General features: G+C 68.4%; 55 protein-coding genes and 1 tRNA gene (1 of these 56 running past the window's edge). 5 read left to right on the top strand and 51 right to left on the bottom strand.

The genetic code is table 11. From position 1 onward, the window contains the following. The 3 genes from ABNF93_RS03400 to murA form a co-directional block, all read right to left on the bottom strand. Positions 1-827, bottom strand: the 5' portion of a protein-coding gene (locus tag ABNF93_RS03400; protein ID WP_349326031.1) for an ABC transporter permease. It extends 58 nt beyond the left edge of the window; 827 of the gene's 885 nt are visible here — the first part of the coding sequence; the start codon lies at positions 825-827; the stop codon falls past the left edge of the window. Next, on the bottom strand, positions 824-3,778 hold the full coding sequence (locus tag ABNF93_RS03395; protein WP_349326030.1) for an alpha/beta fold hydrolase: 2,955 nt from the start codon (positions 3,776-3,778) through the stop codon (positions 824-826). Before ABNF93_RS03395 ends, ABNF93_RS03400 begins: the two co-directional genes overlap by 4 nt. 134 nt (positions 3,779-3,912) lie before the next feature. After that, positions 3,913-5,187, bottom strand: a complete 1,275-nt coding sequence (murA, locus tag ABNF93_RS03390; RefSeq protein WP_349326029.1) for a UDP-N-acetylglucosamine 1-carboxyvinyltransferase — start codon at positions 5,185-5,187, stop codon at positions 3,913-3,915. A 160-nt stretch (positions 5,188-5,347) separates the two neighbouring features. On the opposite strand from murA, the gene ABNF93_RS03385 reads away from it, so the two are divergent. Both ABNF93_RS03385 and ABNF93_RS03380 read left to right on the top strand, forming a co-directional pair. Further along, entirely contained in the window at positions 5,348-5,926 is a 579-nt protein-coding gene (locus ABNF93_RS03385; RefSeq protein WP_349326028.1) for a cob(I)yrinic acid a,c-diamide adenosyltransferase, read from the top strand. A gap of 293 nt (positions 5,927-6,219) precedes the next feature. After that, a complete protein-coding gene (locus ABNF93_RS03380; RefSeq protein ID WP_349326027.1) occupies positions 6,220-7,638 on the top strand; it encodes a chromosomal replication initiator protein DnaA in 1,419 nt (472 codons plus the stop codon). 52 nt (positions 7,639-7,690) lie between these two features. On the opposite strand, the gene ABNF93_RS03375 is transcribed toward ABNF93_RS03380, so the two are convergent. From ABNF93_RS03375 to ABNF93_RS03310, 14 genes are all read right to left on the bottom strand, one after another. After that, a complete protein-coding gene (locus ABNF93_RS03375; RefSeq protein WP_349326026.1) occupies positions 7,691-8,131 on the bottom strand; it encodes a DUF2550 domain-containing protein in 441 nt (146 codons plus the stop codon). Between the two features lie 204 nt (positions 8,132-8,335). Further along, positions 8,336-8,728: a F0F1 ATP synthase subunit epsilon gene (locus ABNF93_RS03370; protein WP_349326025.1), complete on the bottom strand. Its 393-nt coding sequence runs from the start codon at positions 8,726-8,728 to the stop codon at positions 8,336-8,338. Positions 8,729-8,906: 178 nt separating this feature from the next. After that, complete coding sequence (atpD, locus tag ABNF93_RS03365; RefSeq protein ID WP_349326024.1) at positions 8,907-10,364, bottom strand: F0F1 ATP synthase subunit beta; 1,458 nt, start codon at positions 10,362-10,364, stop codon at positions 8,907-8,909. A gap of 52 nt (positions 10,365-10,416) precedes the next feature. Then, positions 10,417-11,328: a F0F1 ATP synthase subunit gamma gene (locus ABNF93_RS03360; protein WP_349326023.1), complete on the bottom strand. Its 912-nt coding sequence runs from the start codon at positions 11,326-11,328 to the stop codon at positions 10,417-10,419. 5 nt (positions 11,329-11,333) lie between these two features. Then, positions 11,334-12,974 (bottom strand): F0F1 ATP synthase subunit alpha, encoded by a 1,641-nt coding sequence (gene atpA / locus ABNF93_RS03355; RefSeq protein WP_349326022.1) that lies wholly within the window; start codon positions 12,972-12,974, stop codon positions 11,334-11,336. Between the two features lie 52 nt (positions 12,975-13,026). After that, the gene (locus ABNF93_RS03350; protein WP_349326021.1) at positions 13,027-13,848 is read right to left on the bottom strand and encodes a F0F1 ATP synthase subunit delta; all 822 of its coding nucleotides are present in this window, start codon (positions 13,846-13,848) and stop codon (positions 13,027-13,029) included. Beyond that, positions 13,845-14,414 carry a F0F1 ATP synthase subunit B gene (locus ABNF93_RS03345; protein ID WP_349326020.1) on the bottom strand — a complete coding sequence of 190 codons (570 nt, stop codon included), beginning with the start codon at positions 14,412-14,414 and terminating at the stop codon, positions 13,845-13,847. Before ABNF93_RS03345 ends, ABNF93_RS03350 begins: the two co-directional genes overlap by 4 nt. 15 nt (positions 14,415-14,429) lie before the next feature. After that, positions 14,430-14,639, bottom strand: coding sequence for an ATP synthase F0 subunit C (atpE, locus tag ABNF93_RS03340; RefSeq protein WP_349326019.1), 210 nt, complete (start codon positions 14,637-14,639; stop codon positions 14,430-14,432). Between the two features lie 34 nt (positions 14,640-14,673). After that, positions 14,674-15,453, bottom strand: coding sequence for a F0F1 ATP synthase subunit A (atpB, locus tag ABNF93_RS03335; protein ID WP_349326018.1), 780 nt, complete (start codon positions 15,451-15,453; stop codon positions 14,674-14,676). A 109-nt stretch (positions 15,454-15,562) separates the two neighbouring features. After that, on the bottom strand, positions 15,563-15,808 hold the full coding sequence (locus tag ABNF93_RS03330; RefSeq protein WP_349326017.1) for an AtpZ/AtpI family protein: 246 nt from the start codon (positions 15,806-15,808) through the stop codon (positions 15,563-15,565). Between the two features lie 111 nt (positions 15,809-15,919). Continuing rightward, on the bottom strand, positions 15,920-16,453 hold the full coding sequence (locus tag ABNF93_RS03325) for a Cg1360 family ATP-synthase-associated protein (protein ID WP_349326016.1): 534 nt from the start codon (positions 16,451-16,453) through the stop codon (positions 15,920-15,922). A 101-nt stretch (positions 16,454-16,554) separates the two neighbouring features. Continuing rightward, positions 16,555-17,679 carry an MraY family glycosyltransferase gene (locus ABNF93_RS03320; protein ID WP_349326015.1) on the bottom strand — a complete coding sequence of 375 codons (1,125 nt, stop codon included), beginning with the start codon at positions 17,677-17,679 and terminating at the stop codon, positions 16,555-16,557. 75 nt (positions 17,680-17,754) lie between these two features. Further along, the gene (locus tag ABNF93_RS03315; RefSeq protein WP_349326014.1) at positions 17,755-18,495 is read right to left on the bottom strand and encodes an arsenate reductase/protein-tyrosine-phosphatase family protein; all 741 of its coding nucleotides are present in this window, start codon (positions 18,493-18,495) and stop codon (positions 17,755-17,757) included. A gap of 49 nt (positions 18,496-18,544) precedes the next feature. Beyond that, on the bottom strand, positions 18,545-19,198 hold the full coding sequence (locus tag ABNF93_RS03310; RefSeq protein ID WP_349326013.1) for an L-threonylcarbamoyladenylate synthase: 654 nt from the start codon (positions 19,196-19,198) through the stop codon (positions 18,545-18,547). A gap of 232 nt (positions 19,199-19,430) precedes the next feature. Between ABNF93_RS03310 and ABNF93_RS03305 the strand changes: the two genes are divergently transcribed. After that, positions 19,431-20,063 (top strand): DUF1707 SHOCT-like domain-containing protein, encoded by a 633-nt coding sequence (locus tag ABNF93_RS03305; RefSeq protein ID WP_349326012.1) that lies wholly within the window; start codon positions 19,431-19,433, stop codon positions 20,061-20,063. A gap of 39 nt (positions 20,064-20,102) precedes the next feature. On the opposite strand, the gene prmC is transcribed toward ABNF93_RS03305, so the two are convergent. From prmC to ABNF93_RS03255, 10 genes are all read right to left on the bottom strand, one after another. After that, a complete protein-coding gene (gene prmC / locus ABNF93_RS03300; RefSeq protein WP_349326011.1) occupies positions 20,103-20,987 on the bottom strand; it encodes a peptide chain release factor N(5)-glutamine methyltransferase in 885 nt (294 codons plus the stop codon). Further along, entirely contained in the window at positions 20,984-22,078 is a 1,095-nt protein-coding gene (gene prfA / locus ABNF93_RS03295) for a peptide chain release factor 1 (protein WP_502877528.1), read from the bottom strand. Before prfA ends, prmC begins: the two co-directional genes overlap by 4 nt. Positions 22,079-22,237: 159 nt before the next feature. Then, the gene (gene rpmE / locus ABNF93_RS03290) at positions 22,238-22,471 is read right to left on the bottom strand and encodes a 50S ribosomal protein L31 (protein ID WP_349326010.1); all 234 of its coding nucleotides are present in this window, start codon (positions 22,469-22,471) and stop codon (positions 22,238-22,240) included. Between the two features lie 188 nt (positions 22,472-22,659). After that, positions 22,660-24,609 (bottom strand): transcription termination factor Rho, encoded by a 1,950-nt coding sequence (rho, locus tag ABNF93_RS03285; protein WP_349326009.1) that lies wholly within the window; start codon positions 24,607-24,609, stop codon positions 22,660-22,662. A 284-nt stretch (positions 24,610-24,893) separates the two neighbouring features. After that, positions 24,894-25,910, bottom strand: coding sequence for a homoserine kinase (gene thrB, locus ABNF93_RS03280; RefSeq protein WP_349326008.1), 1,017 nt, complete (start codon positions 25,908-25,910; stop codon positions 24,894-24,896). Between the two features lie 14 nt (positions 25,911-25,924). After that, positions 25,925-27,004 (bottom strand): threonine synthase, encoded by a 1,080-nt coding sequence (gene thrC / locus ABNF93_RS03275; protein ID WP_349326007.1) that lies wholly within the window; start codon positions 27,002-27,004, stop codon positions 25,925-25,927. Between the two features lie 193 nt (positions 27,005-27,197). After that, positions 27,198-28,511, bottom strand: a complete 1,314-nt coding sequence (locus ABNF93_RS03270; protein WP_349326006.1) for a homoserine dehydrogenase — start codon at positions 28,509-28,511, stop codon at positions 27,198-27,200. A 148-nt stretch (positions 28,512-28,659) separates the two neighbouring features. Beyond that, a complete protein-coding gene (gene lysA / locus ABNF93_RS03265) occupies positions 28,660-30,063 on the bottom strand; it encodes a diaminopimelate decarboxylase (RefSeq protein WP_349326005.1) in 1,404 nt (467 codons plus the stop codon). Positions 30,064-30,314: 251 nt separating this feature from the next. Further along, positions 30,315-31,343, bottom strand: a complete 1,029-nt coding sequence (locus ABNF93_RS03260) for a class I SAM-dependent methyltransferase (protein WP_349326004.1) — start codon at positions 31,341-31,343, stop codon at positions 30,315-30,317. A gap of 1 nt (position 31,344) precedes the next feature. Continuing rightward, complete coding sequence (locus ABNF93_RS03255; protein WP_349326003.1) at positions 31,345-32,145, bottom strand: hypothetical protein; 801 nt, start codon at positions 32,143-32,145, stop codon at positions 31,345-31,347. Positions 32,146-32,469: 324 nt separating this feature from the next. Between ABNF93_RS03255 and ABNF93_RS03250 the strand changes: the two genes are divergently transcribed. Further along, complete coding sequence (locus tag ABNF93_RS03250) at positions 32,470-34,713, top strand: glycosyltransferase (RefSeq protein ID WP_349326002.1); 2,244 nt, start codon at positions 32,470-32,472, stop codon at positions 34,711-34,713. Here ABNF93_RS03250 and ABNF93_RS03245 read toward each other — a convergent pair. After that, complete coding sequence (locus ABNF93_RS03245) at positions 34,710-36,941, bottom strand: glycosyltransferase family 4 protein (RefSeq protein ID WP_349326001.1); 2,232 nt, start codon at positions 36,939-36,941, stop codon at positions 34,710-34,712. The two genes, ABNF93_RS03250 and ABNF93_RS03245, sit on opposite strands and share 4 nt — an antisense overlap. A 126-nt stretch (positions 36,942-37,067) precedes the next feature. Then, complete coding sequence (locus ABNF93_RS03240) at positions 37,068-37,907, bottom strand: DALR anticodon-binding domain-containing protein (protein WP_349326000.1); 840 nt, start codon at positions 37,905-37,907, stop codon at positions 37,068-37,070. Between the two features lie 57 nt (positions 37,908-37,964). On the opposite strand from ABNF93_RS03240, the gene ABNF93_RS03235 reads away from it, so the two are divergent. Continuing rightward, a tRNA-Arg gene (locus tag ABNF93_RS03235) sits at positions 37,965-38,036 on the top strand. Positions 38,037-38,048: 12 nt separating this feature from the next. On the opposite strand, the gene ABNF93_RS03230 is transcribed toward ABNF93_RS03235, so the two are convergent. From ABNF93_RS03230 to ABNF93_RS03125, 22 genes are all read right to left on the bottom strand, one after another. Continuing rightward, a complete protein-coding gene (locus ABNF93_RS03230; protein WP_349325999.1) occupies positions 38,049-38,921 on the bottom strand; it encodes a DUF899 family protein in 873 nt (290 codons plus the stop codon). A gap of 96 nt (positions 38,922-39,017) precedes the next feature. Next, positions 39,018-39,404: a hypothetical protein gene (locus ABNF93_RS03225; protein WP_349325998.1), complete on the bottom strand. Its 387-nt coding sequence runs from the start codon at positions 39,402-39,404 to the stop codon at positions 39,018-39,020. Between the two features lie 114 nt (positions 39,405-39,518). Continuing rightward, positions 39,519-39,692 carry a hypothetical protein gene (locus tag ABNF93_RS03220; RefSeq protein WP_349325997.1) on the bottom strand — a complete coding sequence of 58 codons (174 nt, stop codon included), beginning with the start codon at positions 39,690-39,692 and terminating at the stop codon, positions 39,519-39,521. Positions 39,693-40,133: 441 nt separating this feature from the next. Further along, complete coding sequence (locus ABNF93_RS03215) at positions 40,134-40,469, bottom strand: YciI family protein (RefSeq protein ID WP_349325996.1); 336 nt, start codon at positions 40,467-40,469, stop codon at positions 40,134-40,136. A gap of 136 nt (positions 40,470-40,605) precedes the next feature. Next, positions 40,606-41,928, bottom strand: coding sequence for an MFS transporter (locus ABNF93_RS03210; RefSeq protein WP_349325995.1), 1,323 nt, complete (start codon positions 41,926-41,928; stop codon positions 40,606-40,608). 35 nt (positions 41,929-41,963) lie between these two features. Continuing rightward, positions 41,964-43,376 carry an amidase gene (locus tag ABNF93_RS03205; RefSeq protein WP_349325994.1) on the bottom strand — a complete coding sequence of 471 codons (1,413 nt, stop codon included), beginning with the start codon at positions 43,374-43,376 and terminating at the stop codon, positions 41,964-41,966. Positions 43,377-43,404: 28 nt separating this feature from the next. Continuing rightward, positions 43,405-43,599, bottom strand: a complete 195-nt coding sequence (locus tag ABNF93_RS03200) for a hypothetical protein (protein WP_349325993.1) — start codon at positions 43,597-43,599, stop codon at positions 43,405-43,407. After that, positions 43,600-44,595, bottom strand: coding sequence for an ABC transporter ATP-binding protein (locus ABNF93_RS03195; protein WP_349325992.1), 996 nt, complete (start codon positions 44,593-44,595; stop codon positions 43,600-43,602). 10 nt (positions 44,596-44,605) lie between these two features. Next, positions 44,606-45,526, bottom strand: a complete 921-nt coding sequence (locus ABNF93_RS03190; RefSeq protein WP_349325991.1) for an ABC transporter permease — start codon at positions 45,524-45,526, stop codon at positions 44,606-44,608. Positions 45,527-45,625: 99 nt separating this feature from the next. Then, entirely contained in the window at positions 45,626-46,570 is a 945-nt protein-coding gene (locus tag ABNF93_RS03185) for an ABC transporter permease (protein WP_349325990.1), read from the bottom strand. A 2-nt stretch (positions 46,571-46,572) separates the two neighbouring features. Beyond that, entirely contained in the window at positions 46,573-48,174 is a 1,602-nt protein-coding gene (locus ABNF93_RS03180) for an ABC transporter substrate-binding protein (protein WP_349325989.1), read from the bottom strand. A gap of 125 nt (positions 48,175-48,299) precedes the next feature. Continuing rightward, the gene (locus ABNF93_RS03175; RefSeq protein WP_349325988.1) at positions 48,300-49,331 is read right to left on the bottom strand and encodes an ABC transporter ATP-binding protein; all 1,032 of its coding nucleotides are present in this window, start codon (positions 49,329-49,331) and stop codon (positions 48,300-48,302) included. 169 nt (positions 49,332-49,500) lie between these two features. Beyond that, on the bottom strand, positions 49,501-50,280 hold the full coding sequence (locus tag ABNF93_RS03170; protein WP_349325987.1) for a GntR family transcriptional regulator: 780 nt from the start codon (positions 50,278-50,280) through the stop codon (positions 49,501-49,503). A 162-nt stretch (positions 50,281-50,442) separates the two neighbouring features. Beyond that, on the bottom strand, positions 50,443-51,999 hold the full coding sequence (locus ABNF93_RS03165) for an amidase family protein (protein WP_349325986.1): 1,557 nt from the start codon (positions 51,997-51,999) through the stop codon (positions 50,443-50,445). Between the two features lie 125 nt (positions 52,000-52,124). Next, positions 52,125-52,379, bottom strand: coding sequence for a hypothetical protein (locus tag ABNF93_RS03160; RefSeq protein ID WP_349325985.1), 255 nt, complete (start codon positions 52,377-52,379; stop codon positions 52,125-52,127). Positions 52,380-52,540: 161 nt separating this feature from the next. Further along, entirely contained in the window at positions 52,541-53,011 is a 471-nt protein-coding gene (locus ABNF93_RS03155) for a DinB family protein (RefSeq protein ID WP_349325984.1), read from the bottom strand. Between the two features lie 53 nt (positions 53,012-53,064). Beyond that, positions 53,065-53,823, bottom strand: coding sequence for a DinB family protein (locus ABNF93_RS03150; RefSeq protein ID WP_349325983.1), 759 nt, complete (start codon positions 53,821-53,823; stop codon positions 53,065-53,067). Between the two features lie 138 nt (positions 53,824-53,961). Then, on the bottom strand, positions 53,962-54,117 hold the full coding sequence (locus tag ABNF93_RS03145) for a hypothetical protein (protein ID WP_349325982.1): 156 nt from the start codon (positions 54,115-54,117) through the stop codon (positions 53,962-53,964). A gap of 391 nt (positions 54,118-54,508) precedes the next feature. Then, the gene (locus ABNF93_RS03140; RefSeq protein ID WP_349325981.1) at positions 54,509-55,093 is read right to left on the bottom strand and encodes a hypothetical protein; all 585 of its coding nucleotides are present in this window, start codon (positions 55,091-55,093) and stop codon (positions 54,509-54,511) included. A 9-nt stretch (positions 55,094-55,102) separates the two neighbouring features. Continuing rightward, complete coding sequence (locus ABNF93_RS03135; RefSeq protein WP_349325980.1) at positions 55,103-56,230, bottom strand: IQM protein middle domain-containing protein; 1,128 nt, start codon at positions 56,228-56,230, stop codon at positions 55,103-55,105. A 3-nt stretch (positions 56,231-56,233) separates the two neighbouring features. After that, positions 56,234-56,614 (bottom strand): hypothetical protein, encoded by a 381-nt coding sequence (locus tag ABNF93_RS03130; RefSeq protein WP_349325979.1) that lies wholly within the window; start codon positions 56,612-56,614, stop codon positions 56,234-56,236. 42 nt (positions 56,615-56,656) lie between these two features. Further along, a complete protein-coding gene (locus ABNF93_RS03125; RefSeq protein ID WP_349325978.1) occupies positions 56,657-57,037 on the bottom strand; it encodes a YbaB/EbfC family nucleoid-associated protein in 381 nt (126 codons plus the stop codon). Positions 57,038-57,461: the final 424 nt, after the last annotated feature.

Below are 57,461 nucleotides of genomic sequence, written 5' to 3'. Positions count from 1 at the left end.
GCGTAGATCACCGTGGCGAGTGAGCCTCTGGCCATGGCTTCCAGCTGCATCGGGTCGTCGAACAGGCCGCGCCAGGAGTCCGCGTAGTGCGTCGGCAGCATCGTACGCACGGCGCCCAGTGCGCTCACCTGGTCGAGGATGGTGGACACGATCACCACCAGCACCGCCCCACCCACGGCCGCGAGGGGTGCGTCCGTGGTCGTCGACAACCAGAACGCGAGCGCCGCGACGACGAGCAGCGTCACGGCCACGTACACCACCATGCCGCCGATCCGCGCCGCCGCCTCGGCCAGCGCGAGGGCGTCGCCTCGAGGCGTACGCAGCGGACCCCGGCCGAACGCCGCCACCCCCACGCCGAGCGCCGTCACGGTCAGGGCCACCAGGGCGACCGCCGACGTCGCCAGGCTCGCGAGCAGCTTGACGCCCAGCAGGCGCCCCCTCGACACCGGAAGCGCCAGCAGGTATCGCAGGCTTCCGTTGCTCGCATCGCCTGCCACCGCGTCGCCGCACACCAGGGCGACGATCACCATCAGGAGGAACCCCGCCGACGCGCCGAGAGTGAACACGGTGAAGTTCGCGGCGCTGAACGTCGCGAGGGCCGCGAGCGACCAGAGGTCGCCCGCCTCGTCGCCGCCGAACTCGAACGCCGCCACGAGCAGCACCGGCAGGACGACGACGAGTCCGAGCGCGAGCCGGGTCCTGCGCAAGGAGAACTGCCGCCGCAACTCGGTGCGGACCGTCAGGCTCGCGCGAGCGCGGTGAAACGACGCCACGTCGTCGACCGGTGTGTCGAGCGCCCTGACATCGGAGAGGGCGGACTCACTCATCGCGGCTCCCCTGTTCTGTTTCCCTGCCCGTCCGGTTCGTTCCCACCCTGCCCGTGACCGTCGTGGTCGACACCCACCATCGTCAGGAACGCGTCTTCGAGCCGGATCCGGGGCGCGAGCCCGCAGACGCCGACCCCGCCGACCACCAAGGTGCGCACGAGCTCGGACCGGGATACGCCGTCGCAGTCGACCACGAGTCCACCGTTCCGCCGAGCCACCGACCTGACCGCGAGGCCCGCGAGCAACGACTCGGCCCGGCCGACGTCGTTCACGTCGAGGACGACCGACGCCGTGTCGCCCACGACGTCTCCCACCGGGCCCGCAGCCAGTCGGCGACCACGGTGGAGGACCACGATGTGCGTGCAGGTCCGTTCGACCTCGGCCAACAGGTGGCTCGAGACCAGGACCGCCCGGCCACCCGCCGCGTATCGCCTGAGCACCTGACGTAGGGCCGCGATCTGCGGCGGGTCGAGGCCGTCGGTCGGTTCGTCGAGGATGAGCAGCGACGGCATGCCGAGCATCGCCTGGGCAACGGCCAGCCGCTGGCTCATCCCGTGGCTGTACTCCCCCACTCTGCGGTCGATCGCGGTGCCGAGGCCGGCGATCTCCAGTACCTCGTCGAGGCGGGCCTCGTCACGTGGCCGCCCGGTCGCGTCCCAGAACAGTTCGAGGTTCGTACGCCCGGACAGGTGCGTCAGGAAACCTGGCCCGTCGACCAGCAGGCCGACCCGGGCCAGGACGGACGCGCCTGGCGTGAGGAGGTGGCCGAAGACGTGCACCTGTCCGGCGGTGGGGCGGACCAGGCCGGTGAGGATGCGCAGGCAGGTGGTCTTGCCGGCACCGTTGGGTCCGAGGAGTCCGACCACCTCACCGGCTCGTACGGTGAAATCCACGCCCCGCAGGGCGTCCTGGCCCTTGGCGAAGGTCTTCGTGAGGCCCCGTACGACCAACGGCGTCTCGGCGTGGTCGGGGTCGAACCTGCCGGGGCGGTTCCTGTCGCGGCGCCTGACCAGCAGCCAGGTCACCAGGGCGGCAACCAGCAGGGTCGCGGCGAGCCCACCGGCCGCGGCCAGCCAGGGCATGACGGTGCGTTCGGCACCCTGGGCCACCACCTGGGGCAGGCGGATCGAGTCACCCGCCAGGCCGGCGACGTAGGTCTGCGGCTCGACCGGACCGGCGTACGCCTGGTCGGAGGTCGCGAGGGTGACGCGGATCCGATGCCCTGCCCGGAAGCGGTGCACCAGCCCCGGCAAGGTCACCTTGACGGGTCTGGCGGCGTCGAGCGTCGCGGGCAGATCGTGGAGGCGGACCGGAGCGACCGCGCCCCCGGGCAACTCGGTGACGCCGGTCGAGGCCACGTCGTACACCTTGGCGAACAGCACGGCCGTGCCCGAGGACGACGCCGCGCGGATCCGCACCGTCGGTACTCCGGTGACGTCGACCGGTTGGTCGAGGAGGGCGGAGTCGTAGGACACGAACTGCCCCGGCATGTCGAGGCTGACGCGGGTCAACGACACGCCGCTCAGGGCGCCGAGCCCGGGGACCGAGGACATCGCGGCCGGCATGCCGGCGGGTGGGTTGGCGACCTGTCCCGGTTCGCCGGAGAGCCGCACCTCCCGCGCGGGCGCGTCGCCGTCCATTCCCGGATAGCCGGCGGGGGCGTACAGGCCGAGCGTGCGTACGGCGAAGTCGTCGTAGTCGATGCCGGTGATCCGGCTGAAGGCGAAGGACTTCCGCGGCCGCTTTCCGGCCGGGCGCTCGGCGGTGCCGCCCAGGAAGTGGTCGAGCCAGCGGACTGTCAACCGCCGCAACCGTGTCTGGTCGAGCGCGGAACCCGCACCCGCATCGTGCCCGCCCGAGAACCACATCACGCGGACCGGCGTACGAGACGAGCGGATGGCCACGGCGTTCGCGTCGGCTTCGGCGAGGGGGAACAACGTGTCCTGCGTGCCCTGGACGAGCAGGGTCGGCGCCCTGATCCGCTCGACGACGCTCGCGGGGCTCGACCGGGCCAGCAGGGAAACGGTGGCGGGATCCGCGCGCCCGGTGACAGCCGCCCGCTGGTACATCCGGCATACAGGGACCGCGAACCTGCCGCACCCGGCCGCTGCCCCACCCACGGCCGGCGCCGGTGTCCTGCTCTGATCTGGCACCTGGCCCGGGTCCACGCGACCCGCGCGGGCCTGGTCGGCCGGCATCGCCAGTGCCAGCAGCCCACTCGGTCGGGACAACGAGTCGTCGCCGGGAACCGGTGCGAGCACGGGGAGAGATCCGCGCCCACCGAAGCCCGCCGCGTACAGCCAGCCGGCCCACACCCGCTTGAACACCCCCTGCGCGGGACCGCCGCCGCTCGACTCCGGGAACAGGGCATGGCCAAGGTCGTTCCAGGTGGCCTGGGGCACGATCGCGTCCACCCGCCGGTCATGGCCGGCGAGGAGGAGCGCGAGCGCACCGCCGTACGACGATCCGACGACACCTACCCGTGGGTCGCCGGGCGCGTCCTGGCGTACGTCCTTCCGGCGGGCGAGCCAGTCGAGGAGCTGACGGGCGTCGGTCACCTCGTAGTCGGGACTGTTGAGGTGGATCCGTCCGCCTGAACGTCCGAAGCCCTGCGCCGTCCACGTGAGGACGACGTAGCCGTGGCCGGCGAGAACCCGTCCCTGGTCGTCGACGCTCTCCTTGGTACCGCCGAAGCCGTGCGCGAGGAGTACCGCCGGCGCGGGCCGGTCGGCCGTCACGCTCGCCGGGCGGTAGAGCCGGGCGTCCAGGTTGACGCGCTGGTCGCGGTCCGGCCCGGTTCGTACGTCGATCATGAGATCCGTGACCGTGGTGCCCCCACGTGTGACCTGACGTGGTGACGGGGCAGCCGAGGCCTGGGCGCCGACCAGGCCCGTCACCGTCGCGAGGACGATCACCAGGGCGGCCCGGCGGACGCGGTCGGTTGCGGCCATCCGGCAACGTTAAGCACACAATCGACTACATAGTGTGCGACTCGACCGCGACGAAACGACCTCTCACCAGAATTCGCGCGCTGCCGGTCTCTCGACCCGCTCGGCTCCCCTTGGGCCGGGGAATCTCGCGGCGACTACCCAGGCGGGTCGAAGCCGTCAGGTTCCCGGACGACCCGCGCCCCGAGCCTCGTGAGGACGCCAGCCAGGTCGGGATAACCCCGGTCGAGATGGTGAACCCCCGACACCAGCGTCTCCCCGTCGGCGACCAGGCCAGCCAGGACCAGCGCGGCACCCGCCCGGATGTCGGTGGCCTCCACCGGCGCACCGGAGAGCATCGGCTTGCCACGGATGACGGCGTGATGACCGTCAGTACGTACGTCCGCACCCAGCCTCGCCAGCTCCTGGACGAACCGGAACCGCCCGTCGAAGAGGTTCTCCGTCACCATCGAGGTCCCCTCGCTGACCGAGGCGAGCGTCACCATCATCGCCTGCAGGTCGGTCGGGAACCCGGGGTACGGCAACGTCACGGTGTCGACGGCGCGCGGCCGGCCTTCCATGCGTACCGTGAACTCGTCGGGGCCGACTTCGATCGCCGCGCCCGCGGCCACCAGCTTGTCCAGCACGATCTCCAGATGGTGGGCGAGGGCGTTGCGCACCCTCACCTGACCGCCGGCAACGGCCGCTCCGATGGCCCAGGTGCCCGCGACCATCCGGTCGGGTACCACCGTGTGCTTGACGGCATGCAGCGTCGCCGGACCGTCGACCTCGAGCGTGGACGTGCCGATTCCGCCGATCTTCGCCCCCATCTGCGACAGCATCTCGGCGATGTCGACGATCTCTGGTTCGCGAGCGGCGTTGTCGATCAGCGTCGTCCCCTTCGCCAGCGTCGCGGCGAGCAGGAGGTTCTCGGTGGCGCCGACGCTCGGGAAGTCGAGGAAGATCTCCCCCGCCCGCAGACCGTTCGGGGCGCTGGCGACGACATAGCCGTGCTCGATGTCGATGTCGGCACCCATCTTCGCCAGGCCTGAGACATGCATGCCGAGCCCGCGGGAACCGATGCTGTCGCCGCCTGGGAGCGCGACCTTGGCCCGGCCACACCGTGCGAGCAGCGGACCCAGCACCGTGATGGACGCCCGGAGCCGGCGGACGAGCTGATAGTCGGCTTCGTGGTCGATCGACGCGGGCACGTCGATGGTCAACGTGTCCGCCTCGGTCGCCGTCTGACACCCGAGGCGTTCCAGCAGATCAGCCATGTAGCGCACGTCGAGGATGTCCGGCACCCCCGACAGGACTGTCTGCCCCTCGGTGAGCAGGGCTGCGGCCATGAGTTTGAGGGCGCTGTTCTTCGCGCCCGCGACGGTGAGCTCGCCTGTGAGGTGGGCCCCACCCTCGATCCGTAACCGTTCCACCCAAGGCATGCTATGAGGCCCGCGTCCGGCCCGTCGGCAGTTCCCCTGTCCTGACGTGCCGTGCCGGTGCGCTGTGACGGTGCGCCGCGCCGTGCCCCGGCGTCGTCCCGGCGTGTCGAGCGCGCCGCCGTCGTCCCGGGCGTGACCTAGGCTTGCGGGTATGGTCAGGCTCACCCGGATCTACACGCGTACCGGCGACCACGGCACCACTCGCCTGGTCGACAACTCCCAGGTCGCCAAGACCGACAGCCGGCTCCAGGCCTACGCCGACGTCGACGAGGCCAACGCGGCCATCGGCATGGCACTGGCTCTCGGCGCCCTCGGTCCGGAGATCGGCGCCGTGCTGGTCCGGATCCAGAACGATCTCTTCGACGTCGGGGCCGACCTCGGCAACCCCGTGGCACCCACCCCCGCCGAGCACCCCGCGCTGCGGGTGGACCAGTCCTACGTCGAACGCCTGGAAGCCTGGTGCGACGACTTCAACGCCCGGGTGGAGCCACTGCGTTCGTTCGTCCTGCCTGGTGGGACCCCCGGCGCGGCACTGCTGCACAACGCGCGGACGGTCGCCCGGCGTGCCGAACGGACGACCTGGGCGGCACTGGACGTCCATGGCGAGACGATGAACCCGGTCGCGGCGAAGTACCTGAACCGGCTCTCCGACCTGCTCTTCGTCCTCGCCCGGGTGGCCAACGGTGCCGAGGGAGACGTCCTGTGGGAGCCTGGCGGCCCCGACGCATAAAGATCACCACGCGTGATCGCTCGCAAGCCACCTTTCCGAATTTGTCCCACTTGCGGCGATATCTCGGTATTTCATAACTGGCGAAATACGACAGAGCGCATTTCTTTACCAAGAGGACCTCGCCATCCAACTGGTCTCGGCGCTAGGTTGATCAGTCGTGCTGGGGCGAGTGGTGCGAATCCCCATAAACGCACCACAAGTGTGTGACCTTTCCGGCCAGCGCAGGTGGCCGGTCGATGCATGCGAAAGAGGCTGACGTGGACGGCAGACGTCCAGGACAAGACCAACAGCCGATGTCGGCACGCCAGCCACGGCAGGAGCGCCACTCCGGCCCCAACTGGCTGGAGCAGTCGGACCGTGCGCCGATTGGCCGCGAAGTCCTGTCCGACACGTCCGAGATCTGGCTCGGCGCAGAGGTGACCGACGAGCCGCCGAACCGCACTGCCGACGAATCGGCGTACCGCCCGACTGACAGCCCGGCCTACCACCCCTCCGACAGCCCTGCGTACCGCCCGTCCTACCACCCCACCGACAGCCCGGCCTACCGCCCGTCCGACAGCCCGGCCTACCACCCCTCCGACAGCCCTGCGTACCGCCCCTCTGACAGCCCTGCGTACCGCCCCTCTGAGCAGGTGAGTGACCGGCCGACCTACCGCCCTGCCGGCAACCCGCCTGTCGACAACCCGGCGTACCGCGCGGGCGACCGCCCGACCTACCGCCGCGCGGATCCCCTCGACGACGGCCCGGCCTACCCGCCCGCGGACCGCATCGGCAGCCACAGCGTCGGCCACGTTCCCGATCGTCCGGCGCCGCGGCGCACCGAGCAGCCCACCGACCATCCGGGACACCGCTCGTTTGACCGGTACGCCTCGCCTGTCGCCGACGACGCCACCGGTGCGACCCCCTACCCGCCGTACCGGCCCTTCGACCGACCGTCCTACCGCCGGCCCGACGACCCCACCGAGCACCCGGACTACCCCGCGATCGTGGAGCCGCTCTACGATCCGCAGGCTCCGACCCTGCCGAGCGCGAGGCACCGGGCACGCCGGCGTACCACTTCCAACCGTGGCAGCCGCTGGGCTCGCCAGCTCGTCGTCCTGCTGCCCCTGGCGCTCGCGTCCAGCTCCTGGGCCACCCTCGGCAACTCCGACTCCGGCAAGCTGCCCTGGTTCCCCGACGGATACCGAGTCGCCCTCGGGTCCGACACGTCGACGACCGTCGAGGAGGACAAGCCCTACCCCGACGAGCCCGATGTCGACGTGACACCCACGCCCGAGGTGACGACCCCGGACCCGACGTCCCCGAACCCGCGCGCCAGCGCCACGCCTGAGTCTTCTGACCGTCGCCGCTCCGGCACCGGCGAGACGGGCACGGGCGGGCAACCTGGAGACGGCCCGGCGACGAGCGCACCAGCTCCAGCGCCCAAGCCCGAGCCGAGCCGGACGTCCGCGCCGCGTCCCACGCCCACTCCCACACCGGCACCCACCACGCCGGCGCCCGAGCCGGAACAGCCCGGCATCCCTCTGCCGCAGCTCCCGCTCCCCATCCCGCTTCCGACGGTGCTGCCACTGCCGCTGCCGCTTTTCTCCCTGACGGGTACGCCGACCGAAGCGGACACGGAAGCTCCCGCCGCGAGCGAGGGCGGCACGTTGTCCCTGTCGCTGCCGATGCTGGAGTCGATCTCCGGCCGCGAGCTCACCGCGGACAGCTAACGGACCAAGGCCACCGGACGCCGCCTGACCCACGTCACGCGGCGCGGACAAGTCAGATCGGGGCGTGCGTACGCCCGGGCGGCGCAGACTCCAGCCAGGCCAGGAATCCCGTCAGCGCGTCCTCTGCCATCGCCAGCTCCACCACGGAGTTGCCGGCCTGGACGCACTCCACCACGACGTGTCCGGCGTAGAGGCCGAGCGCCTCGGCGGCCAGTGGCTCGCGACGTGACTCGACCGTGAGGTCATTGCGCTGGAACACCCGGCGAGGCCGCAGCCCGAACGAAAAGACCCGGAACCATTCCACCGAATCGCCGGAATAGCGTGCGATGCCGAGTACCCAACCCTTGCCGGGCGTACCCGTGTGCAGCCGCACACTGCAGTCGAAGGTGCCCCCACCACGCTGGAGCAACCGCCGCCGGACGGCGAACGCCGCCAGAGTCATCAGCACCAGAGCGAGGATGATTCCGGCGGCGTCGAGGATGATCTGGATCACCGGGCGCCACCTGACCGGGCGCCGATGTCATCAGCGGCCGGACGGTCGACCCCGGAGCCCGAGACGTGTGCGACGCGCACGCCCTGACATCGACCTAGCGGCCGGAGGTGGCAGCCGGACATCGCGGCAGTGCGTGCGGGACCTGGTCCACACTGCCCTGCCGCACCGCCGGACTCCGCCACCGCACGCCCACCACGCCCGGACTCAGGAAGCCATCTCGACGGCGCGGATGCGGGCCTCGGCACGGCGTACGTGTTCGAGCGCCTCCTCGTCGTCCCCGCCGGCAGCGTGCGCGCGATCGAGCTCGCGCCGCGCCTGCTCCAGGTCGATCTCGTGCGCCATCTCGGCGTACTCGGCCAGGATGGACACCCGGTCGTGGGCGACCGAGAGGAAGCCGCCGTAGACGGCCGCTACCCAGATGTCGCCCTCCTGGTTGCGGATCTCCACCACACCGTCGGCGAGCAAGCCGAGCAGGGGGGTGTGTCCGGGCAGGATGCCGATATCGCCGTCGATCGTCCGTGCGATGACGGTGGCCGCCTCGCCGGACCAGACCGTGCGGTCGGGCGCGACGAGCTCGACGTGCAAGGGCTCTGCCACCGTAGATCCTCCTGGCCTGAATCGTTCTCGGGAGAATACCCACCTGCGAGAGCTCTGCCCTCGCGTACCCCCACCCAACACCTGACCCGCAGGAGACAAGTCCCTACCTGCCGGGCCAAAAGCCCTTCATTCGGCAAGTACTTCCTCTTCCGGGACTGACCGGACTGTCCTCAGCCGCTCAGTTCTCCTTCTGGATCTCAGCCCACCTGCGTTCGACATCGTCGAGGCCGCCGCACATGTAGAAGGCCTGCTCGGCCACGTGGTCGTAGTCGCCGTCACAGATCTTCTTGAACGCCTCGATGTTGTCCTCGAGCTGGACGAAGGAACCCTCGATGCCGGTGAACTGTGCCGCGGCGAAGGTGTTCTGGGAGAGGAAGCGCTGGATCCGGCGCGCCCTTGCGACCGTGATCTTGTCCTCCTCCGGCAGCTCGTCGATACCCAGGATCGCGATGATGTCCTGGAGCTCCTGGTTGCGCTGGAGGATCCCCTTGACCCGGTTGGCGACCGTGTAGTGCTCCTGACCGACGTACTGCGGGTCGAGGATCCGGCTGGTCGACTCCAGCGGGTGGATCGCCGGGTAGATCGCCTGCGCCGCAAGGTCACGTGACAGGTTGGTCGTCGCATCGAGGTGGGCGAAGGTCGTGGCAGGCGCCGGGTCGGTGTAGTCGTCGGCGGGGACGAAGACCGCCTGCATCGAGGTGATGGAGTGCCCCCGCGTCGAGGTGATGCGCTCCTGCAACAGGCCCATCTCGTCAGCCAGGTTGGGCTGGTATCCCACCGCCGACGGCATCCGGCCGAGCAGGGTCGACACCTCCGAACCCGCCTGGGTGAACCGGAAGATGTTGTCGATGAAGAGCAGGACATCCTGGTTCTTCACGTCACGGAAGTACTCCGCCATCGTGAGTGCGGACAGCGCCACGCGGAGCCTGGTGCCAGGCGGCTCGTCCATCTGTCCGAACACCAGGGCGGTGTCCGGAAGCGCTCCGCTCTCCTCCATCTCGACGATGAGGTCAGTGCCCTCACGGGTTCGCTCACCGACACCGGCGAACACCGAGGTGCCGCCGAAGTTGCGGGCGACCCGGATGATCATCTCCTGGATGAGCACGGTCTTGCCCACGCCCGCACCACCGAACAGACCGATCTTGCCACCCTGGACGTACGGCGTCAGGAGGTCGATGACCTTGATGCCGGTGACCAGCATCTCGCTCTTGGGCGCGAGCTGGTCGAACGACGGAGCGGGCCGGTGGATGGGCCACCGCTCGGTGATCTCCAGCTTCTCGCCGTCCTTGGCGTTGAGGCAGTCGCCGACGATGTTCCACACGTGGCCCTTGGTCACATCGCCCACCGGCACCGAGATCGGTGCGCCGGTGTCGCGGACCTCAGTACCCCTGACGAGGCCGTCGGTGGGCTGGAGGGCGACCGCCTTCACGACGTTGTCGCCCAGGTGCAGCTCCACCTCGAGGGTCAGAGTCACGGTCGTGCCGCCGCGAGTGACGTCGACCTCGAGCGCGTTGTAGATGGGCGGAACCTGGCCGGCCTGGAACTCGACGTCGACGGTCGGACCGATGATGCGGGCAACTCGACCCACGGCGGCCTGCGGCGTCTCGGCGCCCTTCTCCGTAACGGTGGCTGTCATCTCAATCTCTCACTCACTCTGCTCAGAAAGATGGTCGCTTTCGCACCCTGGCTCATCGCTCCGCCGCAACTGCGTCGGCAAGGGCATTCGCGCCCCCGACGATCTCACTGATCTCCTGGGTGATCTCGGCCTGGCGCGCGGCGTTCGCCTCGCGGGTCAGTGTCCCGACGAGTTCCTTCGCGTTGTCGGTCGCCGACTTCATCGCACGCTGCCGCGCCGCATGCTCGCTGGCGGCCGACTGCAGCATGCAGTGGTAGATCCGGTTCTCGATGTAGCGCGGCAGAAGGGTCTCGAGCACGTCCTCGGCCGACGGCTCGAACTCGTACAGCGGAAGAACCTCGTCGGAGGCGGGTGCCTCCTCGCCCTCGACGACCTCCAGCGGCAGCAGGCGGATGACCTCCGGGCGCTGCGTCATCATCGACACGAAGCGGGTGTAGACGATGTGGATCTCGTCGACCCCGCCGTCCTCGCCACCGGCCTGGAACGCCTCGATGAGCGCCTCGCCGGCCTCCTTGGCGTGGGCGTACTGCGGATTGTCGGAGAATCCCGTCCACTCGGCGGCGATGTCGCGGTCGCGGAAACGGTAGTAGGCCACCGCCTTGCGCCCGCAGAGGTACGGGACGACCTCCTTGCCCTCGCCACGGACCAGCTCGGCGAGCCGCTCACCCTCGCGGATGACGCTGGAGGAGTACGCCCCGGCCAGGCCGCGGTCGCTGGTGATGAGCAGCATCGCCGCGCGCCGCGGATTCGTCCGCTCGACGGTCAGCGGGTGATCGACGTTGGAGTAGGTCACGAGTGCCGACACCGCGCGGGTGAGCTCGCGGGCGTACGGCGTGGCCGCGCGCGAGCGCTCCTGGGCGCGGCGGATGCGTGAGGCCGCGACCAACTCCATCGCCCGGGTGATCTTGCCGATCGAGGAGATCGCCCGGATGCGTTGGCGGTAGATACGTAGCTTGCCGGCCATGCGCGTCAGCCCCGCTTCTGCCGAACGATCTGCTCCTGCTCCACGCTGTCTTCCTCGAGCGCCTCGAACTCCTCACGCCCAGGCTCCAGAAGCCGGCCTTCGGAGGTCTCGAAGGTCGCCTTGAAGTCGGTGACAGCCTCATCGAGGGCCTTCGCCGTGTCGTCGGAGAAGTCCGTCGTCTCCCGGATCGCCTCGAGGATGCCGGCACGCTCCCGGCGGAGGAAGTCGAGCAGTTCGGCCTCGAACCGGCTCACGTCCTCGACCGGGACCTCGTCGAGCTTGCCCGCCGTACCGACCCAGATCGAGACGACCTGCTCCTCGTCGGGGAACGGCGACGCCTGTGGCTGCTTGAGCAGCTCGGTGAGCCGGCGCCCGCGCTCCAACTGTCGCCGCGACGCCGCGTCGAGGTCGGCGGCGAACATCGCGAACGCCTGCATCTCGGCGTACTGCGCGAGGTCGAGCTTGAGCTGACCGGAGACCTTCTTCATCGCCTTGGACTTCGCGCCTGAGACCCGCGACACCGACTGACCGACGTCGACGGCCGGCCGCTGGTTGGCGTTGAACAGGTCGGCCTGCAGGAAGATCTGGCCGTCGGTGATGGAGATGACGTTCGTCGGGATGTACGCCGAGATGTCGCCGGCCTTGGTCTCGATGACGGGGAGGCCGGTCATCGAACCCCCGCCGAGCTCGTCGGTGAGCTTGGCGCAGCGTTCCAGCAGCCGGGAGTGCAGGTAGAAGACGTCACCGGGGTAGGCCTCACGGCCGGGTGGGCGGCGCAGCAGCAGCGACATCGCGCGGTATGCCTCGGCCTGCTTCGACAGGTCGTCGAAGATGATCAGCACGTGCTTGCCGGCGTACATCCAGTGCTGGCCGATGCTCGAGCCGGTGTAGGGCGCGATGTACTTGAAGCCCGCCGAGTCCGACGCCGGTGCCGTGACGATCGTCGTGTAGTCCATCGCGCCGGCGTCTTCGAGCGCCTGGCGGACGGCTGCAACGGTCGAACCCTTCTGCCCGATCGCGACGTAGATGCAGCGCACCTGCTTCTTCGGGTCGCCGCTCTCCCAACCGTTCTTCTGGTTCAGGATCGCGTCGATGGCGATCTGGGTCTTGCCGGTCTTGCGGTCGCCGATGATGAGCTCCCGCTGGCCGCGACCGATCTGGAACATCGCGTCGATGGCCTTGATGCCGGTCTGCATCGGCTCGCGGACCTCCTGGCGCATCATCACGCCCGGCGCCTGCAGCTCCAGCTCGCGGCGTCCGTCGAGGCCCTCGATCGGGCCGAGCCCGTCGACCGGGTTGCCCATCGCGTCGACCACCCGGCCGAGGTAGCCCTCACCGACCGGCACCGACAGCACCTGGCCGGTCCGGCGTACGGTCTGGCCTTCCGCGATGCCGCCGAACTCGCCGAGCACCACGACACCGATCTCGCGGACGTCGAGGTTCTGGGCGATACCCAGCGTGCCGTCCTCGAACTCCAGCAGTTCGTTGGCCATCGCCGAGGGCAGGCCCTCGATGTGAGCGATACCGTCACCGGCGTCGACGACCGTGCCGACCTCCTCGGCTGCCGCGGCCTCCGGCTCGTAGCTCGAGACGAAGCGCTCCAGTGCGTCCCGGATCTCGTCCGGGCGAATCGTCAGCTCCGACATCTGTTGGTCCCTGCTCTCTCGGCAATCTCGTCTCTTGGTGCGGGAAGCGTGCCTATCCGGCGAGCCGGCGACGCGCGTCGTCCAACCGGCCGGCGATGGTTCCGTCGATGACCTCGTCACCCAGCTCGACCCGCAGGCCTCCGATCACCTCTGGATCGAGCAGGACGTTGAGATGGATGTCGTGTCCGTACTGCCGGCTGAGCGCACGGGCCAGTCGGTCACGATCGGCCTGGCCGAGGGGTACGGCGCTGCGAACCGTCGCGACCAGGCGCTCACGCCATGCCGCGGCGACCTTGCCGTAGCCGTCGAGCGCCTCGGTCAGCGCCAACCCACGTGGAGCGGCCACAGCCTGCTCGACCAGGCGTACGGTCGACGGCTGTGCCTTGCCGGCCAGCAGCCCGCGGGCCAGCTCGACCCGTCGTTCGACCGGCAGCGTACGCCCGGTCAACGCCTGTGCCAGGCGGGCGTCGTTCTCGATCAGTCGGGCGAAGCGGAAGAGCTCGTCCTCGAGGTCGTCGAGCCGGCCGGCGCTGTCGGCCGAGCGGATGAGGGCGAGAACCCCCGCGTGCTCCAACGCGTCGGCGAGGTCCCGGGTGCGTGCCCACGCACCCTTCACCGCGGTGGTCACCACGGCCTGGGCATCCGCACCGATCCGGTTCCCGAGCAGTTCCTCGGCCAACCTGGCCCGCTCCTGCGGCGTCCGCGCCGGGTCGGTGAGCGCCCGACGCAACGCTGTCTCCTCGTCGAGGAGGGCGGTCACGGCGAACAGTTCCGAACCGGCGGTCTCGAGCTCACCCGCGCCGCCCGGCAGGTCCTTGACCACCTGCCGGGTCGAGGCGAGCGAGTCGCGAGACGCCCCGCGGAAGTCGATCATGACGGTTCACCGACCGGTTGAGGTTCTTCCAACTCGGCGAGGAAGCGCTCGACGACACGACGCTGACGCGCCTCGTCCTCCAGCGACTCCCCCACGATGCGGCTGGCGAGCTGCGTGGAGAGCTCGCCGATCTCGGTACGGAGCTGGGCGAGCACCTGCTGCCGCTCGGCGTCGATCTGCGTGTGGGCCTGCGCCACGATGCGCTGGGACTCCGCCTGCGCCTGGGCGCGCAGCTCGGCAATGATCGCCGCGCCCTGCTCCCTGGCGTCCTCCCGAATCCGCGAAGCCTCGTGCCGGGCTTCGGCGAGCTGCTGCTGGTACTGCTCCAGAGCTGCCTCGGCCTTGGCCTGTGTCTCCTCGGCCTGCTTGAGGCCGCCTTCGATCGCCTTCGTACGTTCGGCGAAGGCTTTCTCGAACGCGGGCGCCACCCACCGGCGCACCACGTAGAAGAGGATGCCGAACACAACCAAGCTGAGCAGCATCTCCGTGGTGTGCGGAAGCAGCGGGTTGGGCACCCCTTCTTCCGCCGCGAGGAACCCTGCTTCTTTCGCGAAGTACACAGTCATGGCAAGACTCCGTCGCTAGCCAGCGAAGACGAAGGCGAGCGCGATACCGATGATCGCGAGCGCCTCGGTGAGACCGAATCCGAGAATCGCGATCGTCTGCAGTCGAGCCTGCGCCTCGGGCTGGCGGGCAACGCCATTGATGTAGGCCGCGAAGATCAGGCCGACACCGATACCAGGGCCGATGGCCGACAGGCCGTAGCCGATGATCGCGAGCGAGCCAGTCATTCGTACGTTCCCTTCTAATCTTTGGTTGTTTCGATCAGTGCTCTTCGGCGAGGGCGCCGGAGATGTAGTTGGCGGTCAGGAGGGTGAAGATGTACGCCTGGAGCACGATCACCAGGAGTTCGAGGAAGAACAACGCGACGTCGAGCACCATCGAGATGACGCCGATGGGCTTGAAGTAGAGAACGTCGGAATGAAACAGAAGGTACTCGCCACCGAGTGCGAAGAGCGCGAGCACCAGGTGCCCGGCGAACATGTTGGCGAAGAGCCGGAGAGCCAGCGTGAACGGCCGGACGATGATGTTGGAGACGAACTCCAGCGGAATGAGGAGCACCAGCATCGCCGGCGCGATGCCGGGCGTCACCGTCTGGTGCTTGAGGTAGCCGAAGAAACCCTTCCGCGCGATCCCGACGGCGTTGTAGACGATCCAGGTGATCGCCGCCAGCGGATAGACGAAGCTCACCTGGGAGAACGTCGGGAACTGGATGAACGGGACGATCCCGAAGAGGTTGTTGACCAGGATGAAGAAGAACAGCGCGACGAGGTACGGCACGAACTTCAGGAAATCGCGCGAACCGATCATGTCGCGGGCGATCGAGTTGCGGACGAAGCCGTAGGCGATCTCTCCGGCGTACTGCATGCGGCCCGGCACCATTGCCTGCTTGTGCGCGGCAAGGACGAAGAAACCTCCGACCAGGACCGCGGCCAGGACCAACTGCGCCATCGGCTTGGTGACACCGGCGACGAAGGGGGGCAGCAGGAAGTCGGCCGGACCCGGCGGGGTGAACCCCCCCGAGGCGAGGATCGTCACGCTCACGGGCTCTCCTCTCGCACCGGTCGAACATCGGTGGTGGGCACGCGGGTTCTTGCTTCGCTGCGAACCCGCGTGCTGTGCTCATTGGTTCGCTCGCTGCGCTCGCTCACGATCACGTGCTGTCCTTGGGTTCGTGGTGGCCGTACCGCTTGAACACGAGGTACAGCGCCAGCGCCAGACCGACCAGGATTCCCACCGGCAGTAGGAACGAGGTTCGGAAGTAGTGGTCCCCGAGCCAGCCGAGTCCGCCGTAGATCCCGACTCCGGCTACCAGGTAACCGAAGACGCCCCAAGCGCCGTGCCCTGCCCCCGATGGTGCTGGGCCCGATGACTCGGGGGGCGACCCGTTCTGGCTCATCGCGCACCGGACTGTAGCAGCCGGCACGGAGCGCGCTGAGACTGGGGTAAAGAGAAAGTAAATCCGTGCGGGTCGCGCCCATGCGCAGGGCATCCGCGCAGGTCAGGACGCTCATGATGATCTTCCTGACGGCGCGTCGTCCGGCGCGATCGAGGGCGTCACGGCCGCTGTGCCCGTCGTGCCGGTCGATTCCGTGGCTTCGGCCGACCCCGTTGTGCCGGTCCCGGTCGTACGTTCGTCGAGATCGTAGAGCGGCACCCGCATCCGGACGAACGCTCTTATCTCGCCGGTGCACCACGCCACGACGCAGGCGATCACGGTGAGGCTGGTCGCCATGCGTTCGACGTAGACGTCCACGACCTCGAGCGAGCCGAGGAGCGCCAGCAGGCCGCCGAAGATCAGGACGCGGACGAAGTAGCTGGCGACCGCGACCATCAGGACGACCTCGGGATAGGTCTGTCGTACGAGCCGGAGGGAGTAGAGCCCGCCACCGGAGAACGACACGACGACGAGGGCGCCGAGGACGGCGCCGGCGAGTCCGCGGGTGCCGGCGAGCACGGTGCTCAGCGCGATGGCGACTGCGGCGACGGCGAGCGTGGGCTTCAACGCTCCGCGGATCAGGGGGGTGACTCTGTCGGTCGTCATGATGGCGGCCGTCCCTCGTGCGGTGGGGGTTTGTGAAACTTAGCACAAGGTCCGGGCGTACGCCGAACCGACCCCGGCAAGCCCGAACCTTGTGGCGCCAATCAGCGGGGGTGCGGAAGGTGGTTGCGGCGCGGCAGGAGAGCCGTGCAGGCGATCGCCGCCACGACGACGACACCCACGATGGAGGCGGTCACCCAGGTCGCCCACAGGCCGATCACGACGACGCCGAAGGCGAGCAGCCCGGCCCAGAGGTACATCACCAGGACGGCGCCCTTGTGCGAGTGGCCGAGTTCGAGGTGGAGCCGGTGGTGGAGATGCTTCTGGTCCGCCGCGAACGGCGACTGGCCTGCCCTGGTCCGGCGGATCACCGCCAGCAACAGGTCGATGAACGGCAGCGCCATCACCGCGATCGGTAACACCAACGGCAGCAGCGCCGGCAGCAGGCTCCGGCTCTCGTTCTGCGGGCTCGACATCACGCTCGGGTCTAGCCAACCGGTCAGGCTGATCGTCGAGGCGGCCAACAGCAGACCCAACAGGTACGCACCGGAATCGCCTAGGAAGACGCGGGCGGGAAAGAAGTTGTGGGGAAGGAACCCGAGGCAGGCGCCGGCCATGATCGCGGTCACGAGCGTGGCCGTGGTGGCGCGGTTGAGGGAGAGCCCGACGGTCAGGCCGTACGAATACGTGAAGAACGCCGCAGCCCCCAGGAACACCACGCCAGCGGCCAGGCCGTCGAGGCCGTCGACGAAGTTCACCGCGTTGGCCATCATGATGATGATCAAGGCGGAGATGACCGCGCTCTGCGCCGGCGACAACGACAGCAGGGTCCCGTCGGGCAGAGGCAGCCAGTTCAGCTGAACCCCGTAGACGACGAGGATTCCCGCGGCCACCACCTGCCCGGCGAGCCTGGTGAGCGCGTCGAGGTCGACGACATCATCGACGCCTCCCACGACGGCGATCACGAACCCGGCGATCAACAGACCCCACGCATCCTCCTTGATCTCCGGCAGCATCCCGAGGAACGGCAGGTGGGTTGCCACGACGAATCCGGCGGCCACGCCGCCCAGGACGGCGATGCCACCGAGGCGGGGCATCAATACCGAGTGGACGTCGCGGTCGCGGATCGGCTTGACCGCCCCGATCCTGGCCGCGAACCGGCGCGCAACGCCCCCCAGGAGGTACGTCGTCGCCGCGGCGACGATGAGAACCAGGACGTACTCACGCACGAGCGGCTCCCCCAGCCTTCGCACTGCCTGGGCATGCGCGTCGTACGGCGTTCATGCGCGGCCGTCGTACGGCGTTCATGCGCGGGCACCCACGAGGGCGGCGATGGAGGTGGCGACCGCCTGGGAGATCGTCGCACCAGCCGCCTCGTAGACCGCCATGGGTCGCCCGATCGGATCGGGGATGTCGTCCTCGTCCGGGGTGCCCGGCCGGACCGTACCGCGCTGGCGGGCGACCACTGCCACCACGGCACGGGCCCGCTCGACCGGATCGGTGGGGGACGCGTCGACCGCCCCGTCGCCCTCGGCCTCGGACGCCGCCGCCAACCGGTCGGCAGTGCCTGCCGGGTCGGTGGCCGCGAGGCTGGTCGCTCCCACCGCGCCCGAGGCGGCAGCGACCTCCGTCGCGGCCGAAAGGACCGCCAGGTCGGGCTCGGGTGCCCGGTCGGCGAGGGCGGCCGTCGTACGCGCGAACTCGGTCAGGGTGAAGGTTCGGCGCAACGCGCCCGGGTCGAGCGTGACCACCGCGCTGCGGTGCGCCCGGGTGGCGGTGAGGATCAGGTCCGCGGCGCCCACCAGGTCCGCGGTGAGCTCGGTCGACCGGAACCCGTCGGGATCCCCACCGTAGGCCGAGACGACCGCCGCGGCTTCCGGCGTCATCTCCCGGCCGGCATAGGTACCGGTACCTGCGCCGAAGACCCGGAACGTCCCCGCGGCGTCGCCGAGGTGGCGCTCCAGGGCGGAGACGGCCAGGCGTTCGGCGATGGGAGACCGGCACATGTTGCCGGTGCACACGAACATGATCGAGAACGTGGTCATGGCCGCAGTCGCTCCTCGTCACACAGGTGCTGGTCCATCCCGGCCGGCCTCAGGGTGTCACACGCAGGTCGAGATCCGGAACGACGGCACGCAGTCGCTCGATCGAAACAGCGCCGGAGCGCAGGATCCGCGGTGTCGGTCCGGTCAGGTCGAGGATGGTCGACGGCACGGCTCCCCTGGTGGGCCCGGCATCGAGGTAGACCGCGACATTGTTACCGAGCTGGTCCTGTGCTTCGGCACAGGTCACCGCCGGCGGGTCACCGGACCGGTTGGCGCTGCTCACCGCGAGCGGTCCGGTCTTGTTGAGCAGGTCGAGCGCGATCTCGTCGTCGGGCATGCGTACGGCCACCGTGTCGCCTGAGTCCCCGATGTCCCAGACCAGGCTGGGCTGCTGATGGCAGATGAGGGTGAGGGCGCCCGGCCAGAACTCCTCCACCAGGCGCCTGCCGTACTCCGGGATGTCGGTCGCGATGCCGTCGAGAGCACCGAGCGAGCCCACCAGCACCGGCGGGGGCATGGACCGCTCGCGTCCCTTGGCCGAAAGCAGGGCGGCGACGGCCTCAGGGACGAAGGCGTCGGCCGCGATGCCGTAAACCGTGTCTGTCGGCAGGACCACGAGGTCGCCGCGCCTGATGGCGGAGGCGGCGATCTCCAGGCCGATGGTGCGTTCGTCCCGGTCCTTGCATGCGTAGCGCTCGCTCACAGTTGCTCATCGTGCCATGCCGAGCTGAGGGAACGACGCGATGCCCGGCGTGCTGGGCCCGAGGTCGATCAACGGTGGACGAATCGGTCGGCCGACGCGGTGGCCGTCCGGTTCGTCCCGCCATTGATCAACTCGTCTCCACTGACGAACGTACGACGCCGGCGGAGGCTCGCGTCGACCGCTGCCGGCGTACGGGCTGATGTCGGGAGGAAGCGCCAGTAGGCTGACGCGCGTGAGCGACAACCTCCCGGACCGGTCGGCCTACCGTGCGGGCGATGCCGACCGCGAAGCGGTGGTCGAACGCCTGCGGGCCGCGGCCTCCGATGGCCGCCTCGACCTGGCGGAGTTCGAGGAGCGGATGTCGGCGGCCTACACCGCGAAGACGTTCGCCGAACTCGCTCCGCTCACCGCCGATCTCCTCGACGGCACGTCCGTGGCGCCCGCCCCCACCGGGCCGGCGGAGATCACACTGCACGCCGTGGGTTCGTCGGTCTCCCGTCGCGGCACGTGGGTCGTGCCCCGGAAGGTCTCGGTCAAGGGCAAGGCCGGCTCGACGATGCTCGACCTCACCCAGGCGCGACTGCTGTCCCAGGACGTCGAGATTGCCCTCGACGCATCGGCTGGCTCGGTCACCATCGTCGTTCCACCGGGCACCCAGGTCGACACGAGCGATCTGAAGACCAGCTTCGGGAGCACCCACGTCCGCACGGACACACCGTCGGAGTACGCCAGCACGGCGCAGCTCCGCCTCACCGTCACCGGCACCTGCCACATGGGTTCGGTGACAGTGCGGCACCTCTACTTCTGGGAGCCGTGGTTCCGCGATCTCCTCACCCGGTGGCGCCGCAAACTTCAGGCGCGGTGAGAAAGTCGGCCATACGCCGAGAATCCATCATGATCAGGGTCAGGGGCGGATCCGTTGGGCGGTGACGAAGCGCGGGCGGTCGGCGAGGTCGGTGTGGTCGCGGACGCGGGACCAGTGACCTGTGGCGGCGAAGATCGCGGGAGCACTCTCGCCCTGGACGTCGGCGTGTTCGACCACGACGAGGCCGCTGCCGGGTCGCAGCAGCCGTCGCGCGGACCGCTCGACCATCCGGATCGCGTCGAGCCCGTCATCGCCTGACCACAGGGCGAGCGCGGGATCGTGGTCACGCACCTCCTGCTCGACACCGTCGTAGGCCTCCAACGGGATGTACGGCGGATTCGCGACAACCAGGTCCGCCGTGCCGTCCAGCTCACGGAAAGCCGATGCCGCGTCGCCGTGGACGAGTGTGACGCGCGTGCCCGCGAGGTTGCGGGCTGCCCACGCGTGAGCGGCATCGTCGAGTTCGACCGCGAAGACGCGGACACCGGTCACCTCACCGGCGATGGAAGCCGCGATCGCGCCCGATCCCGTACACAGGTCGACGGCGGTGAGCGTGGCGCCGGGTGGTCCGGTGCGCTTCGTCGCCTGTAGCGCGTCGATCGCCCAACCTGCCACCACCTCGGTCTCGGGCCGTGGAACGAACACACCTGGACCGACGTCGAGCTCCAGATGTCGGAACGGCGCCTTCCCGGTGAGATGTTGGAGCGGTTCGCGGGCAGCCCGGCGGGCGACCAGGTGGGCGTACCGGTCCTGAGCCGCCGGCGGCATGTCGGTACACAGGCCCAGTCGGCTCCGCGGAACGCCTAGGACATGGGCGAGCAGCTCCTCGGCGTCGAAGCGTGGCGAGGCGACGCCCGTCGCGGCGAGCTGCTCCGCCGCCTGGTCGAGCAGGCCACGCACCAAGCTCACGCGGGGCCTGCTCATCCGGGCTGATTCTCCAATGCCGCAAGGCGTTCGGCCTGGTCCGCCTCGATGAGCGCACCGATCACGGGGTCGAGTTCACCGTCGAGTACCTGGTCGAGGTTGTACGCCGTGAACCCCACCCGGTGGTCGGTGATGCGGTTCTGCGGGAAGTTGTACGTCCGCACCCGTTCGGAACGGTCGACCGTGCGTACCTGGCTGCGCCGCGCCGCCGCCGTCTCGGCATCCGCCTGCTCCTGGGCGATCGCGAGGAGCCGCGCGCGGAGGATGCGCAGGGCCTGTTCCCTGTTCTGGAGCTGGCTTTTCTCGTTCTGGCAGGAGACGACGATGCCGGTGGGGACGTGGGTGATGCGTACGGCCGAGTCGGTGGTGTTGACGCTCTGCCCACCCGGCCCGGAGGAACGGAACACATCGATGCGGAGGTCCTTCTCCGCGATGTCGACGTCGATGTCCTCCGCCTCTGGCAGGACGAGAACACCGGCCGCCGAGGTGTGGATCCGGCCCTGCGACTCGGTAACCGGCACCCGCTGCACCCGGTGCACGCCGCCCTCGAACCTCAACCGGGAGTACGGCGTCTCGTCGAGCTCGCCGCCCGTCGCTCCCCCGCCCTTGCCCTTGACCGCGAGCGTCACGCTCTTGACCCCACCGAGCTCGGACTCGGCGACCTCGAGGGTCTCCGTACGCCAGCCGCGCCGTTCGGCGTACCGGTCGTACATCCGCAGCAGGTCGCCGGCGAACAGGGCCGACTCCGCACCACCCTCGCCGGCCTTGATCTCGAGCAGAACGTTCTTGTCCGCAAGGGGATCGCGGGGAAGGAGCAGCAGGCGCAGGCGTTCCTCGGCGTCGGAATGCTGCGCTGACAGGCGTTCGGCCTCCTCGGCGAACCCCGCGTCCTCGCCGGCGAGTTCCCGTGCGGCTTCGAGGTCGTCGTTCAACTGCCGCCAGGTGCCGTAGGCCGCGACCAAGCGCTGCAGCTCGGCATAGCGGCGGCCGACCTTGCGGGCGGTCGCCTGGTCGGCGTGGATCGCCGGGTCGGCGAGGCGGCGTTCGAGGTCAGCGTGCTCGGTCAACAGCGCCTCAACGGCTTCGAACACGATGCCTCCTGGAGAGAACGATGAACGAACGACGCCCGCGGTCGGACAGCGGCCCTCGCCCGCATGCGCGACCGAGCCTGGTCAACCGCGCCCGGACGCGACAGCGCCGGCCACGCGGGAACCCGTGAACGGGCCCCGCCGACCGGCGCTGTTGGGGTGCTACTTCTTGTTCTGCTTGTCCTTCGACTGCGCCTTGGCGTACCGCTTCTCGAAGCGGGCCACGCGACCACCGGTGTCGAGGATCTTCTGCTTGCCGGTGTAGAAGGGGTGGCAGGCCGAACACACGTCGGTGTGGATCGAGCCGTTCCGGGCGGTGCTGCGGGTGGTGAACGCGTTGCCACACGTGCACGTCACCGTCGTCTCGATGTAGTCAGGGTGAATGCCAGACTTCACAGGTTTCCTCCGCTTTTGTAGAGCGCCGGGTCGCCGTCACCCAGCTGGGTGGGCGTGAACCGGTGCCAGCGCATGTAGTTTCCCATCTGTTCAGCCACCCGGAGCAACGGCCCCGGCAGTCGGCGCATTCCCGCGCCGACTGCCGAGGACCGCTCCGGGTCCGTGCACCGATTCAGATGTAGGACGGGTCAGTCGTCGTCGCGCGACGAGGAGTTCCCGCCGGCACCCGGCATCGTCTTGTTGATCTGCATCAGGAACTCGACGTTGCTTCGCGTGTCCTTGAGCCGGTTGAGCAGTAGCTCGAGGGCCTGCTGGCCGTCGAGCCCCGACATCACCCGACGGAGCTTCCACACGATGCCGAGCTCCTCCTTGCCCATGAGCAGCTCTTCGCGCCGGGTGCTGGACGCGTCGACGTCGATGGCGGGGAAGATCCGCTTGTCGGCGTACTCCCGGCGCAGCCGGAGCTCCATGTTGCCGGTGCCCTTGAACTCCTCGAAGATCACTTCGTCCATCTTCGAGCCGGTCTCGATCAGGGCAGTCGCGATGATGGTGAGCGATCCCCCGTGCTCGATGTTGCGGGCCGCGCCGAAGAACCGCTTGGGCGGGTACAGGGCGCTCGAGTCCACACCACCGGACAGGATCCGGCCGCTCGCGGGAGCCGCGAGGTTGTACGCACGACCGAGCCTGGTGATCGAGTCGAGCAGCACGACCACGTCGTGGCCCAGCTCGACCAGCCTCTTGGCCCGCTCGATCGCGAGCTCGGCAACGGTCGTGTGGTCGTCGGCCGGCCGGTCGAAGGTGGAGGCGATGACCTCACCCTTGACCGCCCGCTGCATGTCGGTGACCTCCTCGGGCCGCTCGTCGACGAGCACGACCATGAGGTGGGCCTCGGGGTTGTTCTGGGTGATCGCGTTGGCGATCGCCTGCATGATCAGCGTCTTACCGGCCTTGGACGGCGACACGATCAACGCCCGCTGGCCCTTGCCGATCGGAGCGATCAGGTCGATGATCCGGGTCGTCGGGATGTTCGGCTCGGTCTCGAGCCGGAGCCGCTCCTGCGGGTACAGCGGGGTGAGCTTGCCGAAGTCGGGCCGCTGCCTGGACAGCTCCGGGTCGGCACCGTTGACCGTGTCCACACGGACCAGCGGGTTGAACTTCTCCCGGCGTTCACCTTCGCGCGGCTGGCGGATGGCGCCGCTCATCGCATCGCCCTTGCGCAGGCCGTACTTCTTGACCATCGCGAGGGAGACGTAGACGTCGTTGGGGCCGGGCAGGAACCCGCTCGTGCGGACGAACGCGTAGTTGTCGAGCACGTCGAGGATGCCGGCCACCGGGATGAGAACGTCGTCCTCGTTGACCTGCGGCTCGCCGTCGTAACGGTCGCTGCGTCCGCCACCACTCCTGCGATCGCGGAAGCGATCACGCGAACGCCTCCGCCGACGCCCGCGACCACCTTCGTCGTCGTCGCCGTCGCGGCTGTCGCGGTTGTCGCGGCCGCCGTCCCGCTGGTTCTGGCTGCTGTGCTCGCGGCTGCCCCGGCCGCCGTCACGGTTGTTGTCACGGCTACCGTCACGGCCGCCCCGGCCGCCGTCGCGGCCCGAGCCGCGAGACTCGCGCCCACCGTCGCGCCCGGACTCAGACGAGTTGTCGCCCCGGCCTTCGGTGCCGTCCTTGGCCGCGGCCTCTTCGCCCCGGTCGGCGGCACGGTCGCCGTCGGTGTCGGCCTGCTGGCCGTTCTGCTTGTCCTGCTTGTCCGCCCGGCGACCGCGGGACCGGGTGGCGTCGCCACCCTCCGACTGGCCGTCGGCGATGTCGATCTGGGTCTGCCCTTCGGCAGACTGCGTCCGGCGGTCGCGCTTCGACGCGGGGCGGTCTGCCGAGGCCGAGCCTCCGTCGGTGGCCTGGCCACCAGCCGCCTGCGCCGCCTTGATGGCGTCGATCAGCTGGCTCTTGCGCATCCGGGCGGTACCCGTGATGCCAAGGCCCTGCGCAACCTGCTGGAGTTCTGCGAGCACCATGCCCGCGAGGCCACTCGCACGGCGACGGCGTGTCGGGGTGCCGCCGTCTTCGGTAGCGGGTGCATCCCCGGCGTGGGCGTCAGAAGCCGGTGCGGTGGTGAGATCAGTGGTTTCGGTCACGTGAGGTCCTTCCCACGCGTGGTGTCGGCCGTTTCGATGGCGTGCCGACTTGTCGTTGCCGGCAAATTGCCGGGTCCTCCCTGTTGGAGTCGTGCCTCATGTGCACGAGTGAACGAGCTCTCGACGAGTCCGGGTCCACCAGTTGTATGCCTGTTGCGCACAAAGAGTGCACAGGCCTCAACGGGGACGCCACAGAAATCTGATGACAGCGAAAGAAACGCTTCCCGGAATCGTGGCGAGATGGCACCAGGGGCCATAACAAGGGCTCCGGCCCGATAGGGAGCCTAACAGAATCTCTCGGGCCTGGCTCCCTCACCCTGCTCAACATCTTCCCACGGTGATGAATTCCCGTCAGTCGGAGGCAAGATCCGGGCGCCGTCGAGGTCGAGAGGGACCTCGTACGCACGGAACCCGGTGGGTGCCGCCTCTGCCAGCCTGTGAGCCGTACCCCACGGGGCAAACGCGAGGACGGACGGTCCGGCGCCTGACACCACGGCTGGGACCCCCCGTGCACGCAGGTCCGCGACGAGCGCCGCCGAGGCTGGCATGGCTGACGCCCGATAGGGCTGGTGGAGCCGGTCCTCGGTCGCCGCGAGCAAGAGGTCGATGTCCACCTCTGCCGGCGCGGCGCGGCCTCCGGCGAGCGCGGGGTGGCCTCCGGCAAGCGCGGCGACGAGAAGTGCCGCCCGGCCGGCGTTCACGGCCGCATCGGCATGGGGCACTAGGTCCGGAAGGGCAGCGCGGGCGGTTTCGGTCGCAAGTGGACTGTCCGGGACGAAGACGACCAGTGCCACCGAGACCGGCTCCAACCGGATCGCCCGGGCGCGGGACCCCGCTGGAGTCCATGCGATCGTCAGCCCACCCAGCACGCAGGCGGCCACGTTGTCCGGATGACCTTCGAGCGCCGAGCCCAGCGCGATCACGGCCGCATCGTCGAGTCCTGTGCCTCCGTCTGACACCAGGGCACGCGCGGCGACGATCCCGGCGACGATGGCGGCCGCGGAGGAACCCATCCCACGGCCGTGCGGGATCCGGTTCGTACACGTGAGGGCGAGGCCCGGCGGCTGGCCGCCCAGTTCGTCCAGCGCCGTCCTGAGCGCCCGGACGACGAGGTTCGTCCCGTCGCGGGGAACCAGGGCGGCGCCCTCACCCACGACCTCGACGGTGAGTCCGGAGGGGGTCGGCCGCACCTGGAGTTCGTCGTACATCCCCAGCGCCAGGCCCAATGCGTCGAAGCCGGGGCCGAGGTTCGCGCTCGTCGCCGGCACCCGGACGCGTATCGGACCCGCACGAAACCGCACGCCACCCACCGCGGTCAGTCCAGATCGAGCGCGCGGGCCGCGGCGTCGGGTTCGGGCGGTACGACGATCGCGCCGACGTCACCGGCCACCTCGAGCGGGGTGGCGACATCCTTCAGTCCGTGCCCGGTGACGGTGATCACCACGGTCTGCCCCCGGTCGAGTTCGCCCGCTTCTGCCACCCGGAGCAGGCCCGCGACGCCCACCGCCGACGCGGGCTCGACGAACACCCCGTCACGCGCGGCGAGCCCGGCCTGTGCGGCGAGGATCGCCTCGTCCGGTACGGCGTCGATCCGCCCGCCGGACTCGTCCCGCGCCGCCACGGCGTCTCCCCACCGTGCGGGGTTGCCGACCCGGATCGCGGTGGCGACGGTCTCGGGATGCTCCACCGGCGCTCCGCTCACGATCGGGGCCGCGCCCGCCGCCTGGAAGCCCCACATCCGGGGAAGACGCTGCGCCCGTCCGGCTTTGGCGTACTCCTGATAACCCGCCCAGTAGGCGGTGATGTTGCCGGCGTTGCCCACCGGTAGCACGTGGATGTCGGGCGCGTCGCCGAGGACGTCGACGATCTCGAAGGCCGCCGTCTTCTGACCGGCCAGCCGGTAGCCGTCGGGGTTGGCGGAGTTGACGAGGACCGCGGAGTACTGCTCGCACAGGCCACGCGCGAGCTTCAGGCAGTCGTCGAAGTTGCCCTTGACCTGGACCAGGCGCGCCCGGTGCACGATCGCCTGCGCGAGCTTGCCCTGCGCGATGCGTCCCTCCGGGACGAGGACGACCGGCACCAGACCCGCACGTACGGCATAGGCCGCGGCGGAGGCGCTGGTGTTGCCGGTCGAGGCACAGATGACCACCTTGACGCCGGCATCAGCGGCACGGGACACGGCCATCGTCATGCCACGGTCCTTGAACGAACCGGTCGGGTTGTCCCCTTCGACCTTGACCCACACCTCGCAGCCGGTTGCCTCAGAGAGCCAGGCGGACGCCACCAGCGGGGTCCCGCCCTCGCCGAGGGTCACGACCGGCATCGTGGGGCTGACGGGCAGCCATGCGCGGTACTCCTCGATGACACCCCGCCACAGCCGCGACACTTCCGCCATCAGGCTCTCTCTCCTCAGCCGTACAGTCGGCCGTCCAGGCGACTCCGGGGCGGCCGCCTGTCCTGCAAATGACCACGCTAGGCATGCTCGCAGAACCCGGGCGAGGCACCGACACCTGGTAGGGGCACACCCGCATGGGCAGCGTGGTCATTGTCCCTGGCGCCCGGCTCAGTCGTCGCCGCGCCCACGCCACCTACTCCTCGCCGAGGCCCTCGACGCGCATCACGCTGAGGACCTCGCGGACGACGCCGAGTTTCACCAGTTCATCGACGGTAGCGGCAAGCGCCCGGTCGGGCGCCTGGTGGGTCACCACGACGAGCTGCGCATCCGCGCCGCGGCCTTCCTGGCGTACGGTCTGGATCGAGACGCCCTGCTGGGCGAACGCGTCGGCGACGGCCGCCAGCACGCCCGCCTTGTCATCGACGTCGAGCGAGATGTGGTAGCGGGTCGGGGTCTCCCCCATCGGTCTCACGGCCAGCTGGGCGTAGGTCGACTCGCCCACCCCGGTGACCCCCTGCACGCGGTGGCGCGCGACGGCGACGAGATCGCCGAGGACGGCACTGGCCGTCGGCGCGCCACCCGCGCCCGACCCGTAGAACATCAGCTGCCCGGCGGCCGCGCTCTCGACGAAGACCGCGTTGTACGCCTCACGGACGCTGGCGAGCGGATGCGCCCGCGGGATCATCGCCGGGTGGACGCGGACGCCCAACTGTTCCCCGCCCGGTGCCAGCTCCGCGATCGCCAGGAGCTTGACCACGCAGTCCATGGCCCGCGCGCTGGCAACGTCGGTGGCGGTCACCTCGGCGATGCCCTCCCGGTGGACGTCGGATGCGGTGACCCTCGTGTGGAACGCCAGACCGGCGAGGATCGCCGCCTTCGCCGCCGCGTCGAACCCCTCGACGTCGGCCGTCGGGTCGGCTTCGGCGTAGCCGAGGGCCTGGGCGTCCTCGAGCGCCTCCGCGAACCCGGCACCCTCGGCGTCCATCCGGTCGAGGATGTAGTTGGTGGTGCCGTTGACGATGCCGAGCACGCGTGTGACGCGGTCGCCGGCCAACGACTCCCGCAGCGGCCGGATCAGCGGGATCGCCGCGCCGACGGCGGCCTCGTAGTACAGGTCGGCACCGTACTTCTGCGCGACGGAGAACAGCGAGGACCCGTCCTCGGCGAGCAGCGCCTTGTTGGCGGTGACGACGGAGGCACCGTGCTCCAGGGCGCCGAGGATGAGGGAGCGGGCGGGCTCGATGCCGCCGATCACCTCGACGACGAGATCGATGTCGGTACGCCTGACCAGCGCGGCCGCGTCCGTCGTGAACAGGCTCGGGTCCACCGGCACATCACGCCGCCGCCCCGCCCGGCGGACCGCGATGCCGGCCAGTTCGAGCGGCGCGCCGACCCTGGCGGCGAGATCGTCCTGGTGCTCGGTCAGCAGCCGGACCACCTGGGTACCGACCACACCGCAGCCCAGGAGGGCCACCTTGAGGGGCTCACCTCGCCCGACGCCGTTCATCCGATCCGCAACCCTTCGCCCGTCTGCGCGTCTCGACCCGCCCGGTCAGGTGTCGGTGGCATTCGTCCGTCACCGCCCACCATGACCACCCAAGTCTGGGTACCGCCGCAGATTCTTGCCTCCGGCGTCCGGACTCCGAGACTATGTCTCACCACACGTCGAGTCGCAGGAGATCGTCCTCCGTCTCACGGCGTACGACAAGACGGGCCTCGCCCCCGCGGACGGCGACCACCGGCGGGCGCGGGACATGGTTGTAGGTGCTGGCCAGCGACCGGCAGTAGGCCCCCGTCGCCGGCACCGCCAGCAGGTCACCAGGGTGGACGTCGCCGGGCAGGAACTCGTCCTTGACGATGATGTCGCCGGCCTCGCAGTGCTTGCCGACGACCCGGCTGAGCACGGGCGGAGCGACCGAGCGCCGGGATGCCAGCGTGCAGGAGTAGTCGGCGTCGTAGAGCGCCGAACGGATGTTGTCGCTCATGCCGCCGTCCACCGCGATGTAGGTACGCGAGGCCTTCGCGTCGAGCTCGACCACCTTCACCGTGCCCACCTCGTACAGCGTGAAGACGGCCGGACCGACGATCGCCCGTCCGGGTTCGATCGACAGCTGCGGCCGGGTGGTGATCCCCGACGCCCGGCATTCGTGCTCGACGATCGCGCCCAGCTCCGCCGCCAGCTGTGCCGGCGGCTCCGGGTCGTCCTGGGTGGTGTAGGCGATGCCGAAGCCGCCGCCCAGGCAGAGTTCGGCGAGCTCGACGCCATGGCGTTCGCGGACCTGCGCGTGCAGACCGACGACCCGGCGGGCAGCCACCTCGAAGCCCGAGGTGTCGAAGATCTGCGAGCCGATGTGCGAGTGCAGGCCGGCAAGCTCCAGGGCAGGCTCGGCAAGGACCCGCTCCACGGCGTGGGCGGCGTCGCCCCCGGCGAGTGAGAAGCCGAACTTCTGGTCCTCGTGGGCGGTCGCGATGTACTCGTGGGTGTGTGCCTCGACACCCACCTTGACCCTCACCAGGACGGACGCACGGACGCCGCGGTCGGTGGCGAGCTTGGCGAGCCGGTCGATCTCGTCGTAGGAATCGACCACGATCCGGCCGACGCCCTCGTCGAGTGCGCGGGCCAGCTCCGACAGCGACTTGTTGTTCCCGTGCATCTTGATGCGTTCGGGAGGGAAGCCGGCGCGAAGCGCCGCGGCCAGCTCACCGCCGGTGCAGACGTCGAGCCGCAGCCCTTCCTCGGCGACCCAGCGCACGATCGCCGCACAGAGGAACGCCTTGGCGGCGTAGTAGACGTGCCAGCCGGAGAACCCGTCGCGGAACTCCCGGCAGCGGGCGCGGAAGTCGTCCTCGTCGATGACGTAGGCAGGCGTGCCGAACTCGCGGGCCAGCTCGGTGACGGCGACGCCCGCGACATCGAGGACGCCGGCGGAGGTCTTGGTCACGTTGCGGGGCCACAGGCCGGCGACGAGGCCGTCGGGGTCTTCGGGCGGACGCAGCCAGGCGGGGCCGCGGTGCCCGACCCCGGCATGGAGGGCACCGGCTTCATGCGCTCTACTCACGCCACCATCCTGGCGCGCCCGTCCTGGAAGCCGCAGCGGGGGTGGCGCCTCGGGCATTCGCACTGGCGCGCCCGTCCTGGAAGCCGGCAGCGGGGTGACGGCTCGGGGTACGTGGCCTGGTCAGCCAGGCGAACGACCACAAGCCAGGTGTCGACGCCTCGCCGGGGGATCACAGGCATGCTCAGCGTGGTCATTCTCGCCCGGCTGCACTGGCGCTGCCGCGGCCGAGACCCCAGGCGGCGGCCCGACGATCAGGAGCCGGACGGCCGCCGACGGCGGAGCAGTGCGGCGTTCTTCTCCAGGGGTACCTCTTCGGCGGTGAAGTCCGGGCAGGTCCGCAGCCACTCCGCGAGGACCTCCTGCTCGTCCGTACGGATCATGTCGTCGAGCACGACCACGCCGTCCGGGTGCAGGTGGTCGGCGAGCAGCGGAAGCGCCGGCAGCCGGGCATGCTCACCCAGGATGCCGGGCGGACCGTCGACGAAGAGCAGATCGACGTCCTTCAGGTCTTTCCACGCATCGCGGGCGTACCACTGGAATTCCGCCTCGCCCACGCGGACGGGCTCCAGTGGGGCGTAGCGGACGTCCACCAGGCCGCCGAGCCCGTGCCCGTCCAGCCGGTCGCGCAGGTTGTCGACGAACTGCTGCTGGTGCTCGAGCGCGATCACCCGTCCCGGGATCTCGAACCGCCGCAGCACCATGGCGAACCACAGCGTCGAGGTGCCGCTGCCGCATTCGACGATGAGCGACGGCCGCGCGCGTTCGACGAGGTCGGTGAGAAGGAGCAGCAGGTCAGGTGATGACGCCCAGCCGCGGGTCGGCGGCATCGGCCGGTCGACGCCCGCGACCGCGTAGATGTTCTGGAGCGCTTCGAGCTGGCGATAGGTGAGCAACAGGTCGACCGCGACACCGCGGCGGGTCCGGGTGATCACGTCGCTGGCGGTGTCCTTCAGGACCTTGGACAGGACTGTGCGACTGACAGTCGCGTCGGCAACCGCGTCCAGCCGCTGCCTCGTGGCGGCGACGTCCTTGGTGGTCGTGACCTGGGCCTTCGCCAGGCGGTCGAGCCGGCGCAGGAGGGCGCGGTTCTGAAGCTGCAGGTGGACTAGGCCGCCGAGGACCGGTCCGAACGCAAGGAGTACGGCGACGACCGGGGTCCCGGGCCGCGTGATGCTCGCGAATCCCGCCACCAGGACCACCCAGCTGCCCATCCCGAGCATCAGCCAGCCCACCGCCCGCAGAGGACCGTGGGACCTGACCTGTCGAAGTGTCACGTTCACGTCAACCGTCCAACCTCCGGCGGAGGTTCTTCCGCAGCTGCCAGTAGCGCACCGTCGCCGAGCCAAGCTTGGAGTCGCGGAGCCGGGCGTACCGGGTCTCCAGCGTCCTGTGTCGGCGTTCGAGGTCGCGATGCCGCTCTTCGGCCGCGATCCGCAGGCGTCGCTCGTCGGCGAGCTCCTTCGCCAACGTACGCAGGTGATGAAGCAGGGACTTCTCGCTGTCCTCGCGGTCCCTCTTCGCCCGGTGGAGGGCGGATGACGCGGGCCTGCCCGCCCGCCCGGCCTGAGGCATCGCCAGCAAGGTCTGGGCCGCGGCCGTCAGCCGGCCCGCGATGTCAGCCCTCGTCTCCGCTGCGTTCGGCCGGCCTGCCCCACCGGCCGGGCGAAGGACGGCACAGGGGTGACCGTCGAGGGTGGCAACGCCAAGCCACGCGAGCCCCGTGAGCGCACCCGTGGCATCCGATCCGCCGGCGGAGGGCTCCAGGAGAATCACGACCCGGCCGTCTGGACGGACGTGCTCGCTGGCCCAGGCCGCGGCGAGGTCGCGGCGCACGGGCCCGAGCGCAGGGCCGTCGATGACCACGGTGTCGAAGCAGGTTCCGGCAAGCGCCTCCGCGTCGTGGAGGTCCCCGTCGCGCGAGACGCGCGCCCGGGTGAACGGCAGCATCAGGCTGGCCGATGCCGCCCGCGGTTCAGCCGTGATCACGAGCAGCGTGCGACGTGCCCAGTCCGCGTCGCCCATGTCGAGGAGCTCGACCGAGGCCGGGGAGCGATCCTTCGGGGCCAGTGTGATGTCAGCCACGCTCAACCTCCCGCGACTGGACGGAATGAGTGGCCGTGCGACCGGTGGGATGGTCTCCAGGGCCGCGGCCTTCTCAGACCGCACAGTCTTGCCATTAGTGAACACGCGCCATTGTGAACAGTCTCGCCTCGCCGAACGGTAGCTAAGCAGCTTACGGATATCTGGTCCGCGGACACGCCGACGAATTGGTAGCGTACGACCGCAAGCCCCGGACACACTCGGTCACCGCGCCTTCTTTGCACCCGCCCATTCGCGGCAGCACGTCGGCAGACATTCGAAGAATTGACCGAGAAACAAACCGGGGGGAAACACGTGGTGAACCACATGTCGCCGACAAGAGACGCCGACGCTTCCAGCGCGGCCACGCGACGCCCATGGCAACTGCCCATGGGCGAGCGTTCCGTCACCGAAGCGCTGGTCGATCAGTGGATTCGCGAACTCGGTGGGCGGCGCGACTCCGACGAGTCCGATTCGGCGTCCGGCTCCGCGACCGAATCCGCTACCGAATCCGCTACTGGGCCTCGCGGTGACGAGCCGGCCGGCGCCGGTCCCTACGCTGACGGCGTCAGCGTCGTCATCTCCTACCGCAGGGGCGACGATCTGGCCGGCTGTCTCGACTCGATCAGGTCGCAGACACTTTCGGTCGATTCCTTCGAGGTCATTGTCGTCGTCGAGGGCGCTCCAGGCGAACTCGACCGCGTACTCTCCGAATCGGCCGAGCAGCCAATGACCCTGAGGGCCGTCGAGCTCTCCGGGATCGGAGTCTTCTGCCACCGCGATATCGGCGTGGCGGCGGCGCGACGACCGTTCATCGCCTTCGTCGACGCCCGCGACCGGATCTCCCCCGGTTATCTCGAGTCTCTGCTCAAGCACGCCGACGACGAGACGATCCTGCTGGCCCCCGTGGTCCCAGTCGCGGGCGGCGACCCGCCGACCGTTGCCGAGGCGCTCATGTCCAGCGCGGGCACGCTGGTCCCAGCGGCCTTAGCCAAGCAGGTCGAACGCGATGCGACACCGAGATCTGCCCATGACGTCGTCTTCTTCATGGCCATGTTGGCGGACCACCGTTGCGGTCTCCGGGAGACGCTGGTGGCCGACGGCGAGGCCACCTACCATCGGGCCGCCGGCTCCGCCGCCGAACCTTCCGACCCACCTGACTTCGAATCCGACGTCGTCGTACGCCTGGAGGTCATCGCCCAGCTCGACGCGCTCTCCCACGACTGCGACCCCGCGACCCTCGACCTGCTGTGCCGGCAGGTCGACGCGCAGGTCGACGTGCTCAACGCGTACCTGCGGCAGAATCCGGCGGCTCACCCACGCGTCGTCCAACTGCTCGACGAGTACGAACTCGAGAACTTCCCGTACGAACGTCTCAACGCCGGGATGGCACGGGCCCTCGCCGTCGCCTACTGCTTCGCGCCGTACAACGACTCCAGCGCCGTGGTCATGGCCAAGCGGGTGCGCGACCGCGCCGACATCGTCGACGTCGTGTTCAACAGCATGGACAAGAACCGTGAGCGGGACCCGAGCCTGCGCCGGATCTGCGGACCGTACGTCGAGAACGAGCTCGCCATCGACAGCCCGACCTATTTCTCCAACTGGGCCGCCATCGAGGCGTTCTGCGCCGAGGGCCTCGCCAGGATCAGCGCGCTGGAACGCGCCAAAGGCACCTATGACCGGCTCTACAGCAGGGTGATGTGGCCGGCCTCGCACTTTCTCGCCGCTGCGTACAAGCTCAGGAATCCGACGGTTGCCTGGACCGCGGAGTTCTCCGATCCGGCGGCGCGCGATGTCGCCGGCGCCGAACGACGGGCACCCATCTCGCCGGGACCCCTCCTCGACATGGTGCAGTCAGAACTCAAGCGCAAAGACATTCCGCTGCTGGGATCGCGGAACTGCCTGGACTGGTGTGAGTACCTCGCCTACGCGTGTGCGGACTCGATCGTCTTCACCAACGAGAACCAGCGCGACTACATGCTGAGCTACTGCCCGATCGCCGAGGTCGCGGACATGGCCCGGGAGAAGTCCGTGATCTCGCCGCATCCGACGCTGGCCCCCGCGTTCTACTCGATGGTCCAGCACCCTTACGTACTTGATCAGTCGGTCGTCAACCTCGCGTACTTCGGCAACTTCTACGCCACCCGGGGTTTGGGAGACGTGCTCCAGGCACTTGCCCGGCTCGAACCCGACGTCCGCGCCCGCCTTCGACTGCACGTCTTCACCAGCAAGCCCGCGGACCTGCAAGGTCATATTGACGACCTACAGATCGGCGACATCGTACGCAGCAACGGCTACGTACGGTTCCTCGCGTTCCTGAACCTCGCGACGAAGTTCGACTGCCTGATTGTCAATGACGCCTTGACGGCGGTCAGCCATGAGCGCAATCCGTATCTCCCGTCGAAGTGGAGCGACTACACCGGGACCGGCCGGCCGGTATGGGGTCTGGTCGAGGCTGGTAGCCCGCTGAGCACCAGGCCGCTCACCTTCGCCTCACCCGTGGGCGATGTGGACGCCGCCGCCGGTGTGCTCCACGAACTCGCCCGCCGCCGGGGCAGTCCTCTCAGCTAGTGTCCTGCGCCCACATCACGCCTGACTCGCGACGCCCCTCGCTTGACCGGCGCCATCTGGGAGACAGGACCCAGCAGAATCTCGCGGAACCGCGGTTCGACGACTGTCCAGTCCAGGTGCGCGACCACGTGGTCGCGTGCGGCCTGTCCGGCCCTGTCTCTCGCGCCGTGGTCGGCGTACGCGAGGATCCGGGTCGCGGCCTCGACGGGCGTCTCGACCACCCATTCCACCGGGTAGATCCCGCGCGCGCCACCTGCGGATGCATACATCGGCCAGTCCCGGATGACCGGCACCGCTGCCGAGGCGGCGCCCTCGGTCGTACCCACCGGAAACCCCTCCCGCCGGCTGGCACTCAGGATGAACCCGGCGTCGCGCAACGCCTCGGGGAGATCGTCGGTGTAGGGGACGCGGTCCAGGGCGTCGCGGACGTCGCCGTCCTCGGCGCGGGCCCGGAACCGGTCCCGGTAGCGCAGTGCGCTGCGGTGCTGTCGATCGGAGAAGTCGTGGCCGATGAGCCGCAGTCGCCAGCTCGGGTCGTGGCCACGCAGTTGGGCGAGCACTTCCAGCGCCCACAGGGGGTCCTTGACCTGTTGCGCCCACCCGACCATGGCCACCGTGCGTTCGGCGCCCGGGCGCTTGGGAAGGCCGAAGCGCCGCAACCGCATCTCGTTGGGGATCACGTGGATGCGTCCCGCGGCGGCGACGCCGGGGACGGCGCGCTCGACCAGGTGGCGGACGTGCTGGGCGACGAAGACCACGTCGGACACCCGCGACCAGTCGATCAGGTGTGGCTGGGGCGAGATCGCCTCCAGGCTGTGCAGCCGGACCACGAGCCGGACGTGGGAAGGTGCGTGGAGGGCGACCCACTGCGCGGCGTTGTCACACCAGTCGACGAAGATCGTGTCCGGCCAGGCCAGGAGCTCTGCGTCTCGTTGCTCGAGCGGAGGAGGCGGCGCGCCGCGCGCGTCGTTCAGCCGGTCGGTCACCATCGTGAGGCGCTTCTTCCGCCGGTTCACGCCCGGTTCGCGCAGCGACAGGACCCGCAGGTCGGCATCGTCGTAGGTCGCCAGGGTGCTGATGATCCCCTGGGTGAAGTGGGGATAGTCACCGGGTACGACGAGGATCCGGTGCGGACGCCTGCCCTTCGTTCGCCCCAGTGGCGGACGGGGTGAGGGACCACCGCGAAATCGCGCGTCCGCGGCACCGGGACCGTCTGCGTCGGCGAGGGCGCCCGACCGCGCCGCGAGCGCGCGGAACGTCAGCGACTCGTGCAGCGGCGCCAGGAACTCCTCGGGTGCCTCGACCAGCGGCGTGCTCAACGCGTCGGCGTGCAGCTCACGGCTGAACATCGCGTCGGCCACGTCCAGGGCGAACGCGGCGGCGAGCCTCGTTCTGCCCGCACGCAGGTGCTCGTCCGCGTGCCGCACCATCGCGCGTGCCGTCTCGTCCAGCTCGTCGGGGAGATCACCACGGGAGATCCGGACCATGACGAGCTCGAGCCTGATCCGGTCCCTGTCCAACGCGGAGAGCGGGAGGTCCAACGCCGACCGGCCGACTTCCTCGGTGGCATCAAGCGCTTCGTGCCGGCGTAGGGCCTTGGTGATCTCGACTACCTTGGCAACGAAGGGACGGTGGCACAGGTCGCCCGGGTCGGCCGCCACCTTCCGCCACGCGGCGAGAACCGCCGCCTGCGGTGGTTGGTCGGCGGAGCGGGTGTGCAGCAACCGCTGGAGCGGACGGACTCCGATCGCCCGGTCACGCAGTTCTGCGTACGTCCTGTCGCCGACGGCCGCGACGACGGCGTTCGTCCCATGGGTGCCCGCGTGCCGCGCCGCCCGAAGCGCATGCCGGTCGGCGGCGAGGATCACGTCGGCTTTGACAGCCGAACGGCGCAGCCACGGGTCGTACTTCGCCAGTAACCAGGCCCTTCGGGACGGTCCGCCGATGCGGACGCCTGCGCGTACGACCGCATTCCGCAGGACGACCCTTGCCCACGCGGCCGATCCCCGGCGTGGAGCGACACCCGCCCGGCGCCCGGTGAGACTCGTGCGCAACTGCCGGATCTCGGCGACCCGTAGCGCCTCCCGCACATCGTTCGGGATGGCGTGCCTGGGAGTGACCGCGAGGGCCACGCGTACGGTGCATCCGGACGAGGTGAAGTCGCCGGCGATCCGGGCGAGCCCGCCGGCGCTCGAACTGGGGCTGCCGATGACGAGAACGTCGGTCACCTGTCATCCTCCGACCCGGGGCGCTCGGTCAGGACACACCATCCGGCGAACAATAGCGATCAGCTCGGATCATCGGCGCGCGCCGACATACCTTGCGCCATCTGGGGTCTCGACGGTGCGCGGGCGTCACCAGTGCGTCGGCGCGTCGAGGCCGCGCAGGCCCAGCGCGTCCGCAAGCACGATCCGGGTGGCGTCCACGACCAGCAGCCGGGTGCGGTGGCTCGGCGACGGCTCCTCCGGGCCCTTCGGCAGGATCCCGCCCGCGTCCTCGAACCGTTCGACGAGGCGGAGCACCTCGTTGAGGTACCGGTCGAGTGGGCGTTGGGACGTGCGTTCCGGTCGGCCCGCCCGCCCGCTCCGGGCGACCACGGCCGGGAACTCCGCGAGTGCGCACACCAGCGGGCGGATGCGTTCCGTCGTCATCCGGGCGGAGTCGCGGTCGGGATCGAGGTCGGGATCGAGGTCGTGGTCGAGGTCGTGGTCGGGATCGAGGTCGATCCCCAACGCCCCGGCCGCGCGGAGAAAACCGCACATGCGGGCGTGGGCGTACCGCATCTCATCAGCCAGCGCAGGTGACGGGACGTACCGTGGAATGGTGGCCGGGTCTTCCGGGCGGGGATGATCCTTTCGCCCGCACCCCGGCCCCGCCTTTACGATTTCGCGCACGATGTCTGCCAATGCGCGGGCGTCGACCCGAATGTTGACGAAGCCGTCGCCTGCCACCTCGCACTCGGCAACCCCGTCGACGCCGCGCAACCCGGCCGCGAGCCGCTCGGCAAGCTGCGCAGTGGGGATACCGGTCATAACGGACCAGCGCCGGGCGGCGGGTGTGGCGAAGTCGCCGTACGTGACGCGGCGCGGTCGCCGGATCCATGCGGCCGGCGTGGCGTCGGGTAACTCGGTCGTTGGCGGGACGACCTCGGCTATCGCCGTACGGATCGCGGCGGCCAGCCGGGCGGGAAACACCGCGCCAGCCTAGTCGGGGCGCGAGCCAGGCTCCCTGATAACCTTTCTCCGCCCCGGGCCCCCGTAGCTCAGGGGATAGAGCAACGGCCTCCGGAGCCGTGTGCGCAGGTTCGAATCCTGCCGGGGGCGCTCTCCTGTCGGCTACTCACAACGACCGCTGACCAGCTGAAACACCCTGGGCGTGATCCTCAAGTGTTGGTCGTCGGAGCGTCCGGCCGCCAGGCGGTCCCACTGCGCGACAGGGCGTCCACCCGACTCCGACGCTGGTGGCCAAGCGGGTGAGCCGCCGTCGGTCCGCATGGAGCACTGTTGCGGCCAGCCGGGAGGCGAGTCCTCCCATGATTCCTGGCGTCCGTAGACGGTGGCGTCCATGAGCGCGTAGCTGTAGTCCATTGCCTCGATGCCGCGACGGCTCGTCCAGTAGGTCTCGAACACGCGGTCACCGTCTCGGAGGTAGCACACGAGGTGGAACAGGCCGAGCTCGCGGCCGACGAGCAACTCCTCGAGGGAGGGCTGTGCCGAGTACCACGGCATGTCCCAGCCCATGAAGTCGCGATAGCGGCCGCTCTCGTCGTACGAGACCTGGGCATCGGCCGGGCCGAACGCTGTGTTGCGTCCCTGGCTGAAGACGGCGTAGGTGATGTCACGGGAGTGCAGGTAGGACAGCTCGCCGACCTGGCCGAGGAACAACGTGCAGCCTTCGCACTGCCCGGGCGCGGGCCGGCCGGGCCACCACATGAAGTAGTAGGCGATGAGCTGCCGACGTCCTTCGAACGCGTCGCGCAAGGTCACCCGCCCGTCAGGCCCGATCAGCTCGAGGCTGGCATCTACTTCGACCATGGGCAGCCGCCGCCGTGCCGCGGCGATCGCGTCCCCTTCGCGGGTATGCGCCTTCTCCCGAACCCGTAGCCTGTCCGATTCGGCCTGAAAGGTTGCCCGGTCCACGGCTGTGGGCAGGCTCTGTGCGTTGCCGGGGTCGGGCATCAGCCCACCCGTGGTTGCTTCATCGGTCATGACTGTCTCCTCTTGCTGTTCCGGTCAAATGCTCTGGCGGCTATGCCCGCGACGGCCGCGAGTCCAGATGTGACGACGTTCCCCCGATGGAGGAGGTCACTGTCGGTGATCTGAGTAGTGCTGCCGGCGGGCGAGCATGACGACGAGCATTCCAAGGAACATCAGCTCGTGCCCGGCCATCATCAGCGTGTGGTGGCTGGTCGCGCCAATCCATAGCGGCACCATTGCCAGGAAACCCACGTTCATACCGGCGACCATTTCGCCGATCAGCCGGAGGTGGTGGCCCCGCAGGCACATCCAGGCAGCCACCACCACCGTCATGTTGGCGGCCATCAACAGCGCCGAAACCGTTGTACCGTCCAGGGCATGCGGGCGACCTACGGCCGAAGCCAGTAGTGACTCCAACCGACCCAGAGCGACCATCCCCACGAGCATGACCGCCACCATCTCCACGTAGTGGCGGGCAAAGCAGAGCACCGCCATACGCCGGGCTCGCCTCGGGCGTGGACGATCAGTTCTGTCCGTTGGCTGAGCGGCGCGTGTGCTCATGGTGGAGACCTCTCGATCCTTGGCTGGACGGCGCGATTGGGGAGTGCCCTAGGCAAACGACCGGCGGGCGAGGACCGCGAATCGCTGCTGGGCACTCGTAGCCACCCTGACCCAACTGCCCCGGTGGCCCAGGGACGTGCGCGCCCGCGAACGGTGCAGCTCATCAAGGATGAGATCGGCGTGACGCTGCTTGGCGAGGTTGTAGATCATGTAGTCGTTCATGGTCGTCCCTTTCATCGATGGGTTTAGCCCACCGACGAACGGGCCACCACGGCATGCGACAATGCCAGCAGAAAAATCTCCACGGCTCGATCTCCGCCAGCCAGCCAGATCGTCAGGCGACGCGCCGTGGTCTGCGAGATCGTGAACCATCTGGCCCGCCAGCGTCCGTCGTGCACTACGACATCCTGGCCGTGCTGCTCCTCCTCGCCCCGCGTCGGCCGGCTCAACGCGCCATGCGCCACCGATGCCGTTGACCTTCTCGCATGCAAACGCCGTGCAGATGGTCTGTGGGGGCCGAGCGGCTGTGGTGGAAATCTCCGGAGAGCCGGTTCCGGGGCCAGCACGAGGGCGTCGAGTGGGGTCGGTCAATGTGGTCTTGCCGCGGGGAATCCTGCCCGTATGCCGCGTCTACGGCGGCGTGAACGCCCAGACCCGAGGCGGTCATTCCCAAACCGGACGGATCTCCACGCAACCCCGATGCGCCCACGGGTGTCCGGCGGCGATAGCGATCGCCTCGTCCAGGTCGGCGCACTCGAGGATCACGATGCCCCCTACCAGGTCCTTCGTTTCCGCGAACGGCCCATCAGAGACCAGGGTCTCGCCGTTGCGGACGCGAATCGTCGTGGCATCGGCAACCGGGCGCAACCGCGCACCGAACCGTTCGGCGCCGCGCCGTTGCAGATCCTCACCCCATGCCCGAAACACCGGATCGGCGTTCAGTTCCTCACAGCTCTGTGAGACCGACTCGTCGTCACAGATCAGCAGCGCATACTTCATCTTGCAGAGTCTGACATGCCCCGCCGCCGCGGCCTGCCTTCACCTGCTGTCACGCCGCACCCATTCACCCTCGACGCGCCGGACGACGCGCGCCCCACGAGGCGTGGGTGCCTCGCGCACCCACCAGAAGCATGACCTACGTGGTCATGTGCGCACTGGCGGCGGGTTGTGGGGGCAGGGTCCGTCGGGTCTCTCCGATGACGAGGGCCAGAACGCCGACGACGGCGGCGATCACGGCCGCGTAGGCGAAACCACCGGCCAGGCCCGCCAGGCCGAGCATCGCTCCGGTGACTGCGGCCGTCAAGAGGGAGCTGACATCGCAGGCGAGGCGCCAACCGATCGCGGCCGCCTCCTTCGTAGCCGCCACGTCGACGATCATCGCGACCGGGACCACCCGGACGGCCGACATCACGAAGCCCATCGCCGTACTCAACAGGAAGTAGCCCAGCAGAGGCAGGTCGACGAGTGCGATGAGCAGGGCAAAGACACTGAGGCAGGCGGAGATGACGACCACGGGCCTGCGTCCGAGCCGATCGGCCAACCGGCCGCTCAGCAGGATCCCGCCCATCTCGGAGACCGACATGCACATCGTCGCCGCCGCCACCTCCTGGACGCTGGCGCCCAGGCTGTGGCCGAGCAGGGGGAGCAGCGTCATGCCGGCCGCGCTCCGCAGGCCGAACCCCAGTCCGGCCGCCGCCAGGGCGGAGCGGGTCCGCCAACCCTGGAAGACCTGCAGACGCGGCAGGCCGAACTCCGGGCGGGCTGCCACGGGCATCGACGGTAAGGCGAACCGCGCCACGAGAGCGGTGGCGACATTGACGACACCGCAGACCGCGAAGCCCCATCGCATGCCGGTGAGCCCGCCCGCGATGCTCGCCACCGCGCCCACGATGAGTGGGCCGATCGTCATCCCGAAGAAGGAGCAGGAATTGAATCGTGCGATCTCACGCCCCTCCCGCCCGGCCGACGCGAGACGCAGAGCGGTGTGGAAGCCCGCGCCCACGATAAAGGCGACCGCGAGTCCCTGCAGGACGCGCGCTCCGGTCATCAGGGTGAGGTTGGGGCTCACCGCCGTCACGAAGGAGCCGACACCGAAGACGAGGTAGCCGCCCACGAGCGCGTGCCGGACGTTGACCCGCGGAACCACTCGACTGCAGAGCAGATCCATGCAGAGAAACGACGCGAACATCGACGAGACGATCAGCGCGGCGAGACTGTCGGACGCTCCCAACGCCTTCGCGTACAGTGCCGTGATCGGCGCCGTCATCGCCATACCAAGACTTCCCGAGGCGATGCTGGCGTAGAACCACCGGGACGAGAAGGCCTTCCGCTTCGCACCTTCCGATGGGCTTTGGTCTTGTCCGGGACCACCGCGAGGAGGGCGGATAACCGCCCTCTCGCGGATGGTCGGTCCCGGTGCGACAGATGAGCCCGGTGCGACAGATGGGCCCGGTGCCACAGACGAGCCAGGTGAGGCTGGGTCAGACACTCCCGTCACGCGTCCAACTGCGACGCGATGGGCGGGACTCGCAGATGCCAGTCGGTCGCCCGCTGGTAGGCGTCGGCCACGCGGAGGACCGTGGCTTCGGCGAAAGGCTTGCCCACGATCTGCATCGAGATCGGAAGCCCCGAGGAACTGAAGCCGCACGGAACGGCGACCGCCGGGAGGCCGGTGAGGTTCCACGGGCCGGTGAAGCTCGGCGAGTGGATCATCGACTCGGCCGACATCTCGTCACTGCGCGGAGCCGGCTTCGCCCAGGTCGGCGTCACGATCACGTCGCACGACGAGAACACCTCGGCGACCTTGCGGCAGAAGAGCGTCCTGAATCGCTGTGCCTGCCAATAGTCGGCCGCCGAAAAGAGCGCGCCACGGCCGATCGTGATCCGGGTGTGGCAGCCATAGTCGGTCCACCGGTGGACGAGGTTGTCGCGGTGGTAGGAGTACGCCTCCGCAGCCATCGTCACGCTGTTGGCGACCTTGGCCTGCTTGGCGTACGGGATCTCGGTTTCGGCGACCGCCGCGCCCGCCTCTTTGAGGACGTCGACCGCCGCCAGCACCCCCGCTCGCACCTCGTCGTCGAGGCCGTCCACATCGAAGAAGTAGGGCATGGGCACTCCGATGCGCGTGCCCTCGACGCTCCCGGTCAGTGCTTCTGTGTATGCCGGAACCTCCACCTTCGCGGCGTAGACGTCACCGGGGTCGTAGCCCGCCATCACTTCCAGTAGCAGCGCACAGTCGTAGGCGCTCCGGGCCATCGGACCCACCGAGTCGAGGGTGTAACCCAGGGGAACGACGCCGTTCTTCGGCACTCGACCGAACGTCACCTTCAGGCCCGTGTGGCCGTTCATCGCCGCCGGGAAGCGCACCGATCCACCCGTGTCCGTGCCGAGCCCACCCAGAGCCAGGCCGGCGGATACACCGTTGCCCGTACCCGCACTCGATCCCCCGGGCGTGTGGTCGAGGTTCCAGGAGTTGCGCGGGATCAGGAACCCCTTGTCGGGATCGGGCATGCCGCACGCGAACTCGCTCGTCGTGCTCTTGCCGACGAACACCGCCCCTGCCCCACGCAGCCGCGCCACGACGGGCGCATCGACGCCCTTCCCCCACTCCGGGTCGAGCACCCGGCTGTTCGCGGTCGTCGGCGCGTCCTTGGTGGCGATGATGTCCTTGACCGCCAGGGGGATCCCCTGCAGGGGCCCCGCGTCGACGCCCTCCGCAAACGCCTTGTCCGCCGCGGTCGCTGCCTCCAACGCCGACTCCTCCGTCACGGTGACGTAGGTGCCGAGCGCTTCGTTGAGCTTGCTGGTCTTCTTCAGGATTCCGGTCGTCAGCTCGACCGAGGTCAAAGTACCCGTACGCAACGCTGCGGCGGCATCCTTGATCGTCAGTGGGAGTTCGTGTGACATCGATCCTCCGATCTGGGGTATTGGGAGATCAGGCGTAGGGGGCGGCGGGATCGAACGAGAGCGCCGGATCCTCCATCTCGAGCTCCGGCAGATACAGCTCGTCGGCCTGCGCCCTGATGGTGGGGTAGACGCTGACGATCCGCTCGAACTCCTCGTCCGACACGGTGAGGTGGGCGGCCGTCAAGAGTCCCTTGACGACCTCGGTGCTCGTGGTGGAATCCATTCATCCTCCTTGGGTAGATGTGTGCAGATGGCACGACACCAGGTGGGCGTGATCGGCCTCGGTCAGCGCCGGTGGCTGCTCGGAACAGATGTCCATGACGTAGGGACAACGGGTCCGGAAGCGACAGCCGCTCGGCGGATTCAGCGGACTCGGCATCTCTCCGCTGATGACCGGCTCCTCCAGCTTCCGCTTCGTGGGGTCGAGTGAGGGGATCGACGCGAGAAGTGCCTGGCTGTAGGGATGTAGCGGTTCCCTGTACAACGCCTCGGCACTGCAGCTCTCGACGACATGGCCGAGGTACATCACCGCCACCTGGTCACTCATGTACTCCACGACGTTGAGATCGTGGCTGATGAAGACGTACGTGAGGTGGTAGGTCTCCTGCAGGTCCTTGAGCAGGTTGAGGATCTGCGCCTGGATCGACTTGTCGAGGGCAGACACCGCCTCGTCGAGCACAATCAGCCTGGGTTGGAGAGCCAACGCGCGGGCGATGTTGACCCGCTGGCGCTGGCCACCACTGAGCTGGTGTGGGTAGTAGCCCGCGTAGTTGGCGTGCAGGCCTACGTCTTCCAGAACCTTCGAGACACGCGTCCGGATCTCGTCCTTGCCGATGCCCTGCACACGAAGGGGAAAGGCGATCGACTCGCCGATCGAGGCGCGTGGGTTGAGGGCGGAGTACGGATCCTGGAAGACCATCTGCATCTGCTCGACGACCTTGCGTGGGCGCCGTTTCCTGGCCGGAAGCGGTGTGCCGTCGAACCGGATCTGGCCGTCGTCAGCGGCGTAGAGGCCGAGGATGACCCGTGCCAGGGTCGACTTGCCACAGCCCGACTCGCCAACGATGCCGAGGGTCGAGCCTTCCGGCACCACCAGGGACACGCCTTCTACGGCGGAGACCTTCGCCTGGCGCAAGCCGAGCTTGACGCTGAACGCCTTGGCGAGCCGCTCCACCTCGAGCAGGGCGCCTGCATCCGTTCCGATATCTGTCGTTGTCATGTCCGCTCCCCTAGTCGAGCCGGGAGTCCATCGCCTCGCGCAGCGCATCGCTGGCGGTGTTGAACGCGACGGACGTGAGGAAGATGAAGAGCCCCGGCAGAGCCACCACCACGGGGGCGACGTAGATCGATCCACGGAGGCTGTTCAACATGTAGCCCCACTCGGGCGCGGGTGGCTGTGATCCCAGGCCGAGGAAGCTGAGGCTGGCCGCGATGATCATCGAGACACCAACAAGCCCTGATGCGTAGACGATGATCGGGTTCAGGACGTTGGGCAGCAGCTGGCTGCGGACCAGCGTGAACCTACCGGCGCCACTGAGTCGCGCGGCCTCCATGTATTCCTGGATGACCACCTCACGGGTGGCCGACTCCGCCACTCTGGCCAGCGGCGGGACGAACACGATCGACACCGCGATGATCGAGTTCATCAGACCGGGTCCGAGAGACGCGCCGACCGCGATGGCCAGCAGGATCGCCGGAAAGGCGTACAGCATGTCCATCGTGCGCATCAGCACCGTACCGACCACGCCGCCGACGAAGCCCGCCCAGGTGCCGATCAGCGTGCCGACGATCGTCGCCGCCAGCGGTGGGATGAAGCCCGCCGCCAGCGACAGTCTCCCGCCGTAGAGCAACCGGGCCAGCATGTCGCGGCCCTGCTCGTCGGTGCCGAGGATGTGACCCTTGCTGAACAGTCCCTGCAGACGCTCGGTCGGATTGCCAAGCAGCGGGTCGTACGACGTCAGGACCGGCGCCAGGATGGCCGAGCCCACGAGCAGCATCACGACGATCAGCGCCCCCACGCCGGCCTTGCTCCGCAGGAACCGCCGAGCGGTCTCGGACCAGAAGGTCCGGACCTGGACGCCGACCTCCTGCTGGTACCACGCGTCCCGTAGTTCCTCGACGGTGCGAGCCGACGCTTCCGTTACCGCCATGGTTCCTCCTCCCATCGACGACTGGCCGACCTCATACGACTGCCCTCATTCGACTGGCCGACCTCATACGACTAGCCGAGGTCGTACGCCTGGCCGACCTCATCCGACTGCCCGCCGGAGGCGCGGATCGATGGTCGCCTGCATGAGGTCGACGACCAGGTTCACCAGGACGAAGGTGAGCGCGATGACGAGCGTCGCGCCCTGCACGACCAGCAGGTCGCGCGCACTGATGGCGTTGAACACCAGCAGGCCCATGCCGGGCCACCGGAAGATCGTCTCGACCAGGACCGAACCGCCAAGCAGGTAACCGATCTGGAGGCCCGAGGTTGTGAGCACGGGCGAGATCGCGTTCTTCAGAACGTGCCGGATGGTGTCGACCGTCCCAAGGCCCTTGGCCCGGAGGGTCTGAACGAAGTCCGCTCCGTAGGTCTCCACGATGCTCGCGCGCGTCACCCGTGCCGTGATCGCCACCGTGGCAAGAGATCCCGCGATCATCGGCATGAGGAGATGGCGGAGGAACTCCACCGGCCCCTCGTCCAGCACCGCCCCGCCTGAGGGAAGGACGTTCAACGTGGCGGAGAACAGGATCAGCATCAGGACCGCCAGGAAGAACGACGGAATGCTGAGCCCGGTGAGGCTGAAGCTGGAGATCAACCGGTCGGTGAGGCTGCCGCGGCGTACACCCGCGGCGAACCCCAGCACGACGCCGAGCGTGAGGCCGAACACCGCCGAACACCCGGCGAGGACGGCGGTGTTGACCCATGCCTGGCCGAGCAGGTCGGTGACCTCACGCCGGCGGTAGGGCGAGTAGCCGAGGTCGCCGGACACCGCATCGCCCAACCAGTGCGCGTAGCGCACCGGCAGCGGGTCGTCGAGGCCGAGGTCACTTCGGATCCTGGCGATCTCCTCCTTCGAGCTGTCGTCCCCGATGAAGGCGGCGGCCGGGTCGCCGGGGAGCACCGTCATCAGCAGGAAGATGATGACGGTGACCCCCAGCAGGATCGGGATCGCCATGGCCGTACGCCGTAACGCGATCGCCAGCATGGCTACTCCTCCACCCAGATCCGCGTGAAGTCGACCCACCAGGACTGCGGGTGCACGTAGCCGTGCACATTCGGCGACATGACGCGCAGGTTGAGGTCGTGCATCCAGAAGAGGAAGAACGCATCGTCCAGCGTGACGTCCATCATCTTCTGCAGGTAGCGGTGTTGCTCGTCCTCGTCGAAGGTCGCCGCCGCCGCGAGGTAGTTCTTGTCGATGTCCGGATCACAGGTTCCGGCCGCGTTGGGCAGGCCGCCCGGGCGTTCGCAGAGGAAGGAGAAGGCATAGCCCGTCGGCGTCATTCCAGCCGCTGGCGACGACCAGAGGATGTCGAGATCGGACCACTGTTTGGTGTTCAGACCTTCGATGCCGACCGTCAGCAGCGTGTTCCACTCCATTGGCGCGAGTTCGACGTCGACACCGATCGCCTTGAAGTCGGACTGGAGCTTCTGCATCATCGGCTCCGGGAACATGTTGCCGGAGCCTCCGGTGGTGTAGCCGAACTTGAGCTTGAGCTCGCCCGGCTTGTATCCCGCTTCGGCCAGGAGCTTCTTCGCCTTCGCCGGGTCGTAGCTGTAGCCCGGCCGGTCCCTGGTGAAGTCGGGATGACCGTCGTAGACGAACTGACTTGCCGGATATCCGACGTCGTTGATCAGAGCCGCCGTGCCCTTGCGGTCAAGGGCGTAGTTGAGCGCCTGGCGCAGCTTGAGGTTGTCCTTGAACGGCGGACGGAACATGTTGAAGCGCGGCATGATGCCGTGGGGATACTTGCCGAGAAGGACCTGGAAACCCTCGGCCTTCAGCTGCTCCAACGCGTCGGGCGAAGGAACCTCCGACCAGTCGACCTCGCCGGCCTGCACCGCCGCCATCCGGGCCGCCGGCTCCGGCTGCGGAAGCAACACGATCTTGTCCAGCTTGGGCCTACCACGCCAGTAGTCCTTGTTGGCGACGAGTTCCATGACCTCGCCGTCGACGTACTTCGCGATCTTGAACGGGCCCGTGCCGCTGGCGTGCGCGTTGTAGTCCTCGTTGCCGTACTTCTTCACCGCCGTCGGGCTCGGGATGTAGGTGTGCGCGAGGTCCCACAACAGCCAGGCGTAGGGCTGGGTGGTCGTGATCTCGATCGTCGTATCGTCGATCTTCTTCCAGCTCTTGAAGAACCGGAAGAAGTTGCCGGCACGCGGGGCGTCTGCCTCGGAGTAGTACTCGAACTCCGGATCCTTCATCCGGTTGATCTGGAAGATCACCGCGTCGGCGTTGAACGGCGTGCCGTCATGGAACGTCACGCCCTCGCGGAGCTTGAACGTCCACCGGGTCTTGTCATCGGAGATCTCCCATGACGTCGCCAGGCCGGGGTGCGGAGTCGGGATCTTCTCCGCCTGCTCGACATTGAGGTGGGTCAGGCCGTCATAGACGTTGTTGCCAACGAAGCGGTAACCCTCATAGCCCTCGTTCGGCGGCGTCGCCGGGAACGGAATGTTGCCGGCGGACATCGCGATACGCAGGGTGCCGCCCGTACCGTTGGCCCTTGCTTCGCTGGTCTTACCGGCACCGCCGCCACAGGCCGCGAGAAGGGACATGACGATCAGAGCCGCTCCGGCCACCATGGCCGCAGATCGTCGGGGTCCTCGGACCGTCGCACGTGGGCAAGTCAAGCGGCGACGCGGGGCCATCGCCCGCAGTCGACTCCCCGTGTCGGAATCTTCCACCATGTCGTTCCTGCTTTCGGTTGTCAGCTGGCCCTGCGGACGGCCGAGTGCTCGGTGGTCAGCAGGCAGCGGCTCCAGCGTTCGTTCGCGAGGGGGATCGGCTCCGGTCGCTGCTCCCAGCACGCGACCGTGGCGACGTCACACCGAGGGGCGAAGGAGCACCCGTTCGGCAGCCTCGAGAGGCTCGGCGGCGCGCCGGGTATCGCACGCGGCCGCACGACCTGGCTGGGCTGCACGTTGGCCTCCACCAGGCCACGGGTGTACGGATGGGCGGGCTCGAGGAGCACCTGGTCGACCGGCCCCATCTCGACGATCCGGCCGGCGTACATCACGGCGAGGTCGTCGGCGACCTCGGCGGCCACGGCGAGGTCGTGCGTCACGATGACGACGCCCATCTGCCTGCTCCGTTGAAGATCACGCAGAAGCTGCAGAATCCGCGCCTGCACAGTGACGTCCAGCGCGGTCGTCGGCTCATCGGCCAGCAGGACCTTGGGTTCACAGGCGAGTGCCATGGCGATGACCACCCGCTGGCGCATCCCACCGCTCAGCTCGAACGGATAGGCCTTGAGCCTTTCTGCCGGGGAGGGGATCTGCACCAGCTCCAACAGTTCGAGCGCCCGTTGGCGCGCTTGGGCCTTGCTCAGCTTGAGGTGCCGACGCAGCGTCTCCACCAACTGCTTCTCGACCGTGTAGACGGGATCGAGAGCGGTCAGAGGATCCTGGAACACCATCGACACGTCGCGGCCACGGGTGGCTGCCCGCTCGCTCCTGCCCAGGCCCAGCAACTCCCGACCGTGCAGGAGAACCTCGCCGGTGATCAGAGCGCTGTCCGGTTGGATGCCGAGAATGGAGCGCAGCATCGCGCTCTTGCCGCTCCCGGACTCGCCGATGACCCCGAGAACCTTGCCCTTCTCCAGACGAAACGAGACGTCGTTCACCGCCCGCAGAGATCCGCCGTTGGTACGGAACTCCGTCGACAGGTCGCGGACCTCGAGGGCGACATCCGACCTCACCTGGTCGGCGCCGGACTCCTTGTTCAAGAGAGCTACGCTCACGTGCTCGTACCTTTCTCGCGATGGCTGTGGACTTCTTGTGGGTAGGACCGACACTCGGGCCGGCAATCCGCCGGTCCGTCATGTTCCTGTGAAGGTTGGTGTGTCAGGCGCTCCGACCGGCTTCGTCGGCTGGCACCGCGTCGTCGCCTCGCACCGCTCGGTTGCCCGACTACGCTTCGGGAGGCCGTCGGCGGACCATGCGGTTGGCGACGGCGAACCGGTCACCCCTCACCCGGCCGAAGCCGTACTGGATGGGCCGACCGTTCGTTCCGCGCACCAGACGCTCCATCAGCAGCAGCGGTGCTCCGATCGGAACGCCGAGGACCGGCGCCGTCGCCGGATCGGCCGTGATCGCCTGCAGCTTGAGTTCGGACAGCTCCACGTCACAGCCCAGCACCGTTTCCAGCAGGTCGTAGACCGAAACAGTGAGCGTGGCCCCCGGTCGCAAAAGGGGTTCTGCGATGTCGATCGGGAACCACAGGGACCGAACGGCCAGTGGACGTCCGTCGAGATAGGTGAGGTGTTCGAGAAAGACGACCTCGGTACCGGGTTTCCCGAGCTGCAACTGCTCGGCGACCAGCGACGGCGCTGGTATCCGGTCGAGGTCAAGGACGTCCCAGGAGACTCGAGATCGGCCGGACTCGAGCCCGTCAGAGAGGCCTTGTGCCACGTCAATACCAAGGTTGGAGCGTTGCGGAGCCACCACGAATGTGCCGGCGCCCTGCAGGCGCTCGATCAACCCTTCCGAGCGAAGGAGGTCGAGCGCCTCGCGGATGACGCCCCGACTCACGCCGTGCCCGACGACGAGCTCGCCCTCGCTCGGAAGGATCCCACCGCTCGGCGCCGCGAGGATCTCGGCCCGCAACACATCACGTACCCGGCGCACCACACTCTGCCGATGCCTGTTCTGCCACAGGTTTCGGCTGAGAGCGTCCTTCCTCGTGGACACCGTCCGAGTCTCCCCGACCGGCATTTCCTGGTTGAAACGCCGAAGTAAGGCATGAGAAACCTGCGTTGATCTTGATACTGTGCCCGCCGCGTGGGCGTACGGCTGGTTGATCATCTCGCACCCGCCGATGACATCGGTGTGGCTCCGCTCTACGTCGCGCGCTCAGGCAGTCACGGCGATGATGTCGTCGTACGCCACCGACTGCTGGAAGGCGTACGCCACCCTCAGCAACAGTGGATCCTCGAACATCCGTCCGATCAGCTGCATGCTCACCGGTAGGCCGGCCGACTTGCCGCACGGCACCGCGAGCGCCGGATGGCCCGTGTAGTTGAACGGCTGGGTGTTGCGTGCCGCCTTGAAGGCCGCCATGTTCAGGCCGTCCTCGAGAATCTCCAGCTCACCAGTCGGCGGGTCATACTTTGGCGCCTTCAGGATGCAGGTTGGCATGAGCAGGACGTCCACGTCGGCCAGGGCGGTGTCGTAGGCCTTGATGAACGACGACCGAACGTTCTGAGCCTTGGCGTAGACCTGGCCATGGAAGTTGCGTCGGCTGAACTCCGCCACCAGGTAGTTGAGCTTGGTGCGGGGGTTGAACAGGTCGGCGTGCATCGTCCGCATCCTGTGGACGGCCGCGATGATCGACGCCGGGTAGTAGGTCCTGGCGTAGACGCCGAGAAAGCCCGTGTCGAAGGCCGCCCGGGAGCCTTCGGGGCCGAGTGCCATGGCCGCCTTGCTGACCTGCAGGTGGGCCGGCACCGAGACCGTCGACACCTTCGCGCCGGCGTCGGCGAGGCTGTCGGCCGCCGCCATGACGAGTTCGGTGACGTCCTCTTCCGCCGAGTCGAATCCCTCCTCGACGATTCCGATCCGGATGCCGTCGACGCCCTCGGCCAGGCCGCTCATGACGTCCATGCGTTCGGGGACCTCGCGACTCTGGCGCGGATCCAACCCGTCGTATCCCGCGACCACCTCCAACGACGCGGCCGCGTCCTCGACGGTGCGGGTCATCGGACCGGTGTAGTCGATGCTCTGGTCAGAGCCGAATCCGATGCCGAAGTGGGAGACCAGTCCGAACGTCGGCTTGAGCCCGACGTTGCCCGACCAGGCGGCCGGGATCCGGATGGACCCGCCCTGGTCGCCGCCGAAGGAGATGTCCACCTCTCCCGCCGCGACCGCTGCCGCCGAGCCTGAGGACGAGCCGCCCGGCACGTGCTCGGGATTGTGCGGGTTCTTCGGCCGCTCGTAGTCGCCGATGGCGCCACCGAAACCGAAGCCACCGGTGAGTCCGTTCATCGTGTTCTTGCCGACGATCGTGCCGCCGGCCTCGAGCACGCGGGTCACCACCGTCGCGTCGACGTCGGGAATGAATCCCTCCATCGCCGCGGCCCCGAAGGTCATGGGAATTCCGGCAACGGCGATATGGTCCTTGTAGCTCACCGTCTTGCCGGCGAGCGGCCCTCCCTCTGCGCCGGATATCTCGCACTTCCACATCCACGCGCTGAGTGGGTCGTCCTCGGCCGACGGACGATGACCCGGCCCACGCGCCGCATAAGTGACCGGTGGGGGTGTTTCTTCCATGCGCGACTGCACGAATTCGTCCAGCGACTTCAGGTGTTGCAGAAGGTATTTCCGATAGAGAACTGCCTCGTCGGGTCCAAGGTGGATTCCCAGCGTCTTCGCTGCCGCCACGACCTCATCCAGATCCGGTACCGCGAACATGCCTGCTCCTCTCACAGCCCGTTGGCTAGAAAGGTGAGACCGCGAGGTTGCCGCGCCGTGTCGCCTCAGTGTTGGTTTGGTTACGCCGACGACGTGAGCTGTCAAACCGGGCCTGACCTGCGGATTCATGCGTTCGTGCAGGCTGATCCGCCGCAAGCAGGCTGGCCGCCGGGCCCGAACCCGAGCACCTCCAGGCGGTCAAGGACGAGGACGTTCGCCGGTGGGGCACCCTGGAGTTGCTCGACGTTCTCAAGTACGCCGACTTCCTTGCCGCCTTCACCGACGACTTCACCTCGATGGTCTCCCGCGAGGTTGTCGACCGGCGCACGCCACTCCGCCACCCCGCTGCTGTGCACATGACGGCCTTGTTCGACCCGCACGGCTGCATGTCGAGGCGGGGTTCGTCAAGTACGTCGCCACCGACAGCTCCGCTGCGGCCACCTGATGCGCTGGCCAGTTCCCGCAGGACGCTGACCCTCCGAGAACGGCCCGAGGGCTGCCCGCGAGGGCGAGACGTCGGCTCTGCTCACGCAGGCCTTCTCTACCCCACCCAGCCTGCCCACACCTCGCCGGCGTCGCGTTCCAGCGCCTTCAGGTACACGCTCAGCTTGCCGTAGAAGATGTACACCGCCTCACGGTAGACCTGATGCTGGACAAACGGCGACGCAATGAAACCGCCCCCGCGGTCGATCCGGTCGATGCGCAGCTCTTCCTCGGTGAAGGTGCTCAGTGCGGTCTTCATGGCCTCGTCCTGCGCTTCGAACCAGGCGCGCAGGCTGGCGATCGTGATGGGCGACGGGGGCGGTAGCTGGCGGTGCGCCCAATCGAGGGTGAACGACTCGAAAGAATGGGTATACACGCCCTGGAGGTCCCCCATCTCTACCAGCAATTCGCCCAGCGTCGGGTTCTGGCCTGGCAGCTTGTAGGCGAGATCGGCATCAGACACCACGGTCAGCAGGTGGTCCCGCATGCTGTGGTGTCCGCGAATTTCCTCTTCAAAAAGGCTGTTCATCGTCTATCCCCTTCGTCACTGTGGCGGATCCGGAGACTTACTGGGTCATCAGCTCATGCGTCGGGCTTCGCCTCGATCGCGTCGAGGTCGCGTACGGCATAGCGGTGGTGCTCCCACTCCTCCTCGAAGATCGTGTGTAGGCAGGAGAGGGTGGTCTCCTCGTAGTCGGGGGCGTGCGGGTTCTTGCGGGTCGCGGCCAGCTCGTCGGCGGTGACGGTGGCGAGGAAGTCGCGCATCATCGCGACGCGACCCGACCGGACCTCGAGAACCTCGGCGTACGACGGTGTGACCGTCGTGAAGATCGACATGTCGAAGCCGCCATTTGCGGAGCCGGCGTTCAGGAGCCCGATGGGGTGGAACGGCTGTTCGATCTCCAGGACCGCCCGACCCAGCCACATGTCCGTCGCCAGAACCAGGTGCCGCAGCGTCTGCGCGAACGACCACTCGCCGGCCACCGACACGTCGACCGTGCCAGCCGGCATCGCCGCTGCGCGCTCGAGCGTGGCAGCCCAGGTGCGCTCGAGCGCGGCCCAGGCGGAGCGCAGGCCGTTCGGATCTTTGGCGCGCCGGTCGGCGCGGCCAGGGAAGCGACGGTTGAGCTCCGCGTCGACGAACGGGACCACGTCGACGTCGTTGACGAGCAAGGAGTTCCCGCCCTCGCAGAGCCACGGTGCGTCGATCTCCGCCCCCGACACATCCACGCCCCGCATCACGACGCTGGACAGGTCGGACGCGAGGAACCGGGCGCCATGCAGGCCTGCGCGGACGAACTCTGCTCCCTGCAGGTCGTCGGACTGGGTGAACTTTGCCATGACTTCTCCTTATCGAGCGCCCACCTTCCGTAGGCGAAAGCCAGCCGCCGAGGCGGCAGAAGATGGAATTGTCCTCAACGAGCAGCACAGCTGTCGGGGCCCCAGGACCATGCCGGTCGCTGATCTCGCCGCTGACATTCACGTCGACCGGGACCACGCCACGGAACGTGCCTCGACAAAGGCAACCCCGCGGAGCCGCCCGTTGGGGAGGTCAACGTTGCGGACCTCGGTGTCAGCCAGGTCTACGTCTTTGAACCGGGATCCGGTCAGCTTCCCGCCCGCGATGTCAGCCATCCGCAGAGCGTCCTCTCGCCCACCGCGGTTTGTCCAGGCGCAACGGCGTGTCGCAAAGCATGGTTGCCTGTCACGGTCGGCGACTCGCCGGCGCCACTGCGTGATCAGCCATGCGTGGGATCCCTTCTTCGCCGACAAAGGGTTCCCCATCTGACCGCCACCGCAAGGGCGTTCCGCTGGACCGGGATCGATGGCCCTCCTGGCCCGGTCGCTGGTCCCACCCACGGCCCGGCCGAACCGACGAGCAGGATCGAAGAAGCCCACCTACCGTTCACCTTCCGCGCACCCACGAACTGGGGCGCCGATCTGAAACGGGCTTCAGAAGCTGCTCAACGAGATCCGCCTGTGCGCCGGATAAGGTCAGCGCGCGGCTTGTGTCGTGAACGTACGGTCACCGTTCCAGCGCTACTACGTCGTCTGTGCTGAACCCCGTGTGTTCGCAGAACCTGGCAATCAGAGATGCTGGATCGTCGGTATCGGCGAGCAGGGTGACGCCGGGCTCACGAAAATCCTCCGGCGCTTGAAGCGCGAAAGTGTCGCCAGTCTTAAGCCTGACGAGCATCACGCCGCGCTTCTCCCCCGGAACCGTTTCGAAGAAGCCGTTCAACTTCGCCGACACCTTCCTCTTCAGCAAGGCGATCCGCGCTATCGGGCGACCCGCACTGTGATCCTTCCACGATGTGGGGTCGAGCACTCGGTAGGCGGGATCCGGCCACGGACGCTTGTCGGCAAGCGTGTCCCGCAGGCGCGTGAGGTAGTCCCGCATGACGTGTTCATCTTCGTTGGCTTCACGGGCAAGGCGCTCACCAGAGGTCAACGCATCACACACCGCGTCGTAGTAGACCTGCGTGGGATGCGGAAACAGCCGCTGCGCAATCAGCGCAGCGGCTACATCCGCCACCACGTCGGCGTCAACCGGCCGTAACAGGTCAATCTCGTCCGTGACAGCGTTCACCCGGCCGCGCCACGCTTCCATCCAGTTCCCCTATCTCACTGATCCGTAGTCCACTCCTTTGATATCGAGGCCCTGCCGCTGCAGTTCTCGTATCATTCGAACGATTTGGCCGTCCGTCGGAGTGTAGTGGCCACTCTGGTTGTTCAAGTACTGCAGCTTGCCGTCCTTCACTTTGAACTCACCCGCGGCGACTGCAGGCTCCCCGCCGAGAAGGCTCGAGTGGTGGAACTTGCCCTTCTCCTGGCCGGCAGAGGCATACAGGTTGCCATTCTCATCCATCGCGAAGATGGCCCTACCGTCGCTGCCAGACCGCAAGGTCGACGCGTCCGCGGTGTCAAACGGTTCGCCGTCTGTAGTGATCAGCTTGCCATCCTGCACTACAAGCCGATGCTCCTCACGCTCCTCCTTCGACAGGTACCTCACAGTGTCCGGGTAGTACGCGCGATCCGGGTTGTTCGGGTCGTTCTCCCCCCGATACTTCGACCAGGGTCCCTGCGCGTACAACGGATCCTCACGCTTCAACGGGCCAGGGATTCCAGCCGGCCCCCAGCCGGGAGTGTCGTCCCGCACGTCTGACCGAACACTTCCCGGTCCCATCGTGTCTGGGGCGTAGTCGTACCTTGATCGTTTGAACAGCCGGCCAGCGCGCTGGAGTGCTTCTTTGAGGACAGTGGTGACGAACTTGACCAGTTGTTGGGTGATGACTTTGATCGCGACCCGGATGGCGGCGGTCTGCGCGCCAATCGCCGCCGCGGCCCCGCCGCCGGTCATGATGCCCGCGATCACCATCTCGACGACGATGACAACAAGCTGCACGAGCTGGACGATGAAGGCGAGCTTCACCGCAAGAGTGATCGCGGCGAACGCGAGCAGCGCAGCACCGACGGCTATCGCGGCTACGTAGTCGTCGAAAAGTCGTTCACGTGGACCCAGCTCGTCTGTCCACCACTGCTCGAACGCATCGGTCGCAGGGCCGTCGTTCTCCGCCCAGACAGCGACCGCGGCCTTTTCCGCAGCCTCGTTGATCGGCATCAACGAGACCGCGAACTCCAACCACGCCTGCCCTGCCTCAGCCAGCAGCACCTCATCGGCCTGCGGCCAGTCCAGACCGACCCATGCCGCCGGCTCGGTGAGCCAGTCCGGCAGATACAGGCCCACCGCTCAGCGCTCCAACTCATCACCAACAGCGTTCAGGCGCTCAGCGTTGCCAGCCTCGGTTTGCTCAGCGTTCTTCGACCAGGTGGCCAGACCACTAGCGCCGGCCTGGAGCAGGCCCACATGCGAACCGAGCACCTGCGTCGCCTTCCCCAACAGCGCCGTATAGGCCATCCCGAAGATCGTCCCCGGTTCGTCCGCTCCCCAGGGATTTCGCTGCCGAAGGGTCGGTAGGAGCCGTTGGAACGACCGCTCGAAGTCCACGGCGCATTCGTGGACCGCTGATGCGCTCGACCGCAGCTGCTCGAAGTCCTCCCGCGTCGCACGCTGGCCCCCTGGGCTGGTCGAGACAGTCTGCGGGCTGCGCAAGTCCTCGAACTTCGCCACCAACCCCACTCCCTTCACCGCCCGATGCTCGCGCCCCGCTCGTCAGTCCTTGCGGGGCAGCTTCGCAAACGCATCGGTGGTCATCGTGACCAGCTGTTGGAGGGTCTTGTCGAGGTCGCTGGAGAGGTGATCGAGGGTGTCCTTCACCTCAGGCATGACCGCAGATTCGACTGGGGCAGCCGAATCCTGGGCCTTGGCCCTGGCCTCAGTTCTCGCCGCTTCGTGGGCGTTCATGACCGCCTCGACGAGGGCCTGTGACCCGAGGCGCATCGCCTTCGGCTCGATCGCCAGCGACACCAACTTGCCGGTCCCATCCAGCTCGACAACGACCCGACCGTCCGCGGCCTCACCACGCCCACGGACAACAGCCAACTGCTCCAGCAGCCCCGCAACAGAAGCCGCACCCGGGTTCTCTCCACCCATGACGTGCCCCCTCCCCGACAGGTCTCCTGGTCATGTCAGGACGGAGCATAGGGGACATATCGCCATCCGAGCCACGGACGATCACCACCTGTGTGGACAACCCGCCTTTACAACGTTGTCGAGTCGAGACGGCAGCGACGCTGTGGATGACTGTCTGCCTCTCGCGGCGGCAGCTCGCTAAGGTCACCTGCCGACAGAGTGACGAATGGTGGTAGCTCGGATGACCGATGTCTCGACGGTGCACGGCGTCGTGACGCAGCCCTCTCCATCATGGAAAGTGTTTCGGGCCGTGGGCTTAGAGCCTGTTCCTGAATCTAGATCCTTCCGTGTGACCTTGATTTCCGATCTTGACTCGCTCTGACGAGTTGTCGGCTGAGGAGCCGGATAGCAGCCCATCTGACCATCGATTCGTGGTGTTCGGGTT

Source organism: Actinopolymorpha sp. B9G3 (assembly GCF_040120725.1).
Classification (GTDB): Bacteria; Actinomycetota; Actinomycetes; order Propionibacteriales; family Actinopolymorphaceae; genus Thermasporomyces.
This window is presented reverse-complemented; position numbering and strand designations above follow the sequence as displayed.

Bases quoted from the DNA above. Each gene is read 5' to 3' on its own strand.
- ABNF93_RS03395 (WP_349326030.1), bottom strand. From the start codon at position 3,778: ATGGCCGCAACCGACCGCGTCCGCCGGGCCGCCCTGGTGATCGTCCTC.
- ABNF93_RS03385 (WP_349326028.1), top strand. From the start codon at position 5,348: ATGGTCAGGCTCACCCGGATCTACACGCGTACCGGCGACCACGGCACC.
- ABNF93_RS03380 (WP_349326027.1), top strand. From the start codon at position 6,220: ATGTCGGCACGCCAGCCACGGCAGGAGCGCCACTCCGGCCCCAACTGG.
- atpD (WP_349326024.1), bottom strand. From the start codon at position 10,364: ATGACAGCCACCGTTACGGAGAAGGGCGCCGAGACGCCGCAGGCCGCC.
- ABNF93_RS03360 (WP_349326023.1), bottom strand. From the start codon at position 11,328: ATGGCCGGCAAGCTACGTATCTACCGCCAACGCATCCGGGCGATCTCC.
- atpA (WP_349326022.1), bottom strand. From the start codon at position 12,974: ATGTCGGAGCTGACGATTCGCCCGGACGAGATCCGGGACGCACTGGAG.
- ABNF93_RS03350 (WP_349326021.1), bottom strand. From the start codon at position 13,848: ATGATCGACTTCCGCGGGGCGTCTCGCGACTCGCTCGCCTCGACCCGG.
- ABNF93_RS03345 (WP_349326020.1), bottom strand. From the start codon at position 14,414: ATGACTGTGTACTTCGCGAAAGAAGCAGGGTTCCTCGCGGCGGAAGAA.
- atpE (WP_349326019.1), bottom strand. From the start codon at position 14,639: ATGACTGGCTCGCTCGCGATCATCGGCTACGGCCTGTCGGCCATCGGC.
- ABNF93_RS03330 (WP_349326017.1), bottom strand. From the start codon at position 15,808: ATGAGCCAGAACGGGTCGCCCCCCGAGTCATCGGGCCCAGCACCATCG.
- ABNF93_RS03325 (WP_349326016.1), bottom strand. From the start codon at position 16,453: ATGACGACCGACAGAGTCACCCCCCTGATCCGCGGAGCGTTGAAGCCC.
- ABNF93_RS03315 (WP_349326014.1), bottom strand. From the start codon at position 18,495: ATGACCACGTTCTCGATCATGTTCGTGTGCACCGGCAACATGTGCCGG.
- prmC (WP_349326011.1), bottom strand. From the start codon at position 20,987: ATGAGCAGGCCCCGCGTGAGCTTGGTGCGTGGCCTGCTCGACCAGGCG.
- thrC (WP_349326007.1), bottom strand. From the start codon at position 27,004: ATGGCGGAAGTGTCGCGGCTGTGGCGGGGTGTCATCGAGGAGTACCGC.
- ABNF93_RS03270 (WP_349326006.1), bottom strand. From the start codon at position 28,511: ATGAACGGCGTCGGGCGAGGTGAGCCCCTCAAGGTGGCCCTCCTGGGC.
- ABNF93_RS03250 (WP_349326002.1), top strand. From the start codon at position 32,470: ATGTCGCCGACAAGAGACGCCGACGCTTCCAGCGCGGCCACGCGACGC.
- ABNF93_RS03230 (WP_349325999.1), bottom strand. From the start codon at position 38,921: ATGACCGATGAAGCAACCACGGGTGGGCTGATGCCCGACCCCGGCAAC.
- ABNF93_RS03225 (WP_349325998.1), bottom strand. From the start codon at position 39,404: ATGGCGGTGCTCTGCTTTGCCCGCCACTACGTGGAGATGGTGGCGGTC.
- ABNF93_RS03220 (WP_349325997.1), bottom strand. From the start codon at position 39,692: ATGAACGACTACATGATCTACAACCTCGCCAAGCAGCGTCACGCCGAT.
- ABNF93_RS03215 (WP_349325996.1), bottom strand. From the start codon at position 40,469: ATGAAGTATGCGCTGCTGATCTGTGACGACGAGTCGGTCTCACAGAGC.
- ABNF93_RS03205 (WP_349325994.1), bottom strand. From the start codon at position 43,376: ATGTCACACGAACTCCCACTGACGATCAAGGATGCCGCCGCAGCGTTG.
- ABNF93_RS03200 (WP_349325993.1), bottom strand. From the start codon at position 43,599: ATGGATTCCACCACGAGCACCGAGGTCGTCAAGGGACTCTTGACGGCC.
- ABNF93_RS03195 (WP_349325992.1), bottom strand. From the start codon at position 44,595: ATGACAACGACAGATATCGGAACGGATGCAGGCGCCCTGCTCGAGGTG.
- ABNF93_RS03190 (WP_349325991.1), bottom strand. From the start codon at position 45,526: ATGGCGGTAACGGAAGCGTCGGCTCGCACCGTCGAGGAACTACGGGAC.
- ABNF93_RS03185 (WP_349325990.1), bottom strand. From the start codon at position 46,570: ATGCTGGCGATCGCGTTACGGCGTACGGCCATGGCGATCCCGATCCTG.
- ABNF93_RS03180 (WP_349325989.1), bottom strand. From the start codon at position 48,174: ATGGTGGCCGGAGCGGCTCTGATCGTCATGTCCCTTCTCGCGGCCTGT.
- ABNF93_RS03165 (WP_349325986.1), bottom strand. From the start codon at position 51,999: ATGTTCGCGGTACCGGATCTGGATGAGGTCGTGGCGGCAGCGAAGACG.
- ABNF93_RS03155 (WP_349325984.1), bottom strand. From the start codon at position 53,011: ATGAACAGCCTTTTTGAAGAGGAAATTCGCGGACACCACAGCATGCGG.
- ABNF93_RS03150 (WP_349325983.1), bottom strand. From the start codon at position 53,823: ATGGCAAAGTTCACCCAGTCCGACGACCTGCAGGGAGCAGAGTTCGTC.
- ABNF93_RS03145 (WP_349325982.1), bottom strand. From the start codon at position 54,117: ATGGCTGACATCGCGGGCGGGAAGCTGACCGGATCCCGGTTCAAAGAC.
- ABNF93_RS03140 (WP_349325981.1), bottom strand. From the start codon at position 55,093: ATGGAAGCGTGGCGCGGCCGGGTGAACGCTGTCACGGACGAGATTGAC.
- ABNF93_RS03125 (WP_349325978.1), bottom strand. From the start codon at position 57,037: ATGGGTGGAGAGAACCCGGGTGCGGCTTCTGTTGCGGGGCTGCTGGAG.